Source organism: Ruegeria sp. CDSC045 (genome assembly GCF_059610725.1).
This window is the reverse complement of sequence record NZ_JBXWOE010000015.1, coordinates 1-53,249: the sequence shown is the minus strand read 5'-3', so window position 1 is coordinate 53,249 and position 53,249 is coordinate 1. Positions and strand designations below refer to the sequence as shown.

Genomic DNA, 53,249 nt, shown 5'->3' with positions numbered 1-53,249 from the left:
TGTGCCAACAGTTCAAAGGCCGCGTTAACATAGCCAAGCGCGCCGGTCGGGTTCGATCCGCCGCCAGGAATGACATAGACATTGTGCCCTTCAGCGCGCTTCTTTTCGGCTGCTTTTTCCATCTCACCCGGCATATCATGGCCGCCGGGAAACTTCTCGGTGGTTGCGCCATGCAAATGGTCTAGCAGGACGTTACCGTTCGTATTGTAGTTTCCATTTTGGTAACCGGTGCGATCCTCCAAAAGGATGTGACAGGCAAGCCCCAGCTTGGCGGCAAATGCAGCCGTCTGCCGACCGTGGTTGGTTTGCGTGGCCCCTTGGGTCATCACCATGTCGGCACCCTGCGCCTCGGCCTCAGCCATTAGGAATTCAAGCTTGCGGGTCTTGTTGCCACCGGTCGACATACCAGTGCAATCATCGCGTTTGATCCATATTTCGACCCCCAGCTCTTTTGACAATCGAGTCATGTGTTCAAGCGGTGTTGGAAGATGGGCAAGATGCAGGCGGGGAAAACGGGCAAGGTGCATGTCATGGTTCCTAATATTTGCTTTTGTCAAGTTACTACGCGCTGAGGCACATTCCTAATTCGAACTTCGGTACATAAATTGCAGGAATTGCATGTTGTCACGAACTGCACTATCGATCCGCCATGCGTCTTGAGTGGATCGATGATATATTGGCCGTGCTTGATAGCGGCTCTCTCGCCCGCGCCGCTGAAAAGCGATTGCTGACGCAATCTGCGTTTACTCGGCGGGTGCGGCTTATCGAAGACAACATCGGCGCAACGCTGTTTGATCGCCGCCGCAAGCCAGTCTCTTTGATGCCAGGCGTGCGGGAACTGGAATTTGAGTTACGTGAACTCAGCACCCGGCTGCAGAGGCTTCGACACACCTTAAAGACAGCGAGTGATCAGACAGGCAAATCGCTGTCTTTTGTTTGCCAACACGCGCTCACCACGACAATTTCACCCGAAATTGTTCGCGTTTTAACTGAAGCTGGCGAAATCTCGGTTCGTGTTCGTTCAGGAAATCAAGACGAGTGCCTGATGCATCTGATTTCAAAAGAAGTTGATTTTGCCATCATGTACGCGGTGCCTGATGACAGTATTCAAGAACCCGTTAACGCGTTTGAAACCAAAACACTCGGGATGGATACTTTGATTCCAGTCTGTGCGCCTACTGTGCGCACGCAAGTGACGGAAGACGTAATTCCTACAATCAGCTACCCGCCCGAAGTCTTTCTCGGGCAGGTCTATTCCAGGATGATTGCGCCGCGATTACCTGAAGGTAAAACCGCAGTACCCAGGGCTGAAACCGCACTTACGTTGGCCATACTACAATACGCCTTGAATGAAATCGGCATCGCGTGGTTGCCCCACTCTCTAGTGGCGACCCACCTTTCTGAGGGCGCGCTTGTGTGCATTGACGATGTGCTGCCCACACAGCTTCTGGCAATCAGGGTAGTCCGCTTGGCAGAATCTCAGCCAGATCATGCAGAGCAAATATGGAAACAACTTGAAGACATTTTCAGTTTCTAGTTTTCCCGCAGTACCCTCTATCCCAAATGGCAAGCCGCCCCTAATCAGAAGGGCTTGATTTTCCCTTACACACCCTTCGCCAGACCGAAAAAAACAAAGCCCACACGCAAAACGCTTCGTTATCGCAAAAAACTGCTACATCCTAAGCACCTGATCCTGGCAGCAGTCGTCTCTCGAACGTGCCCAGCTGCCAAAGAAGCGATACAAGCGAGTGGCCACTTTGACTGTTGTGGTTTTTGAAATTCGAATACGCGGCGAACGTCTGCTTCCCGCCCATTTTTTAGAAAAACAACGTGTTCTGGCGCAAAGAGTTACGGCGCAGCCCACACCGTCGCACTTGTCTTGGGGCCAGCGGGATTTGGACTAGCCAAACGCCCCTGGCCATCAGGGGAAAGACGCTGCCTTCCCCCTCGGGCAACCCTATTAGACAGAACCGTGTCCTCGGCTGTGCCTGCGGGCCGCGCCACCCCCGTCGAATAGCATTGCCTCGCACCTTCCCGCGTTCGCCACGTGGCAGATTAGCAGGAACAGGCAGCTTCGCTGTCAGACCTACAAATCAGCTCTGATTTTCCAAGAGGGGGGATCAGATCAAACCAAACTGTCTGCGGGAGTATGAAATGGGGGCGGCGTGCTAGTTGATGACGCAAAGGTCAAATTCAACTGATGTCCAACGTTGGGAGCGCCTTCTGATGTCGAACATTCACTGCTTTTCTGGTCCAACTATGACAGTTGGGTCAGGTTCGTGTGACGTTCAACAGGAAACCAGTGGCGGACCGAGGAGGATTCGAACCCCCGACCCCTTGATTCGTAGTCAAGTACTCTATCCAGCTGAGCTATCGGTCCGCGTTGGTGAGGCGCTATGTAGACCCGGTATTCGGGACGTGCAAGTTGATTCTGTAAAAATAATTCAAAAAGCCCCATCGCCCCGCGGGAGGCGAATTTCAAAGGTGGTACCTGTTGACCCTGTCTCGGTCAGAACAAGGTCACCCCCATGGCCCCGCAACAGTTCCTGTGAGATCGCCAAGCCCAGACCCGACCCGCCTTTGCGGACACCACCCTGAAAGGGTGTGAACAGATTTTCACGCGCTTTGGCCGGCAGGCCTGGCCCTGTGTCGCTGATCTGAATACACCAGTTGGCGTCCTGCTCTTGCCCGGACAGGGTGATCCGACCGGGCTTTCCTGATGCAACCAGCGCCTGACGGGCATTTCGAACGAGGTTCATCATTACACGGAAAATCTGTTCAGGATCAGCTCGTACGACCAACTCTTCCGGCACATCATTGATGATCTCGACACAGGCATCGGCAACGGCAAGTTTCTCGCTAGCAACCACATCCTCGGCCACAATGCGGAGCGGAATCAAAGTAAGCGACGGTGCAGGTTCTTCAGCGCGGCCAAATGCCAATGTGCTTTCGCACAGGGTTACCGCTCGGGTGATCGAGTTCACCAGCTTAGGGGCCATGCGACGCACCAACGGGTCTTCGCTGGATTCGATCCGGTCGGTAAACAGCTGGGCCGAGGTCAGAATGTTGCGCAGATCGTGGCTTACCTTGGCCACAGCCCCGCCCAGCTGCGCCAGACGCTCGCGCTGTTTCAGGGCCTGGGTCAGTTCGGTTTGCAACTGTTTCAGCGCCTCTTCGGCCTCGCGCAGCTCGGTCACTTTAGAATCCGGTGAGATGATTCCACGGGCATCTTCGGGGGCGCTGGCATAGCGCTGCATATATCCGACAACGCTTTTGATGGGCTTTACCAGAACCACCCGAACCGCAAGAAACAGGAAAAAAGCCGTGATGATCGAAATCACAAATGACAGGCCCAGAATGCGTAACCCATAATCCGTCATCGCCATACGCAAAGGCATGCTGTCAGTCGTCACCTCAATCAGCAGACCTGCGCCTTTCACAGGCTCGCCAATAACACGGATGACTTCATTTTCCGGCGTGAACAACCGCACGACAGCATCCCGGATCAAAATCCATGGTCGCGCGTCACGCAGGTCATAGGTCTTGCTGATCTGCCCTGGAATAGGAGAGGACAGCATCAACTGGCGCATCTCGTCTCGCCGCAGAACCACGTTATAGACGCCCGCATTGGCCAGCAGTTCAGCCTCAAGGTCCTCGGCCAGCATATCATCGGCCAACAAAGCGAGCGAGGCGATCTGAGCGCGCTCCAGCCGGTTCAGCAGGAAATCTTCGCGGAATCGCGCAATCGAAGGGACAAAAATCAGAACCTCGGCCAACATCACGAAGACCGTCGTCAGGATCAGAAATCGGCCTGACAGCGAGTTCACATTGCTCTCCCTTCCAGGTCAGGGCATCCAGCGCTGGACGAACCTGACCACACGTTTAACCGTTTGATTCTCAAACAGCCTTGGTGAGAAATAGGCGCCCGCCACCCGTTTGTTAAGCTCTCCAATCGTCGGATAGGGCGAAACCATGGCGGCAACCTGCCCCATCTTCAGATTATTGGCCAGCGCCAGCGACCACAAGCTGATCAGCTCACCCGCCTGATGGCCAACAATTGTGGCACCTACAGGTCGGCCTTTGACGACCATGACCTTGATGAAACCATTCGTTTTACGCTCGGAAATGGCGCGGTCGTTGTGGTGATAGTCAAACCGCGCAATTTCCATCTTATCGCCATGCTCGGCGCGCGCCTGCACCTCGGTCAGGCCAACCTGCGCCAGCTCGGGGTCGGTGTAGGTCGCCCAGGGGATATGTGCGGTTTTCGCCTTGGAAGGCAGCCCAAACAGCGCCGAACGAATGATAATCCCCGCGTGATAGCCCGCCACATGAGTGAATTGCAGCCCACCCGCGACATCTCCGATCGCATAGACCCTGCGGTTCGTGGTGCGCAGGGTGTCGTCGACCTTGATGCCGGTTCGGATGGGCTCGATCCCGGCAGCGGCAAGGTTGAGGCGGTCGGTATTGGCCTTTCGCCCCGCAGCCAACAGCAGATGCGTGCCCGAGAAGATCTCGCCGTTCTCGGTCACCACTTCAACCGCGCCATCGGAGCCGCGAATCTGTGCCACCATCGCCTGTTCATGGATCGCAACGCCCTCGGCGCGCAAACTGTCCAGCACGACCTCTGCCGCCTCGGGGTCATCCTTGCCCAGCGCCTTTTGCCCTTCGATGACTGTGACCTTGCAACCGAGCCGAATATGCGCCTGCGCCATCTCCATACCGATGGGGCCGCCGCCGATGATCAGCAGATGATCGGGCTTGTCGCGCAAGTCGAAGACGGTCTCGTTGGTATAATACGGCACCTTGTCCAAACCGGGTATCGGCGGGACCAAGGGGGATGAACCTGTTGCAATCACAACCCGCCGCGCGGTGATCAGGTGATCCCCCGCCTGAACCTGTGTCGGAGAGACAAAGCTGCCATATTCCCGGATCACCTTGACACCAAAGCTTTCGAACCGCTCTTGGCTGTCCATCGGCTCGATCTGCGCAATCACATCATGCACGTGATCTTTGGCGGCGGCGTAATCCACCTGTGGCACCACATCCGCCACACCCAGCGCCGAGGCATGCGCCTGCCAATAGGCGGCCTTGCCGCTGGCAATCAGTGCCTTGGACGGGACGCAGCCGAAATTCAGACAATCCCCGCCCATCTTGTGACCTTCCAGCAGGATCACATCCGCACCCATCTGGCTCGCCCCCGCGGCGACCGACAGCCCACCTGACCCGGCCCCGATCACCAGGATATCGGATTTCAGTTCTTGCATGATCAGCTGTCCTTTTGGCCGCGCAGCGTTTTGATCAGAATGGGCAGAGCCGCCAGCACACACAAGCCGATGATCGGGCCGATGACAAACGGCTCCCACAGCAGTGAGACATCTGGCGTTTCACCTCGGTCGAATACACCGCCCAGTCCGACGCCGATCCAAGTATAAACGATACCGCCGGGAATGATGCCCAGCGCCGTGGTGAACAGAAAGTTGCGGAACTTCACCCCCACCAGCGCCGGCACCAGATTGGCCACAAAGAACGGAACCACCGGGACAAGGCGCAGCAGGAACAGGACCGAGATCTCATTCTCGCGCAGGCCGTCCTTCAGCTTTTTGATGGTGCCTTCCGAGGCTTCAAGCCGTGCTGTCAACGACGCACCTAAGCCCCAGCGCGCCGCCAGAAAAATCGCCGAGGCGCCGATGGTTGCTGCAAAAATGTTGAAGACCGTGCCTGCGAAAAGGCCAAACAGGAACCCTCCGGTCATCGAGGCCACCGCAGCGCCGGGCAGCGAGAACGCAACGATGGCAATGTAAATCGCTATGAACGCACCTGCCATTGCCCAGTAATTGGCATCACGCCAACCCAAAAGGGCCTCTCGGTTGTCGCGCAGGGTTTCAAAAGTCAGGTATTCACCCAGTGTAAAGTAACCCAAAGCGGCTACGGCAAGAATCACCAGCAAAGGAATATGTCGCGCAAGCCCGCTGCGCGGGGCCTGAGTTGTATCGCTCATAATGGTGTCCGGTTTTGTGCGTCTCATTCTGGCCTCAACATGCGACGTCACGCGCCCGGGCAACAGGGGCCTCACGCTGCCTTGATCTTTTCGACAGTGAATGTGAGGGTTTTGTGCCTAAAATCCGTATTTTTGAAATCTTTTACCGCGCAGGATTATAGAATTGTTGCAAAAGGCTGCAAAACCCCCACCAAGGGGTTTGACTTACCCCCCGCTTGGCAGTAGAGGACGGGCTTCGAACACCACGGGCAGGCGAATCCGCGCTGCACCCGACCGAATAGATTGGAGACGGAGCGATGAAACGCACCTATCAGCCTTCGAACCTGGTTCGCAAACGCCGCCACGGTTTCCGCGCGCGCATGGCCACCAAGGCCGGCCGCAAGATCCTGAACTCGCGCCGCGCACGTGGCCGCAAGTCGCTGAGCGCATAAACAGCTCACCGATCAGGTTATGAACATGACGCCGCCGGAGGCCCCTGAGGATGGTAAGAACCAACCTGGGGATACGCCCCCGGCGGCGTCCGTTTGCGCATCCAAAACATTGATCATCCTCAGGAAACGATCCGATTTCCTGAACGCCGCGCGTGCGCGTCGGCAGGGCACATCATCAATGATGGTGCAGGCGCGCAAACGCGCCAAGGGCGAGGCGGACGGGATTCGCGTCGGTTTCACCTGTTCCAAAAAGGTCGGCAATGCCGTGGCTCGCAACCGGGCCAAGAGACGCCTGCGCGAAGCTGCGCGCGCGGTACTGCCTGAGAAGGGGCAGGACGGCTGGGATTACGTGCTGATCGGTCGCGCCGATGTCACAGACGGACGCCCCTATGCGGCGCTGCTGGATGATTTGCGCTATGCTCTGCGTAAAGTGCATGCTGCGCGAAAATGACATTGCTCTCGCATATCCTTGCCTTACCCATTCGGGCGTACCGGTTGCTGTTCAGCCCTTGGGTCGGGTTCAACTGCCGCTATCAGCCTACATGCTCGGCCTATGCGTTGGAGGCACTGGAAAAACACGGTGCCATCAAAGGCACATGGCTGGCCGCGCGACGGATCGGACGCTGCCACCCTTTGGGTGGTGACGGGTATGATCCGGTTCCGGACCGTGAAGATCACTCCTGACCCGTCGTCGGACTTGACCGGAGCGCACCTTCGCTGAACAGTTGTGCTGTTCAATTCGAGGGCCAGATGACATCTGACGCGCGCCATTCCCTATCCACGCATGACGTTCTGAACCAGCCGCTTGTGCGAGCAGATTTAGACCTTTGGGCCTCTGACCCAGTACTGCAAAATGTGACAGGCGCGCGAAGCTCTATTCTTCGCAACTATGGTGCAGACCTTGGGCGTGCTGCAGTGAGAGACATGGCGCGCGAGGCCAATTTCCACTCCCCAGAACTTGTTCTGTTTGACCAAGGTGGACGCCGCCTGGATGAAGTGCGTTTCACTCATTCATACCATCACCTGATGCAACTCAGTCAATCATCCGGATACGCAGCCGTTGCCTGGTCTGACCTACCGAATGGTCACGCAACCCACGCCGCCATGGTCTACCTTGCCAGTCAGGTCGAACCCGGACATTGCTGCCCGCTGACCATGACTTACGCCGCCATTCCAGCACTTGCGGCGAATGAAGAGATTGCCTCGATCTGGGTTCCCAGATTGACAGAATGGAACCACGATTCCTCTATCGCTCCTATCGCCTCCAAAAAAAGCGCCACGCTGGGTATGGCGATGACTGAGAAACAGGGCGGCTCGGACATTCGCGCCAATACCACGACGGCCACACGCGACGGAGATCACTGGCGGTTGCGCGGGCATAAATGGTTCTGCTCAGCCCCGATGTCCGACGGTTTCCTGACACTTGCCCAGACCCCCGGCGGTCTGACCTGTTTCCTTGTGCCCCGCTGGCTGGACGGCGAACGCAACGCAATCCACCTGATGCGGCTGAAGAACAAGCTGGGCAATCGGTCCAACGCCTCGGCCGAGATTGAATACCATGATGCGCTGGCCTATCAGCTTGGCGATGAGGGCGCGGGTGTGCGCACAATCTTGGAGATGGTGCATCACACACGGCTCGACACTGCGATGGCCCCGGCAGGTCTGATGCGGGCGGCCCTCAGCGAAGCGCATCACTGGGTCAGCCATCGCAGCGCCTTTCAGCGCCGGTTGATTGACCAACCCCTGATGCGCATCGTTCTGGCCGATCTCGTGCTGGACTGGGAGGGGGCGCTGACACTGGGAATGCGTGTGGCGCAGGCTTTTGACGGTCATACACCCGAGGATAAAGCCTTTTCCCGCATCGCTGTTGCACTCGCCAAATTCCTCAACAACAAACGCTGTCCAGCCGTCGTGGTCGAAGCCATGGAGGTGTTGGGCGGCATGGGCTATGTCGAGGACACCCCCCTGCCCCTGCTCTACCGTGAAGCCCCTTTGAACGGCATCTGGGAAGGTTCGGGCAATGTGATCTGTCTGGATATCCTGCGCACCCTGGCGCGCGACCCATTGGCCGCCCAGGTCCTGCAGGCCGAGCTTGAGGCGGCAACCGGAGTGAACCGCCACTATGATGCGGCGCTGAGGGACCACCGCGCCCGCTGGACCAATATCCCACCCGAAGCCGAGGCGCGCTGGTTTGCGGAGCGCACTGCCTTGCTGCTGACGGCCTCTCAACTGATACGCCAAGCGCCCGAGCCGGTCGCTGATGGATTTGTGGCGTCTCGGCTGACAGGTAACAATGGCCGCATCCCCGGTTCGGTGTCCGGGCTGGACACTGGTGCCCTGCTTGCGCGGTTGGGTTGACCCGCACACTTGCCCGGATACGCCATCTGCTGTAGGGGCAGCGCATGTTTGACGAAGCTGACGATATCCATCCGCTGTTTGCCGGCGCGCCTTCGACCACCGAGTTCAAGAAGCTGCGCAAACGCATCGTGCGCCACACCCGCGAAGCCATCGAACACTATGGCATGGTGGACCCGTCAGCGCATGAGAAAGACGGCAAACCACCCCGTTGGTTGGTCTGCCTGTCAGGCGGTAAGGACAGCTATACCTTGCTAGCGGTTCTGTACGAGTTGAAATGGCGCGGCCTACTACCGGTCGATCTGCTGGCTTGCAATCTGGATCAGGGCCAACCGGGTTTTCCCGCTACCGTCCTACCCGAGTTTCTGGAACGCATGGGTGTACCGCACCGCATCGAATATCAGGACACTTACTCGGTCGTCATGGACAAGGTTCCCCAAGGCCGCACCTTTTGCGCGCTATGTTCGCGCCTACGCCGGGGCAACCTGTACCGCATCGCGCGGGAAGAGGGCTGCTCGGCCGTGGTGCTGGGTCATCACCGTGACGACATCCTTGAGACGTTTTTCATGAACCTGTTCCACGGCGGCCGTCTAGCAACGATGCCGCCAAAGCTGGTGAACGAAGAAGGCGACCTGTTCGTCTTTCGCCCCCTTGCCCATGTCGCCGAGGCGGATTGCGAGAAATTTGCCAATGCGATGAACTACCCGATCATTCCTTGTGACCTGTGCGGCAGCCAGGACGGGTTACAACGCCAACAGGTCAAACAGATTCTCGATCAGTGGGAAAAAAACAGCCCCGGACGGCGGCAAGTGATGTTCCGCGCCTTAACCAATGCGCGCCCTTCGCACCTTTTGGACCCGAAATTGTTTGATTTTGTTAATCTTTCCATCAATTCGAGCGAAAAAACTGAAAAAACGGATGATATTCCACAGCTGCGTTAACGAGTGACTCAGACTGATTTTCTACGGTTTGACCTGAGCGCAAGATGCTCAGGGTAAAGGCGAAGACGAACCGATGAGGAAATCTGTTTCCGTTGATCAATTTCTCGATACTCTCACCACGTATCTGAGTGGCCCGCCGGTGCTGGCCTTTGCTCCCGCCATTTCGCTTGCGGCTTTCTGGATCGGTGGAGAACGTGCGCTTGTCGTTGTGGCACTAAGCCTTCCGTTGCTGATCGTCGCCTTCGCCTCAGTCAGACGCACGCAAACTGCACGCATCTCTCCACTGCACCATCACGGAAGACTCGCGCCAACGGATAAGTTTGCCGCCGAACTTGAAAATTTCTTTGACCGTACCGATCACAATAACATGGGATCGGCTTGTATGATCATAGCCTTAGACGGGTTCACAGAATTTGTTGACCTGCACGGAAATGCGGCCGCGACTCATCTGTCCAACCAATTTTGTGACCGCATCTTCTCGGTCATTCGAACCGGCGATATTGCGACACGATTAGACGAGTGCAGAATAGCCATCGGCCTGCGCCCGTCACAGCATCTCGATCTCGAAGCCTGCATTCAGATGTCGGGCCGCATCCAATCCGCCGTTGAAGAGCCGATCACCCTAAACGGCACCACTGCCTATGTCTCGTGTTCAATCGGTTTTTGCCTGCAATCCGCAGTTCGCGGATCCGGGTTTGAAAATTGGATTGATGCCGCATCTGCTGCGCTATGCGAAGCTCAGCGTAATGGGCCCTCAACGATCCGCGCCTTTTCAAACGAAACCCGCCGTCGATCCAATATCAGGGCCAACCTTCGCAAAGAGTTCGAGGCTGCGCTGGACAACGGACAAATCCGCCCCTGGTTTCAGCCTCAGGTTTCCACAGACACAGGGCGGGTTACGGGGTTTGAAGCCCTGGCCCGCTGGGAGCACCCGCAAAAAGGCATCTTGAACCCACAGATATTTCTGCCTTTTGCCGAACAGGCCGAGCTGATGGAGAGGCTTGGCCAGACGATGCGGCATCATGCATTTTCCGCGATGTGCTGCTGGGACCGGAACGGGATTCACGTCCCACGAATCGGAATCAACTTTTCTTCGGACGAGCTACGAGACCCCGCTCTGCTGGACCGATTGAAATGGGAACTGGACCAAAACGACCTGACGCCCGACCGACTGGCTGTCGAAATTCTGGAAACCGTGTTTTCGCGACGTCCGGACGATGTGATTACCCGCAACGTGACCAGCCTTGCAGCACTTGGCTGTTGTATTGATCTGGATGATTTCGGCACTGGACATGCCTCGATCGCCTCGATCAAACGGTTTGATGTGACGCGGATCAAGATAGACCGAACTTTTGTGGCCAAGGCGGACAGTGATGCATCGCAACAACAATTGGTCAGTGCAATTCTGACTATGGCCGAAAGGTTGAATGTCGAAACACTCGCCGAGGGTGTTGAAACCACCGGTGAGCACGCGTTGATGGCACAGCTTGGTTGTGACCACGTTCAAGGCTTTGGCATTGGCAAGCCCATGCCGTTCGAAAAGACCATGGATTGGATCTCGGCCCACCAGAACAAAGTCAAAGGCATTCCCAAGATTGGAAGGCAAGCGGGTTCCTGATCGCAGGTTTTCACCACAAAAGCCCAATCTGGAACCATAAGGCGGGCGAATCCGCTTGACCTTTGGGGCTGCACTCTGTTGAACCCACCGGGTGTGTTTCACTGCTTAAGGTGGCTGTCCCAGATGGACGATCAGAACAAGAATCTCATCCTCGCAACCGCGCTCAGCTTTGTCGTGATCCTGGTTTGGTTCGTGCTGTTTCCACCGCCCGAGCAAACCACCATTACTGATCAGGCTGAAATCAGCGCCATCGAAAGCGATGAGGTTCAGACCCCCAGCGCCTCGAGCGCGGGTACCGTAGGCGAAGCCACGGCGAGCGCAGAAGAAACGCTGCCCGGGTCCGAGGCCGTGCGGATCAAGATCGACACGCCCCGCCTCGAGGGCAGCCTGTCGATGTCCGGTGGCCGCATCGATGAATTGTACCTGAAGGATTATAAAGTCTCGATCCAGGACGACGCACCGATTGTCGAACTGTTCTCTCCGGTTGGATCTGAGTCTGCATATTATGCGCTCTACGGATGGGCGCCTGGTGCAGGTGTCACCGTCACGGATGTACCCGGCCCGAACACAGTCTGGACGATTGAAAGTGGTGAAACGCTGGGCGTGGACGCGCCGGTCACGTTGAAATGGCAGAATGACAACGGCCTGACCTTCCGCCGCACAATCTCGGTCGACGAGAACTATATGTTCGAAGTCACTCAAGCCGTCGAAAACAACACACAGACCGAGGTCGGCATGGCGCCCTATGGCATCCTTGCCCGCCATGGCATCGGCGAAGATGGCGACCTGCCCGGACTGAAGAATTTCTTCATCCTGCATGAAGGCGTGATGGTCATGGCCGACGGTGTTCTGGATGAAATCGACTACGGCGATGTGCGCGACTTTGACATTGATCCGAACGAACGGGCGCAAGCCGAGGTCTTTCAGGTCAAAGACGGTGGCTGGGTCGGCTTTACTGATCACTATTGGATGACCACCCTGATCCCGGCTGAGGGCACGACCTTCAAGGCAGCAGCCAAATACGATGCCCGTCGCAAGATCTATCAGACGGAAACTGTACTGCCGACATTGCTTGTCGCACCAGGGGCTACTGAAGAGGTAACAACCCAGCTGTTTGCCGGTGCCAAGGAATGGGAAACCATTCGTGAATATCAGGCCGAAGGCGTTCAAAAGTTCATCGACAGCATCGACTGGGGCTGGTTCTATTTCCTGACCAAGCCGATCTTCTGGCTGCTGCACAATATTAACGCCCAGATCGGCAACATGGGCTGGTCGATCATCGGCCTGACCCTGATCATCAAGGCGATCTTGTTCCCGCTCGCGTTCAAGTCCTATGTCTCGATGGCGAAGATGAAGGAACTGCAGCCGCAGATGGAGGCGCTGAAAGAGGCCGCTGGTGACGATCGTCAGAAAATGCAGCAAGGTATGATGGAACTGTACAAGAAGGAAAAGGTTAACCCCGCCGCGGGCTGTTTGCCGATCCTGATGCAGATCCCGATCTTCTTCTCGCTGTATAAGGTGATCTTTGTCACCATCGAACTGCGTCAAGCACCGTGGTTTGGCCCGTTTCAGGACCTCAGCGCACCGGATCCCACGTCAATCATGAACTTCTTCGGCTGGCTGCCTTGGGCCGGGCCGCAACCTGACACCCTTATGGCGCTGATCTTCATCGGCATCCTGCCACTGTTGCTGGGGATTTCGATGTGGCTGCAGCAAAAGCTGAACCCGGCACCAACAGACGCGACACAGGCAATGATCTTTGCCTGGATGCCCTGGGTCTTCATGTTCATGCTCGGTGGGTTTGCCAGCGGCCTTGTGGTGTACTGGATCGCGAACAACACGATCACCTTTACCCAACAGTATCTGATCATGCGCAGCCAAGGTTATAAACCGGATGTATTTGGCAACATCAAATCCGGTTTCAAGCGCGCCGCTAAGACGGATGACAAATGACGGCTGAAGTCACCCATATTTGGCGGCATCCTATGAAAAGCCACGGCCACGAAGCCGTGAAGACCGTGACAGTGACCCCCGGGCAGACAATGCCCGGGGATCGCGTTTGGGCAGTTGCGCACGAAGCGTCAAAGGCCGATGGCACGAAATGGGTACCTTGCGTCAATTTCAGCCGAGGGTCAAAAGCCCCAGTTCTGATGGCCATTTCCGCCAAGCTGGATGCGGATCTGCTGACCCTGACCCACCCCGATCGCCCCGATCTAACCTTTGACCCGGATCGGGAACAGGACGTTTTTCTGGATTGGGTGCGCCCGCTGATGCCCGCGGACAGGGCGGCATCTGCCCGGATCGTTCGGATACCAGGGCGTGGGATGACAGACAGCGATTTCCCGTCAATCAGCCTGTGCAACATGGCCTCTCACCGGGCGGTTGAACAAAAACTGGGGCAAGACCTGTCAATCAAACGCTGGCGCGGTAACATCTGGTTCGATGGCCTGCCCCTATGGGAAGAATTCGACTGGCTCGACCGCGAGTTGCAAATCGGTGAGGCCGTGTTCCGCGTCCGCGAGCGGATTGTGCGCTGTTTGGCGACCACTGCGAACCCGGATACCGGCGACCGCGATGCCGACACTTTAGGCGCGCTGAACAGCTGGGGCCATCAGGATTTCGGCATCTATACCGAAGTGGTCCGCGGCGGGCTAATCTCGGTCGGTGACAAGGTGATACCGTTATGAGCACCCTACCCTTCCCTCTGGCCCAAGATCCCGATGAATTCTCGTTGGAGCGCGGGCGCAAGCTGTTTGCAGGCCCGTCCGAGTTCGTCAAAGGCGTTGTCGCCATGAGCGGGCTGCCCGACCCCGACCGGCTTGAGGTCTGTTTCGCAGGCCGTTCAAATGTTGGCAAGTCCAGTTTGATCAATGCGCTGACCGGAACCAAGGGGTTGGCGCGCGCGTCGAACACGCCGGGTCGGACGCAGGAAATCAACTTTTTCACCCAGGGCCCAGAGCTATATCTGGTCGACCTTCCCGGCTATGGCTATGCCAATGCGCCGGTTAAGGTGGTGGAAAAGTGGCAGCGGTTGCTGAAACAATATCTCAGTGGCCGACAGACCCTGCGCCGGGCCTTTGTCCTGGTTGACGCGCGCCATGGGGTAAAGCCTGTTGATGCCGAGATCATGAAGCTGCTGGACACCAGTGCCGTAACCTTTCAATGCGTGCTGACCAAGGCAGACAAGGTCAAGGCCAATGAACGCGAAAAGGTTCTGAACCAGGTCCGCTCGGCCCTGTCAAAACACCCCGCCGCTTTCCCCGAAATCGTGCTGACGTCGTCCGAAAAAGGGGATGGTATCCCAACGTTGCGCTCGATCATCACGCATCTGGAATAGCTTGGCCCTTGGCAGCACCTTTCAAAGGCCCTAACACGGTGGGCCAGAGGGACCTTAGCCATGAAGACAAGAGATATGAACCGGGATTGGATCGCCACCGCCGCCACATTGAACAGCGCACTGCCCTATCTGCAGCGCTATGACGGGGCCATTGTCGTCATCAAGCTGGGCGGACACGCCATGGGCAGCGATGAAGCGATGGAAAGCTTTGCCCGTGACGTGGTTCTGATGCGCCAAGTGGGCATCAACCCGGTTGTGGTACATGGCGGCGGTCCCATGATCAACGCGATGCTGGACAAGCTCGATATCCAATCCGATTTCGTGAACGGTAAGCGTGTGACGGACAAGGCAACTGTCGAAGTGGTCGAGATGGTGCTCTCGGGCCTCGTGAACAAACGCATTGTTCAGGCCATCAACGGACAGGGAGGGACTGCGGTTGGCCTGTCGGGCAAGGACGCCAGCCTGATGATCTGTGATCAAACCGATGCCTCGCTGGGGTTTGTTGGCTCTCCTTCCGAGATGAAACCCGAAATCCTGCACGATCTGTTTACGCATGACGTGATCCCGGTAATTGCGCCTCTGGGCGCCGGGCGCGAAGGTGAGACGTTCAACGTCAACGGTGACACCGCCGCCGGTGCCATCGCCTCGGCCTTGAAGGCAGACCGTCTGCTGTTGCTGACCGACGTATCAGGCGTCAAGAACGCTGCCGGAGAGGTCGTGACCGAGCTAAAAGCCGGTCAGATCCGCGAGATGACCCTGGACGGGACCATCGCAGGCGGAATGATCCCCAAGACCGAAACGGCGCTGGACGCACTACATAGTGGGGTGCGGGCCGTAGTCATTCTGGATGGGCGCGCGCCCAATGCGGTGCTACTGGAACTGTTCACCGAACACGGGGCTGGGTCGCTGATCCGACCCGATTGATCGACTGCGACGGAGGTGACATGACAGAACAAACCGCACCTTCTCCGAACATTTATCAACGTGTCGACAGCGCGGCAGCTGAGGTTGGGCTTATCGTGATGGGTGCGTTGCATCCTGGGCGCGCTAATGCCAAGCAATTGGACAGCGGCACCCTGATCCTGCTAGGTGCAGGGCCCACGTTCTGGCCTGTTTTGAAATCAGCCCCCGAATGGCAAGGTCCCGACCCTGTTGACCGGTGGTCGTACCGCGTCGTCAATCAGATGGCGCAGGATTTGGGGGTGCAAGCCTATTTCCCATTCGGTGGCCCACCCTATGTGCCGTTTATCGACTGGGCGCTGAAATCGGGGCGTACATTCAGCAGCCCTGTTGGCGCCTTGGTGCATGACACGGTCGGTATGATGATCTCGTATCGCGGCGCGCTGCATTTTGATGAGGAATTCGAGATTCCCGGTGCCCATAACTCATCGCCCTGTGTTACATGCGATTCCCCTTGCGCTCAGACCTGCCCAGTCGGAGCCCTGAACACCCACAGCTTCTATGACGTTGAGGCCTGCCACGGGCATCTGAACACAGAGCAGGGCCAAACCTGCATGACCGGTGGCTGCCTTGCGCGCCTCGCCTGCCCTCTCAGCGCCGGGGCCGGACGCGATCCGGAACAATCCGCCCACCACATGAGGTCTTTTCACCCGTCATGACCCGCACTCTGATCCTGATCCGCCATGCGAAATCCAGTTGGGATGAGCCGACGCTCAGCGATCATGATCGGCCATTGAACAAGCGTGGGCGCAAATCAGCACCCGCCGTGGCCGACTGGCTGCGCAGCAACGGCTGGCTGCCGGATGAGGTTCTCAGCTCTACCGCTGTCAGAACCCGCGAGACATGGGACAGGATGGGGTTGCACGCCGATCCGATCCGGTTCGAGCGCGCGCTGTATCTGGCCGGTCCCGATCTCATGATGCGGGCCCTATCACAGGCTTCTGGCCAAACCGTGCTGATGCTGGGCCACAACCCCGGGATCGCTGAATTCACCAGACAGCTTGTGCGGCAGGCGCCAGATCACGGCCGTTTCGATGACTACCCGACCTGCGCAACAACAGTCATACAGTTCGAGATCAACTCCTGGGCCGCGCTTCGGTGGCACAGTGGGGACGTCTTGGGGTTTGTCATTCCACGCGAGTTGCCGGAATAAAAAAGGCGGGGCAAAAACCCCGCCTTTCAAGGTTCTTCCGATCGGGATCAATGGCCCAGAATCTGGCTCAGGAACAGCTTGGTCCGCTCGCTTTGCGGATTGTTGAAAAACTCTTCTGGTTCGTTCTGTTCCACAATCTGACCGGCATCCATAAAGATCACGCGGTTGGCGACCTGACGGGCAAAACCCATCTCGTGGGTCACACAAAGCATGGTCATGCCTTCTTCGGCCAGCTCGATCATAGTGTCGAGCACCTCTTTGATCATCTCAGGGTCCAGCGCCGATGTAGGTTCATCGAACAACATGATCCGCGGCATCATGCAGAGCGAACGGGCAATCGCAACACGCTGCTGCTGACCACCCGAAAGCTGGCCAGGATACTTGTCGGCCTGTTCTGGGATTTTCACCTTCTCTAGGAAGTGCATCGCACGCTCTTCAGCCTCTTTCCTGGGCGTCTTGCGCACCCAGATCGGGGCCAGCGTACAGTTTTCCAGAATGGTTAGATGCGGGAAGAGGTTGAAGTGCTGGAACACCATCCCGACCTCGGACCGGATCTTGTCGATGTTTTTCAGGTCATTCGACAGTTCCGTCCCATCCACCATGATCGTGCCTTGCTGGTGTTCCTCCAGCGCGTTCAGACAGCGGATCAGGGTGGACTTACCCGACCCTGACGGCCCCGCGATAACAATCCTCTCGCCCTGATTGACGGTCAAATTGATGTCGCGCAGCACATGGAAAGACCCATACCACTTGTTCATGTTGTTGATTTCGATGGCGACCTCGTCGCTCACCTGCATCTTGGATCGGTCGATTTCGCGGTCTATTGCAAGTTCAGACATGTGTTGAACTCCTTAACGATGGCCAGTCTGAAGCTTGCGCTCCAGATACATGGAATAACGGGACATGGAGAAGCAGACGACGAAGAACAGCGCGCCGATAAAAGCGAACAGTTCCCAGTAGATGCCGTTCCAAGCGGTATCAGCGCGGATCGCGTTGGCAAGGCCAAGCACGTCGAACAGTCCGATGATCGACACCAGAACCGTATCCTTGAAGATCCCGATGAATGTGCTCACGATGCCCGGAATTGAGATTTTCAGGGCTTGCGGCATGATGATCAAACGCTGTGCCTGCCAGTAGTTCAGGCCCAAACTGTCGGCGCCCTCGTACTGACCGCGTGGCAATGCAGCCAGGCCACCCCGGATCACTTCGGCCATATAGGCGGCTGAGAACAGGGTCATCATGATCATCACCCGCAGGATGATGTCAAAATTGGTGCCTGGTGGCAGGAACAGGTTCAACAGCAGCGAGGCCACGAACAGTAGCGTGATCAGCGGTACGCCGCGAATGAACTCGATAAAGCCCACACACATGTATTTGACGATAAGAAGGTCCGACTGACGGCCCAGCGCCAACACGATACCAATCGGCAGCGAGACACCGATGGCCACAACACCCAGCAGGATCGCCAGCATGAAACCACCGAACTGACGACTTTGCACGGCTTCGATACCGATCGGCAGGATCGAATCCATGGCACCAACGAAGTAGCTCGATAGAAACAGCCACCAGATCAACGCAGCCACTGCACCACCGATCATCCCGAGCAATTCGCTTTGTTGCTTGCTGACGACGGTGTAGACGGCCCAGCCGGCAACAAATCCAAGTGCCGCCGACAATGGCCCCCAGATGGTACCACCCCACATCAACCAAGGCATCAGGAAGGGGTAGATCGCGCTAAAGATCAGCAACTTGCTCGGAACACGGTCCGAATACAACACTGGTGCCAGAGCAACCAGCAACAGAACAAGCGCCAGAATCGGCCGCCAGTACAGATGGCTCGGGTAGAATCCGAACAACAGCTGCAGCCAGCGATCATTGATGACAGCCCAGCAAGCATGACCATGGGTGTCTCCCCAGGTTGCCATCATGATCTCACGGCACTCAGTCAGTGAATTGGCATTCCAGACGGATTGGAACGTCCATGGCAGAACGCCCGACAACACATAGTAGATCGCATAGAGCGAAACCAAAGTCAGGATCGAATTGAACCAACCAGAAAACAGATTGTGCTTAACCCAACCTACTATTCCCACTTCGGACGCTGGTGGCGCTTTCTCCGGCAACATTTCCGCGCGGACAAATGAAACATCACTCATATTACCGCTCCACCAATTTGACACTATTGTTGTACCAGTTCATCACTGCCGAGATGCTCAGCGAGATGCACAGATAGACCAGCATCAGCAGTAGAACGCATTCCAGCTCGCGGCCGGTTTGGTTCATGGTGATGCCACCCAAGGTACCTGTGATATCCATATATCCCACCGCAATCGCCAGAGACGAGTTCTTGGTCAGGTTCAGGTAGTTCGAGATCATTGGCGGGATGATCACGCGCAACGCTTGCGGCAGGATCACCAGACGCATAATCCGGCTCGGGCGTATACCCAGCGCGGCGGCGGCCTCGGTCTGCCCCTTGGAAATGGCGAGAATTCCGGCCCGCACGATCTCAGCGATGAAAGCTGCAGTGTAAAGGGACAGGGCCAACCACAATGCGATAAGCGAGTTCCGCAAATGAGTGCCGCCTTTAAAGTTGAACCCTTTCAGTTCCGGGTATCCCAAATGGAATCCCAACGCAGTCAGCAGGATCAACATCGGCACAAACAGTATGCCCAACTGAATATGCCAGATGGTTGGGCGATCACCAGTTGCTTCCTGTTTTGCAGCGGCATTAGCGGATACTTTGCGCATTACAAAAATGCTGCCCGCCAAAACGACCAGAAAGGCAACCAGATCCAATGAAATGTCGAAGCGTAAGCTGGACGCACCAAACAAGTGGATATCGCCAAGACTGCGTGAAAACAGGAGCTCTGGGATATAGACACCGCGATTGGTGACGGCGACAGAGTTGAAAAAATCCATCGTGGCCGTCGGGGTTTCGCCTCGGAATGCATTGGGTGCCGGTAAACCTTCGATCAGAATGGCCATAGCCAGAACGATCCAAAGCAGCACAGGCACGTTACGGAACATCTCGACATAAACAGTCATGATCCGCGCTATCAACCAGTTGTTTGAAAGCCGTAATACACCAACGAAAACACCGATAATCGTCGCCGTGATACAGCCGAGAACTGCAACAACAAGTGTGTTTAGCAATCCGATAAGCCCAGCACGCAAGTGGCTGTCTCGAGAATCGTATTCCAGCAGGCGTTGGTTGATATCGTAACTTGCAGGTTCGCCGAAGAACCCGAATTCTACAGGTTTACCAAGTGCTTCGAGGTTCTGAATGGTGTTGGAAATGATCCAGGCTGCCAAAAGCATGAAACCGATCATTGCAATGACCTGGATGGTCGCAGATCGGTACCGCGTATCGTAAAGGAGCATGGACAGCCGGAACTGCTCCTTTGGCGGGTCAGTGAGAGTCGACATGACCTATGTATATCCCCGTGTCATCCCGTTATTCGCAGACAGAGTTGATCTCTGTTCAATCTAACCGGGACTGTTTCTTATGGATTGAAAAAGGGCGCAGGATGAACTGCGCCCTCTTCAATGGATATTAGCGGAACGGCGGCGAGTACAGCAGGCCGCCATCGGTCCACTGACCGTTCAGGCCGCGTGCCAGACCGATTGGGGTTTCTTCACCGATGTTCTTGGCAAAGACCTCACCATAGTTACCACCCGCCTTGATAGCGCGCATTGCCCACTGTGCGTCCAGACCCAGCATCTCACCCAGAGTGCCTTCGCTGCCCAGCAGACGGTTCACTTCGGGGTTGTCGGTGCCAGCAGACATCTCGTCGATGTTCGCCGAGGTCACACCCAGCTCTTCAGCCGAAACCAGTGCGTTCAGTGTCCAGCGAACAACGTCGCCCCACTCGTGGTCGCCATGACGGACCAGAGGGCCCAGCGGCTCTTTCGAGATGATTTCGGGCAGCAGGATGTGATCACCGGGGTTTTCGAACGTGGCGCGTGTTGCGGCCAGGCCCGATGCGTCGGTGGTGTAGACGTCACATGCGCCAGCCAGATACTGCTGCTGCGCTTCTGCGTTGGTTTCGATCGGAACCGGCTCGTAGCTGATGTTGTTCGAGCGGAAGAAATCCGCCAGGTTCAGCTCGGTGGTGGTGCCGGTCTGGATGCAGACAGTCGCGCCGTCCAGTTCCTTGGCCGAGCTTACGCCCAGCGCTTTGGGAACCATAAAGCCCTGACCGTCGTAATAGTTTACACCGACGAATTCGAACTTCAGGTCTACGTCGCGGCTGAAGGTCCATGTGGTGTTCCGGGCCAGCATGTCGATTTCGCCCGAAGCCAGCGCGGTAAAGCGTGTCTTACCTGTGGTCGGAACGAATTCAACGGCGCTTGCGTCACCCAGAACCGCAGCGGCAACGGCGCGGCACAACGAAACGTCAAAGCCCTGCCATTCACCATTTGCGTCGGGCGCGGCAAAGCCGACCAGACCGGTGGTCACACCGCAGTTCAGCTTACCGCGCGCCTTGACGTCGTCCACGGTTCCCGCCATGGCTGCGCCTGCGGCCAGACCGGCAACTGTGGCCGCGCCCAAGATTACGGATTTTTTCATTTTTACCTCTTCCTGATTGTCCATCCCGTTCAGGGACGGTTCTATCCGGCACCTCAGGTACCAGAAAGGTTTCCCCAAAGGTGTCTCCCCTTTAGTGCGCACGAGTTTGGTCGCATTCATAAACAAACGTCAAGGGTCGGATCAGGGAAAACGATGGATCAACTCACAGATGTCCATCAGAGCGGTAAAAATTCAGAAATCTAAGATCAATCAGAGACGTCGTAGAAGCGTTTAGCGTGTAAAAAGGCAGAACGTTTGACTTCGGCTGCTTCATGCGCCTCGTCGTCATGGCCCCATTGTTCGATTTGCCACAGCTCGTCCAACCGCGAAATCCGCCAGATCTCTTGCGCATCACACCAATCGGAAGTGGCCGCAAACCCAAGGATCAACGAGCCCGAAAGGCTGACCAGGTCGTGGAAGGCAGCCAGTTGGAAGTTGTTGAAATCATGCACTCGCCGGCGCAACTGATCCAGCGCCGCCACGTCTTGCGGCTGATGCAGGATACCTGTGACGGGCCGCAGGCGAACCGACATGGCTTCCGCGGCCCAGTCCAACACCGGGTCCCACTGTTCAGCTTGCCGCTGCTGCAACTCTTGCGGGTGAGCGGCGCGATAGCACAGCAAATCCGAATCGCCATAATCGGCAAGCATGTCTGCAACTTCGGCGTGCTGAATCTGTACCTTGTCGATGGCTGCATTGGCCGAACGCGTGTAGGGCATCGTCCCTGGGTCGACCTGTTCTTCCTGCGCGTCCCATTCGGCCGCAACGGCCTGAGCCATCGGCAAGGTCGGCAGGATCAGTCCGGCCCGCGCAGGTGTTTTGACCCGACGACCGTCCAATTCGACCGTAAATCCGCCACCGGCCTCTACCACCTGACATGCAGTCCAAAATCGTTTCGGTTTCCAGTCACTCATGTCTTCAGGTCCAGATATCGTCCAGTGCGCCCGGCAACTGGTCAAACGTTTCGATAATACGAGAGGCAGCGGCCAGGGCAGGCCGTTCGTGATACCCCCAGGTGACGCCAATTCCCGTGACACCGGCGGCGGCGGCCATATCCATGTCGAATCGGGTATCCCCGATCATGACAGTATCAACCGCATCGACGCAGGTTTCGGCCCTAGCCGTGTCGATCATCGAAGGATGCGGTTTTGACGGGTGGTGATCTGCGACCTGCCGGGTCACGAAATAGCCTTGCAGACCGTGACCTTCGATCAAAGCATCCAGACCACGTTGCGATTTGCCTGTCGCCACGCCCAGCAACATCTCGGGGATTGCATGCAGTGCCTCGATAACCTCACGGGCTCCGGGGTAGAGCGGCGAACTGGCCATTCCCTGTTCCAGCCGATGTGCGTGATAGGCCTGTTTATAGCCCTCTACCAACCGCTCCTGATCCACAGCAGAACACTCGGGCACCAACTGTGCCATGGCTTGTGGCAGAGATAATCCGACTATGGACAAGATCCCCGCCCTATCCGGAACAGGCAGAGACAAGGCATCAAAGCTGGCGGTCATGGCCGCAACAATGCTGCTTTGGCTATCGACCAAGGTACCGTCCACATCAAATAGTACCAGACGCAAGGGTCTGCTCATTGCAGAGACTCGAACGGATCATCCGCAGCCAAGTCTTCGGCCCATCCGAATGTGTCCCAGCTGTGTTTCATGTGATCAGGCAAGGGTGCGGTGACCGTGATCTTCTTACGCGTCACCGGGTGCTGAAACGAAGCCTGCCGCGCATGCAGGTGCAGCTTTTTGCTGATCACACCGCCCAACTGCGCACCCCAGCCATCGCCAAGGTTCTCTTGACCCGAACCGCCGTATTTTCCATCCCCGATGATTGGATGCCCAATCGCTGCCATATGCGCACGCAACTGATGAGTGCGGCCGGTGATCGGCTCCATCGCGACCCAGGCGGCGCGTCCGGCCACGCGGTATAGCGTAGCGTAAAGTGTATGGGCCCGCTTCGCGCCTGGCGTATCGTTGATTTCGTTAAGATGAACGGGGATCATCTTTTCGCCCTCGCCCTGGCTGCCATGGCCCGGGGCCTTGACCAAACCGGTCTTGATCTCGCCCAGATAAGGGGTCGGCACCCCAGCGACCAGAGCCCAATATATCTTGCGCGTGTCCCGGTGACGGAAAGCGGCGGTCAGTGCTTTGGCGGCCTCGCGTGTGCGGGCCAGCAACAGCACGCCCGAGGTATCCTTGTCCAGTCGGTGCACCAATCGGGGGTTTTCGTCATATCCAAAGCGCAGCGCCTCGGACAGCCCGTCCACATGCCGGGTCTGGCCGCTGCCGCCTTGCACCGGCAAGCCTTGCGGTTTGTTCAGCGCGATCACGTGATCATCGCGATAAATCACGCAAGCCTGCATCATCTTGGCATCCGCATCTGTGATCCGCGGTTTCACCTCGACCGGTTTGTGGTCCGCATCCGGCAGAGGTGGCACGCGTACGACCTGGCCGACCTCAAGCCGGGTCGAGGCCTTGGCCCGTCCGCCATCCACACGCAGTTCGCCCTTGCGGCACATTTTCTCGATGCGCCCCTGGCTGACATGCGGAAACAGACGCCGCAGCCAGCGGTCCACCCGCTGATCGCCATCCCCATCCGCAACCGTTATCATCTGCACGCCACTCATGCCATTGCCCCTTGCGCCGCGCGGCAGACCCGCCCGGACCACGCTGTAAACATTGTCCCAGAAAACATGCGCGTCTGTCGCGCGCATCGGCCAAAGAGTCAAGCCGGTGCTAGTCTGGTTTCCGTTGCGAACGCAGCTTGGCAAAGTAGTCCAACCGTTTCTTCAGCTCACGTTCAAACCCACGCTCAACAGGTTGATACAGAACCGGGCGCGGTATGGTTTCGGGAAAGTAGTTCTGGCCGGAAAACCCATCCTCGGCATCGTGATCATAGGCATAGCCCGCGCCATAGCCCTGATCTTTCATCAAAGAGGTCGGTGCATTCAGAATATGTTTGGGCGGCGGCTCACTTCCTGATTGCTTGGCCAGACGCATCGCTGCCTTGTAGCCCACATAGGCCCCGTTCGATTTCGGAGCCAGAGCCAGATAGACCAGCGCCTGCGCCAAAGCCAACTCGCCTTCGGGACTGCCCAGCCGCTCATAGGTCTCCCATGACTGCAGACAGATCGCCTGAGCCTGCGGATCCGCCAGACCAATGTCCTCGACCGCCATTCGCGTGATCCGGCGCGCCAGATATCTTGGGTCCTCGCCTCCCGTCAGCATTCGCGCGAACCAGTACAGGGCGGCATCGGGGTCGGATCCTCGCACCGATTTGTGCAAGGCCGAGATCAGGTTGTAATGCTCATCTCCAGATTTGTCGTATTTCGCGGCACGGCGCATGAGCCGGGTCGACAGGGCTTCAAGGTCTAGCGAGCCCTCAACTTTCCACGCGGCAACCTGCTCGATCAGGTTCAGCAGGGCACGTCCGTCACCATCGGCCATTTCCTGCAGCGCATCACGGGCCGCAGGGTCCAACCGCAACCCGCGGTCCAATTCCTGTTCAGCGCGCTGCGTCAGACGCTCAAGATCAGCCAGGCTGAGCCGTTCCAGCACCAGCACTTGTGCCCGACTGAGCACAGCGGCGTTCAACTCGAACGATGGATTTTCCGTGGTCGCACCGACCAGGAGGATCGTACCATCCTCCATATGCGGCAGAAACCCGTCCTGCTGCGCCTTGTTGAAGCGATGAATTTCGTCAACGAACAGCAACGTCCCCTGCCCGTTCTGACGCCGGATCTTCGCAGCTTCGAACACTTTCTTCAGGTCGGGAACACCAGTAAAGATGGCACTGATCTGCACAAAATGCAGGTCCGTCTCTTGCGCTAGAAGCCGCGCGATCGTGGTCTTGCCGACACCGGGCGGCCCCCAGAATATCAGGCTCGACAGACTGCCCGAGGCCAGCATCACGCCCAAAGGCGCATCCGGACCCAACACCTGTTCCTGTCCGATCACCTCGGCCAGCGTTTGCGGGCGCAATCTGTCGGCCAGCGGGCGATGTACAGGCGGCGCAGGATCAGGTGACCCAGTATCGAAAAGGTCACTCATCCGGTCACAGCCTGAACCGCAGGGAAACCGGCCGGCCGCCCCTGAGGATATCCAGATTGATCCGACGCCCCGGATCGGTCAGCGCCTTCACGACATCAGCAGGTCGCTCGACCCGCGCGCCGTTTATTCCATCGACCACATCGCCCGGACGCAGCCCGGACCGACCGCCATAGCGGCCCGCGTCGACCACAACCACCCCCGTCTGCGACAGCAAAAGCCCCAGCCGCGCGATAACAGCAGGGTTGATCCGCGACACGGTCAGGCCTGGCATCACGGTTTCATCGTTCAGCGTCGTCACTTCCGCTGCCGGAACCTCGGGCGCTTTGACCAAAGCGACCTCAAGTTCAGCTCGGTCCTCGCCGCGCAGTCGCGTCACCACCGACGTGCCGCCCACACCGGCCACTGACATGCGGAATTTCATCTCTGCCGGCGAGTTGACCTCATCCCCGTCGACATGGGTCACGACGTCCCCAACCTGCAACCCTGCCTCGGCCAACGGGCTGAGCGCATGGAGATCCGAAATCACCACACCCTGCGGGATGACCAAGCCCAGAGACTCAGCGATATCCGCACTCATGTGCTGCCCTGCCATTCCGGCCCAGGGGCTGACAAAACTGTCATTGCCGGCCTGCGCTTGCCGCAGGAATTCGGCAACCAGATTGGCAGGGATGGCAAAACCGATCCCGTTCGATCCGCCAGAACGTGTCAGGATCGAGGTGTTGATGCCAATCAGATCACCGTTTACATCGATCAGCGCCCCGCCCGAATTGCCGGGATTGATCGCCGCGTCCGTCTGAATGAAATAGCCCCGCGCATTGCCCGTCGCCGTCCCGGTCCGCGCCAGCCCCGAGATAATGCCCGATGATACCGTCTGCCCGACGCCGAACGGGTTGCCGATGGCCAGAGCCAATTCACCCACCTCAACCAAATCGGAATCCCGCATGTCGATCGAAGGCAACGCCTCGGCATCTTTCAGACGTAGAATGGCGATGTCGCTTTCCTGATCGCCCAGAACCACCTCGGCCGAAAACTCGCGCCGGTCCGTCGTGACGACCCGTATTTCTGTCGCTGAACCAACAACATGATAGTTAGAGACCACATAACCGTCATCCGTCAGGATCACACCCGACCCCAGCGAATTCTGAACGCGCGGTCGCGGTTCGCCAAAGCCGCCGCCAAAGAAATCCTGAAAGAACGGATCAGAGAACAATGAGTTCGAGCGCCCTTCGCGCACAATCTTGGCGTATATATTCACCACCGCCGGCGCGGCCTGTTTCACGACGGGCGCAAAACCAAGGCTGATTTCGGCCTGCGTTTGAGGTGCTTTTGTTTCGGCCTGGGCTGACACCGCAGCAGCGGCCAGCAAGAGTGAACACAAGACTTTCCGCATGATCCATCCGTCTATTGGGCGCCCTTCGGATATGCGAGGCCCGCGCAGGGATTGCAAGCGTGTTAAGGCACAGGGCGCGTTGACTTGGGGCGGAAGGGCTGGGAATGTCCGCCAAACACAAAGTGCATTTGAAGGAAATATTGTTTTGAGGTCATTCACTCTGAAATGTCTGTCGCGCGGGCGGCTTTCATCGCTCGCACTGATCGCAACCCTTGGGATAATCGCCCCGGCGGTACAGGCGGATACCAAACTGACCATGGGGACCGGAGGGAAAACCGGGTACTATTTCAACGTCGGCAATCTTCTGTGCAAGTCATTTGTCAAAGCGACGAGCGGTAATAAATGCCGCGCACGGCCAACAGGTGGCCCGAAGGAAAACCTTCCAAAGCTGCGCAGTGGCAAGTTCGACATCGTCGTGGCGCGGTCCGACTGGGTCAATGACGCGCTGTTGGGGGCAGCCTATTTCGAAGGCAAAGGGCCGGACACAACTCTGCGCTCATTATTTTCGATCCACAGTGCACCCCTGACAGTTGTTGTACGCAAAGGGTCCGGAATCAGTTCCATTGATAAACTGGATGGAAAGCGTGTCCGATTGGGAGGATCGGCATCCAGCTTGGTCAGAAAGCTTCCCTATGCCGGAAGCTGGGACATCTCGGGATTTAGCACGATCAAACTCGGAGAGATGGGCCTCCAGCGAAAGGCTTTGTGCGCGGGCGAGATTGACGTCGTCGCCAGTGTCGTCGGCTATCCGTCAAGCCTGATTCAAAAAACAGCCCTGACATGCGCGATTCAACTGGTCGAACTTTCCGGGCGCGATATCGACCGTCTGGTTTCCGGCTCCGAGGCGCTCAGCAAAGTGACCATCCCTGCAAATACCTATACAGGGGTGACGTCACCATCCAGAACATTCGGCTATAAGGCTAGTCTTCTAAGCCGTGCCAACGTACCCGATGACGATATCTATGCCTTTGTGAAATCGACCTTTGAAAACCTGCCGCAACTGGCGGTCGGACACCCGGCGCTGAAAGGTTTGCAACCAACTGACATGATCGGCGATGGCATGCCAGCACCTCTCCATCCAGGGGCGGCCCGATATTATCGAGAGCGCGGCTGGATCAACTAGGCCAGAGATAGAGTTGTGAAAAAGAAAAACCCCCGCGTCCGAGACACGGGGGTTTTCACATGAAAGCCAAGCTTTCTTATTCTTCGTCTGCGGCCTCTTCGGCGGCGGTACGCGCTTTGTCTGCAGCGCCTTTGGCGTCCAGATCGCGGTCAACGAATTCGATGATCGCCATCGGGGCCATGTCGCCATAGCGGAAGCCTGCTTTCAGGATCCGGACATAACCGCCCTGACGCTCGGCGTAACGGGGGCCCAGGATTTCAAACAGCTTTGCGACGTCTTTGTCTTCTTTCAGCTGCGATGCGGCCTGACGACGGGCGTGCAGGTCGCCGCGCTTGCCCAGAGTGATCAGTTTTTCAACGATCGGGCGCAGTTCTTTTGCCTTGGGCAGAGTTGTTTTGATCTGCTCATGTTCGATGAGCGAGCCAGCCATGTTCGCAAACAGAGCCTTGCGGTGCTCATGAGTACGGTTCAGGCGGCGGTAACCACGTGCGTGACGCATTTTCTAGTTCCTTCTTTAGCGTTTTGCTTTGTCTGGCCGGCGATGCGTGTCACCGACTCTCCTTGGGGCAAGATCGCCCTTGATTCCCCGGCAGCCCGGGCATTGGGGAAGACGCGCTTAAAACGCGTCTTCGAATTTCTTCGCCAGATCTTCGATGTTATCGGGCGGCCAATCCTCGACATCCATGCCAAGGTGCAGACCCATGCCGGACAGCACTTCTTTGATCTCGTTCAGCGACTTGCGGCCAAAGTTCGGGGTGCGCAGCATCTCGGCTTCGGTCTTCTGGATCAGGTCGCCAATGTAGACGATGTTGTCGTTCTTCAGACAGTTTGCCGAACGGACCGACAGTTCCAACTCATCTACTTTCTTCAGCAGCAGCGGGTTGAACTCCAGACCATCATCCTCGTCCTGACGACCAGCCGCTTCCGGCTCATCGAAGTTGACGAAGATCGACAGCTGATCCTGCAGGATGCGCGCAGCATAGGCCAACGCGTCCTCGGGGGTGATCGAACCGTCAGTCTCAATCTTCAGGGTCAACTTGTCATAGTCTAGAACCTGACCTTCACGCGTCGGCTGAACATCATAGGCGACCTTTTTAACCGGCGAATAGATCGCGTCGATCGGGATCAGGCCGATAGGTGCATCTTCTGGCTTGTTCTTTTCAGCCGAGACATAGCCCTTACCGGTGTTGACGGTCAGTTCCATGAACAGGTCGGCACCATCATCCAAGTGACAGATGACGTGATCGCGGTTCAGAACCTCGATGCCAGCGCTTTCGCTGATGTCGCCTGCGGTGACGATTGCCGGTCCTTTTGCATTGATCGACAGACGCTTGGGGCCTTCGACCTCCATGCGCAGGGCGACCTGCTTTAGGTTCAAAATGATGTCGGTGACGTCTTCACGCACGCCTGCAACCGAACTGAATTCGTGCAGGACGTTGTCGATCTGAACGCTGGTGATGGCCGCACCTTGCAGCGAGCTCATCAGAACGCGGCGCAGGGCGTTGCCCAGTGTCAGACCAAAGCCACGTTCCAGCGGTTCTGCAACCAGCGTTGCCTGGCGCGCAGGGTCGTTGCCCGGCTTGCTTTCCAGCTGGGTTGGCTTGATCAATTCTGCCCAATTCTTGTGGATCATGTAATCCCTCCATTCCTGTCCGCGCCCCATGACCAACAAGGTGCAGACGCCCGAGGTTCAAAATGACGTGCTGGGGCCGTGCGAAAATGCGGGCCCCAGCTCAATTCTAATTCGCTTAGACGCGGCGGCGTTTCGGCGGGCGACAGCCATTGTGAGCGATCGGCGTCACGTCGCGGATCGACGTGATGTTGAAGCCCACTGCAGCCAGTGCGCGCAGAGCCGATTCACGACCCGAACCGGGGCCCTGAACTTCGACTTCCAGCGTCTTGACGCCGTGATCCTGCGCCTTTTTACCTGCGTCTTCCGCAGCCATCTGAGCAGCATACGGTGTAGATTTACGCGACCCTTTGAACCCCATGGTCCCGGCCGACGACCATGCAATGGCGTTGCCTTGCACGTCTGAGATCAGGATCTTGGTATTGTTGAAGGTCGAATTCACATGGGCCACGCCCGATGCGATATTCTTGCGCTCTTTTTTCTTGGTACGAGTCTTTTCGCGTGCCATCGGTCAGACCCTCCTTATTTCTTCTTGCCAGCAATGGCCTTTGCGGGGCCTTTGCGGGTACGAGCGTTGGTATGGGTACGCTGACCGCGAACGGGCAGGTTACGACGATGACGCAGACCGCGGTAGCAACCCAAATCCATCAGGCGCTTGACGTTCATCTGAACTTCGCGACGCAGGTCACCTTCGACGGTGAAGTTTGCGTCGATATGTTCGCGGATGGCCAGAACTTCGGAATCCGACAGCTCATTGACGCGACGGTGCGCTTCAATGCCTACGGCTTCGCAGATGGCCTGCGCCGAGGTGTTGCCGATACCGGTGATATATGTGAGGGCGATAGGTACCCGCTTTGCAGTCGGGATGTTTACGCCGGCAATACGTGCCACGTGTCACTTTCCTTTTTGTTGCGGTTCCGTAGCTCCGGAACCTTTTTTCACAACACTTGACCGTGGCAGTGACGCCAGAGGGCCCAGTATTATTCGAGGTGGTTGGGGCAGTTAGGACGAATCCCGCCTGCGATCTTGATTCCCTTTAGGGATGGGGGTCGATATGGGCTTTTGCGCTTGGCGTCAAGGCCATATTGGAGCTAGCCGAGTACGGCCTCGATCGACGCAGTCACTTCCTTGATATCGGCCAACCCATTGACCGGGCGAAGATCACCTTTGGCGTAGTAATAACCAATCAGCGGCGACGTCTTTTTGTAGTACTCCATCAACCGCGTGCGCAGGCTGTCTTCGTTGTCGTCGGCGCGACGCGTGAACTCTTTTTGCTCACCACAGTTGGTGCAGCGACCATCTGCCGGGATCGGCTTGGTCTTGTCATTATAAACTTCGCCACAGCCCGAACAGGTCGAACGTGCGGTGATCCGATCCACCAGGGCATCGTCATCCACCCGCATCTCGATCACAGTGTGCAGTGACTGGCCCAACTTGGTCAGCAAAGCCGCCAATGCGTCGGCTTGTGCCAATGTGCGCGGAAAACCGTCAAAGATGAAACCGGCACCGGTTTCGGTGGTCAGCTTCTCTTCGATCAGGCCGATCACGATCTCATCGGTGACCAGCTTGCCGGCATCCATGATGGCTGCGACCTTCAGGCCCATCTCGGTGCCCGAGGTTTTGGCTTCGCGCAGCATGTCTCCGGTGCTCAGCTGCACCATGCCGCGTGTTTCAACAAGATGACGCGCTTGCGTTCCTTTACCCGCCCCCGGGGGGCCCAGAAGAATGATGTTCATCGACGAGCGGGTCCCTTCCTGCCGCGTTTCTTACCCTTCCCGCGCAGTTGGGACTTTTCGATAAGCCCTTCGTATTGATGCGCCAGCAGGTGGCTCTGAACCTGTTGGATCGTATCCATGGTCACAGAGACGATAATCAGAACCGAAGTACCACCGAAATAGAACGGAATGGCAAACTGGCCCCGCAGGATTTCAGGCAGCAGACAAACCGCCGCCAGATAAGCCGAACCCAGAACCAGCACGCGGTTGACCACGTATTCCAGATACTCGGCGGTTTTCTTACCCGGACGGATACCCGGCACAAAACCGTTCTGCTTTTTCAGGTTATCCGCCACGTCATCCGGTTTGAACGACACGTTGAACGTGTAGAAATAGGCAAAGAATACGATCATCGACGCAAAGAACAGCAGGTACAGAGGCTGACCGGGTCCAAAATTGGCCAGCAGCCAGGACATGATCGGCCCGTTGGTCGCACCCGATGAGAAGGTTGAGATCGTCACCGGCAGCAGCAGCAGCGAGCTGGCGAAGATCGCCGGGATAACGCCGGCCGGGTTCACTTTGACCGGCAGGTGGCTCGAGCCGCCCTCATAGATCTTCATACCGGCCTGACGGCGCGGGTATTGAATATGGATCTTGCGCAAAGCGCGCTCCATGAACACCACAAAGGTGATCACGGCGATGACCATGACAATCACTCCGATGATCACTGCGGGGCTGATTGCGCCGCTGCGGCCACTTGCGAAGAACTGAGCCAACGCTGCCGGAACCTCGGCGATGATGCCAACGAAAATAATCAGAGAGATACCGTTGCCGATGCCGCGCGCGGTGATCTGCTCACCCAGCCACATCAGGAACATGGTGCCGCCAACCAGTGTAATCATAGTCGACAGACGGAAATAGAGGCCCGGATCGGTCGCCAGATCGCCCGACTCCAGCGAAACGGCCAAGCCATAGGCCTGAACGGTGGCCAGCGCCACGGTGCCGAAACGGGTATATTGGTTGATCTTCTTACGACCCTGCTCGCCCTCTTTCTTGAGCTGTTCGAGCGCGGGAACCATCGAGGTCAGCAGCTGAATGATGATCGAGGCCGAGATGTAAGGCATGATGCCGAGGGCAAAGATACCCATCCGCCCAAGCGCCCCGCCGGTGAACATCGAAACCATACCGCCGATGCCCTGCCCCGCTTGCTCCATGAACTCACGCAGGGCCTGTCCGTCGATCCCCGGCACCGGTATAAAAGTGCCCAGGCGATAGACGATCAACAAACCCAGTGTGAACAGGATGCGGTTGCGCAGATCGGTGGCTTTGCCCAAAGCAGCCCAGCTAGTGTTGGCTGCCATTTGTTCTGCTGCTGATACCATAAATCGGTCTCTCTTATGAAAACACCGCCCGGAACCGTTTTCCGGCTCGGGCGGCGTCTTGGAAAACTCTGAGGTCTATGTAAGCGGGTCTTGGCCCGCTCACAAGCGCTTACTCTGCCGCAGCGGCTTTTGTGACCGTCAGTGAACCGCCCGCTTTTTCGACTGCCTCAACGGCAGCTTTCGAAGCACCAGTTACTTCCAGGGTCACCTTGGCGCTGATTTCGCCTTTGGCCAGAACGCGGATACCGTCCAGTTTACGGCGAACCAGACCGGATGCAACCAGTGCGTCCTCGGTGATCGCGGCTTTGGCGTCCAGCTTACCGGCGTCGACGAATTTCTGGATCAGGCCCAAGTTGATAACGGCAAATGCCTTGCGGTTCGGCTTGTTAAAGCCACGCTTGGGCAGGCGTTGGTACAGCGGCATCTGGCCACCTTCGTAGCCATTGATGGCCACACCCGAACGGGATTTCTGACCTTTGATACCACGGCCACCCATTTTACCTTTACCGGAACCGGGACCACGGCCGACGCGGGTCCGTTTCGGTGTGGCGCCTGGGTTGTCGCGCAATTCATTCAGTTTCATTTCGCTTCTCCTTCGCCGGAAATGACCCCGAAGCGTGATGGGTCAAACACGGCATTTCTTGGTTTTGATTCTTGCGGCGCAGTACGCCACCGGAGCCCGATACAGCTTTGTGGCTGAGGATGCAAGTTTTGAAGTGAACAACACCCAAACTGTCTAGCCTTCAGCATTTTGGATTGGCGCGTCCAGTGGATTAATCCGGTGTTTGGCCAGAAGCTTACCCACCAGGCTATCTGGATCTGGCAGGCCATTATACCTGTTCCTAAGGATCGAACGCATCCGGCGACCATAAAAGTGAATGGAAACTGTGTCCTCGTGGAAGAACCAGGATAAATCGGCGTTTGGGCGTGCCAAAGCGCGCCGTCTGGTAAAGTTCACCGGATAGAACACATGCTCAGGCAGAACAAATTGGTGTTCGCCGGTTTGCCGTAAAGCCCAGGCAAAGGCTGACGGACCCCATGCGCCCCAATATTGCGCGGGCACATTGATCGGATCACCTGCATCCTGTGCCGCACGAAGGGGTTCCTGATATCGTTTGGGCAGCCATGGCGGAATCCGATACGGGTCCGTTGTATATTCGATGAGCAGATCCAGCGCCGGGCTGTCTGACGGAATGCCCAATACGCCGATCGCAATCTCTCCTTCGAGCATTCCGTAAAAATGCCCGGTCTCCGTTGTGAAAGGACGCATGCAATAGGCGTCCGTATCCGCCCATATCAAATCGGGCTCCTGCGCCAACATGCGGTATCGGAACTTGTCCGAATGCGGCGCCGGGCTACCAGTACGGCTATGCGCAATGAATTCTGTGCCAGGCATCACATCGCGCGCATCGCGGGTATCCACACCTTCAGGTATCCCGGAGACATTCCCATAGGTGTAGAGGCGAACGGATTGACCGGTATCCAGATAGGATTTGATGCAGAGCTGCTCGAGAAAGCTCAGCGGGCCATCCACCCACAACATGCCGATCTGGTAGTCTCGCACTGTGTCAGCCTCGTCATCGCGTTATTGGGACATAGCCCCCTCTAAAAATTCTCATGGAAAATTTCCAAACGATCCACAATGCAGAGCGACCAATTTCACCGTGCCTGTGCCTTTCAAGCACGCAGAATCAAAAGAGGCGCCAAATGGCGCCTCGGTGTTGTTCATCCTGCCAGGTTTTCAGCAGTAGACGTGCTTATGCGCAATATCACTTATATCGCACCGGCGGATACCAATGTCGTTCAGTTCACGATCAGTCAGGTTCTGAAGCTCTGAATAGGTGCGGCCGAATTCGGCGCGCAGGGCATAGGCCTCTTTCACGCGTGCGATCAGAGTTGTGATGCGGGCGGTCAGACCAAAGCCTTCGCGGGAAAAAGTTGCTGTGTTTGCCATTTCTATATTCCTTTCTAAACCGGAGCGTATTCTCCAGATTTCGTTTGCGTTCCTATTTGGGACAAAGCTCAAATAAGAACGCCAGATAACGCTAACAACAGAAGATTCGGTCTGGCCGGTATGCATTGGGGGAATGGCAGTAAAAACACTGTTTAGACATCCCACTACAGGCTTTCGTTGAAATACACCTGTGGATTTCTCGGCTAAAGATAAGATCTATCAAATTTATATATTTTAATATCTTTTTTCTTTTACGGACCCATATTTTCACTATTCTATCACATATCCGTGAACTATCGGGCTATTTCGGCCTGTTTTACCATTTTCGCCTCGCACGTTTAGGGCGTCCTCGACTTCATGAATGAGGATACTCCATGCCTTTGGTTTCAAGCGTTATTAGAAGGTTGCGCTGGATTCAGCGCCGTCCTTCCTTGAAGCAATCGGCAAACCTGTTGCGCAACGTTCGGGGCTATCTTCTTCACTCTCAACAAGCCGCCCCGCTGCCGTCTCTGGTGAAAATTGATATTTCGCCGCTGTGCTCACTAGCCTGTCCACATTGCGTCCATGCGAACCCGTCCCGACGCAACCGGCCATTACTCAGCGATCAGAATTTCGGAAAGCAGGACAAACTCAGCCTTCAGCAGTACCGGCATATCATTGACCAGATCAAAGATCGCGCGCTTGGTGTAAGCCTGTTCTACTATGGCGATCCTCTGGCACACCCGGACCTCAACGACATGATCCGGGCCACGACCGCAGCCGGTTTGGAAAGCCATATCACCACCCATTTCAGCTATCGGCTAAAAGCCGAGAGGATTCATGACCTGGTCGATGCCGGGCTTAGCCATATCACAATCTCGGTTGATGGCGCGACGCAGGAAAGCTTTCAGGTTACCCGTGTTCGCGGACGCCTGGATTTCGTTCTGAACAACCTGCGACTACTGGCTGGCTATAAAAAGAGGAAGGGTCTGAAATCTCCGTTCATAGAAATACAGCATATCTCTTTCCCCCATCACGCCGAGGATGAATTGGATCAGGTGAAGGCCATCGTAGACGAGATTGGTATCGACGCCTTTACCACGTTTGAAGGGCTACGGTTCGATGCAAATGGAGATCTGTACAACGTCGTAGACGACGATTCCGATCGGATTGAAAATGGCCCGCCCCTGTCATCATCCCTCACCCCAAGATGCCATTGGCCCCACAGCAGCACGGTCATTCGCTTTGATGGCGATGTGATTCCCTGCTGTCTCTGGCGATCCGGCCGCCAATATGTTTCCGACAAGAACCGTGATCCGCATGTGTTGGGAAATGTTTTCGACGAACCACTTGAAACCATCTGGAACAACGAAAAATACAAAGCTCTGCGCCGGCAGGTCTGGAACCCGCGTGCTCATTCCAAACGCGAAGCAGCAGCCAGTTTTTGCGATGGATGCCCCAGGCTGTACGAAAAACCAGGCAGAGAACCCCCGTTGCGCCATGAAGTCGACATTGAGTTTGCAGAAAAAAAGGCGCTCGGGTCATAGCCGAGTTTGCGCCGAGGCACTGAACAGCACCATAAGACGAGCCGGAAAAAAACGACCGGCCAAACAAGAAAACGCCCCCGATCAGATCGGAGGCGTTTTTAAGTCTTCAAAGAACTCGCGATTAGCCGCGTTCTTCGATGATCTCTACCAGATGCGGGATCTTGTTGACCATGCCGCGGACCGAAGGAGTATCCTCCAGCTCACGGGTTTTGTGCATCTTGTTCAAGCCCAGACCGATCAGGGTCGCGCGCTGTTCGGCGGGGCGGCGGATCGGGGAACCGATCTGCTTGACGACGATGGTTTTTGCCATGGGTCGCTCTCCTTATGCTTCTGCTTCAGCAGCAACAGGCGCTTCGTCCCGCTTGGGCAGGATGTCAGCAACTTTCTTGCCGCGACGCTGTGCAACCGAACGCGGGCTCTGTTCTTTTTGCAGGCCGTTGATGGTGGCGCGGATCATGTTGTACGGGTTCTGCGAGCCCAACGACTTGGACACAACGTCCTTGACGCCCAGCATTTCGAACACAGCACGCATCGGACCACCGGCGATGATACCAGTACCTTCAGGTGCCGAGCGCATAACCACTTTACCGGCGCCGTGACGGCCTTCGATATCGTGGTGCAGGGTCCGACCTTCGCGCAGCTGCACGCGGATCATCTGACGCTTGGCTTGCTCCGTCGCCTTACGGATGGCCTCGGGTACTTCTTTTGCTTTACCCTTGCCAAAGCCGACGCGGCCCTTCTGATCGCCGACAACCACCAGAGCGGCGAAGCCAAAGCGCTTACCACCTTTTACGGTTTTCGACACGCGGTTGATCGCGACCAGACGGTCTGCGAATTCCGGAGTTTCGTCGCGGTCGCGGCCACGGCCCCGACGGTTTTCACGTTCTGCCATTTGGCATCCCTTTTCTCATGTGGCGCATTGCGGCGCCGTTGTTTCAATCCAAGTGAGCCTCGACTATTGCCGAGGCCCCCGGATCATCGGGGCAGCTGAGGCGCTGCCCGCAAGTCTTAGATCTTCAGACCACCTTCACGCGCAGCGTCGGCGACAGCCTTCACTTTGCCGTGGAACAGGAAGCCGCCACGATCGAAATAAGCCTCTTCGACGCCTGCCTTCTTGGCACGCTCGGCGATGGCTGCGCCCACTTTCGTAGCCGCTTCGACGTTGTTTGTGCCAACTACACCCAGATCTTTTTCCAGGGTCGAGGCCGAGGCCAGGGTCACGCCACGAACGTCGTCGATCAGCTGAGCGCTGATGTTCTTGTTCGAACGGTGAACCGACAGGCGTACACGACCTGCATTGACCTTGCGAAGTTTGTTCCGAACGCGCAGGCGGCGCTTCAGAAACAGGGTTCTTTTGCTGTTTGCCATTGTTTGCGTCCTTACTTCTTCTTGCCTTCTTTGCGGAAGATGAATTCGCCCTTATAGCGGATACCCTTGCCCTTATACGGCTCGGGACGGCGCCATTCGCGGATTTTCGCCGCGACTTCGCCCACCTGCTGCTGGTCGTTACCTTCCACAATGATCACGGTCTGCTTCGGTGCGGTGATGGTGACACCTTCCGGAGCAACGAAATCAACGTCGTGGCTGTAGCCCAGGTTCAGCTTCAGGGTGTTCCCCTGCATCTGAGCCCGGTAACCAACACCCTGGATCTCCAGCTCTTTTTTGAAGCCTTCGGTCACACCTGTTACCAGATTGGCAACCATGGTGCGGCTCATGCCCCATTGCTGGCGGGCACGTTTGGACATGCCACGCGGGTTGATTTGAACCACATTGTCTTCGACCGACAGCGTAACGTCATCAGTCGCAGTGAAGCTACGGGCACCTTTCGGGCCTTTGACTTCGATGGTCTGGCCGGAAACCGAGGCGGTTACACCGCTGGGCAGTTCGACCGGACGTTTACCAATACGAGACATTGACAGACCTCCTTAGAAGACGGTGCAGAGCACTTCGCCGCCAACATTGTTGGAGCGTGCATTCTGGTCCGACATCACACCTTTCGGAGTGCTGACAATCGACACACCCAGACCCTGACGGACCTGCGGGATGTCATTGACGCCCATGTATACGCGACGACCGGGCTTGGAGACCCGCTTCAACTCGCGAATGACAGGGGTGCCTTCGTAGTATTTCAGGCTGATTTCGATGGCCGGATGACCGTTTTCACCAGTCATCTTTTCGTAGCCACGGATGTAACCTTCGTCCGCCAGCACGTCCAGAACCCAGGCGCGCAGTTTCGACGCCGGAGTGTTTACAGTGGACTTGCCGCGCATTTGCGCGTTGCGGATACGGGTGAGCATATCGCCGATAGGATCGTTCATATCTATGTCTCCCTTACCAGCTCGATTTCACCATGCCGGGGATCTGACCTGCAGAACCCAGCTCGCGCAGCATGATACGGCTGACCTTCAGCTTACGATAGTAAGCATGAGGACGACCTGTCAGCTGACAGCGGTTGTGAAGACGAGTTGCCGAGCTGTTGCGCGGCAGTTTCGCCAGTTTCAGACGCGCTTTGAAACGCTCTTCCATCGGCTTGCTCTCGTCATTCGCGATTTCTTTCAGCTCGGCACGCTTTGCGGCATATTTGGCCACCAGGCGTTCGCGCTTCTTCTCGCGTTCGATCATTGCTTTTTTAGCCATGTCTCAATCCTCCCGGCGCTTAAGCGTTGAACGGCATGTTGAACGCTTTCAACAGGCTTTTCGCTTCAGCGTCGGTTTTCGCTGTGGTGGCAATTACGATATCCAGGCCCCAGACCTCGTCGACCTTGTCGAAGTCGATTTCCGGGAACACGATGTGCTCTTTCATGCCCATGGCAAAGTTGCCACGACCATCGAAAGAAGGCTTAACACCGCGGAAGTCACGAACGCGCGGCAGCGCGATGGTGATCAGGCGATCCAGGAATTCATACATCCGGTCACCGCGCAGGGTAACTTTCGCACCCAGCGGCATGTCTTCACGGACGCGGAAACCCGCGATCGACTTCTTCGCCAGTGTTGCAACAGCCTTTTGGCCTGCAATCGCGGTCAGATCTTCAACAGCGGCTTTCGCCTTCTTCGAGTCTCTGACGGCCTCTGCACCACAACCGATGTTCAGAACGATCTTTTCCAGCTTGGGCAGCTGCATATCGCTCTTGTAACCGAACTCTTCTTTCAGAGCGGCACGGATGGTTTCAGCGTACTGAGCTTTCAGACGCGGGGTGTAGGTTGCGGTATCAAGCATCGATCACGTCCCCCGTGGTCTTGGCAAAACGAACCTTCTTGTCACCTTCCATGCGGAAGCCAACGCGGGTTGCTTTACCGTTTTTGTCCAGCAGAGCCAGGTTCGACAGCTCAATCGGGTTTGCCTGAGGCAGGCGACCACCTTGCGAGGTCTGCGACTGGCGGGTGTGGCGAATGGCGATGTTCACGCCATCAACAACGGCTTTACCGGCTTTCGGGTCGACCGAGGTGATAGTTCCCTCTTTGCCCTTGTCCTTGCCAGCCAGCACGACGACCTTGTCGCCTTTGCGGAGTTTAGCAGCCATGATTACAGCACCTCCGGAGCAAGCGAGATGATTTTCATGAAGTTCTTCGCGCGCAGTTCACGAACAACAGGGCCAAAGATACGGGTACCTACGGGCTCGTTGTTGTTGTTCAGAATGACGGCGGCGTTGCGATCGAAACGGATCGCGGTGCCGTCTTCGCGACGGACTTCTTTGGCGGTGCGTACGACGACGGCCTTACGGACGTCACCTTTCTTTACGCGGCCGCGTGGGATGGCTTCCTTCACCGAGACGACAATGATGTCGCCTACAGAGGCGTATTTACGCTTGGAACCACCCAGGACCTTGATGCACTGAACTCGGCGTGCGCCGGAGTTGTCAGCGACATCCAGATTGGTCTGCATCTGGATCATGTGGTTTCTCCCGACCTGTGGGGGCTGGTCTTGTTAGATCCCCCAGGGTTTCGACAAATGGGAAAATCCCGGAGGCTTACGCTTCCAGAACTTCCCAACGTTTCGTCTTCGATTTCGGCGCGCATTCGATGATGCGAACTGTATCGCCGACCTTGAAGGCGTTCTTTTCATCGTGAGCCCGGTATTTCTTGGACTTACGGATGGTTTTCTTCAGAACCGGATGCGTAAAGCGGCGCTCGACGGATACGGTTACAGTCTGTGCGTTGGCATCGCTCGTTACGGTGCCGGAAAGGATACGCTTAGGCATAGGATTACTCCTCCGATGCCGCAGCAGCGGCCTTTTCGTTCAGGATGGTTTTAACGCGGGCGGCGTTGCGGCGGGCCGCTTTGATGCCAGCGGTGCTTTCCATCTGACCGGTTGCCTGTTGAAAGCGCAGGTTAAAGCTTTCTTTCTTCAGGTTGGCCAGTTCCTCGCGGAGCTGGTCAGGGGTCTTGTCACGCAGTTCTTGGGCGTTCATCGCCTTTTCCTTTGCTCAAAACACCAGAAGGCCCCTATGCAGGGTCACCTTTGACCTGGTGGATGAATGATAGACATACGAATCCCCCGACTCGGCCGGGGGAACGCAAGATGCCGCTCTATAGGGGGTTCTGGGGTGGGTGGCAAGGGAAAGTATGGAGGATTGATCGAGAGGCCGTTTTTAGCGCTCTGCTCACTTGAGCAACCAGCGACGGGCACGAGATGTTTGAACCGAATTTGGAAGCCTATTCGCTCTTGGAGCGAATTCCATCGAAACCTCTTCCCCAAACCAATCCAGAGTTCGGCAGCATATGCGCCTGCTTCAAAACTATCTTTAGCTCTGGAGAATACAGCACCTTTACCGTTCGTTCGTCATCCCCTGATACATGCTCACGCACCAGAACTTCCCAAACTTTGTATTTACACGTTCCAACCCGTTCAATTCGATTTTTCTGGAACTCAACCGTTACAGTGCCGAGTAAGGCTTCTTTATCGCCATCTTGTATCGTGAAGCCTGACTGCCACTCTTTTTGCTGCTCTAGGTCATCTAAGGAACTAACTGATTGCTCGTATGAACGCTTTGAGGCGGTGAACTTCATAAAGGTCTCGCCGAACAGCAAAGGATGCGCGTAGTGGCTAGCGAAACCTATGCGCCTAGAGTCTTCGGTTCTCAACTCAACGACAAACCCCGTCTCAACAACGGTTTGAACTCGTAAAAGCCATGTTCCGCCATAGTCCAACCAGACGCCTTTACCGACATCTACACGGGTTGGGCACGTCGCAAGTGCAGGTGCGACAGCCAACGCCAAAAAAAGTGAAACCGCTAGTACAACCTTTGCTGGTTTTGGCGCGCCCATGGTTTACTCCCACAAAATAGAAAAGCTGGCATTAATCCCGCCACCCTAGGCCTCGTTGACAGGTGCGTTGAATGCACCAGCCCTTACAGCATGTAGACATCCCACTCACAAACGCAAAACGCGGCCTCGTTTGCACGAGACCGCGTCTTCAACTGTCTAAGTCTAAGTGACTTACGCCAGAGCGATGTTCACAGCCGACTCACGACCGTCACGGCCGGGTTCGATGTCGAACGTTACTTTCTGGTCGTCGGCCAGGCCGGTCAGACCCGAGCGCTCGACAGCAGAGATGTGTACAAACACGTCTTTGCCACCGGTCTCCGGTGCGATGAAGCCAAAACCTTTAGTTGTGTTGAACCATTTTACGGTGCCGTTGGCCATATCCGTAGTCTCCTAGTAAATTGCTGTCCGCGGAATTGCGACAGCGCGGCGTTGTCGGTCTGGATCGAAAGACTGAACGCCGATATTCGGGAGACAGTGGTCGAAAAAGAAAAACGTAAGCGCCCCCCACATCGTTTATCTGACGACACAATGCAAGAACTTTTCACACATTCCTTTGAATCAGAGTCCCTTAAACGACCGTGCTAGTCCCATTTATAGTTAAAGCTGACGGAAATCCGCTCATCCTCGGCCATGTTCATCGGCACCTCGTGGCGCAACCAGCTCTCCCATAGCAAGACATCGCCAACCTGAGGCTTCACATAGATGAATGGCTGCAGGTCCCGACGCCCCCCTTTCATACGCGTGGGCGCTGCCATCATGCGGCCCGAGCGCGGGTCTTCAAGCTTCAGCGCGCTAGCGCCTTCGGGCATCGAAACATAAGTCGTGCCCGAGATCACGCTGTGTGGGTGCAGGTGGCTGGAGTGCATTCCGCCCTCGGGCAAAATGTTGATCCAAAGGTCTTCAAGCTTTAGTTCACCCTCACCCAGATCAAACTCCAGATCCTTAGCAAAAGCTGCAACGTGCTGGTCCAGCACCTTAACCAGATCGGCAAAGATCGGAAACCGCCAAGGCAGATCCGTCAGCGAGGCATAGCTGGTATAACCGGGATAGCCGTTTTCTTCGCACCATTCCTGCCCGGCCTCATCATCCTCGGCGATGACAAGACAGGAGCTTTCCAGCTCCTCCGGGTCGATCTTGGGATCAAACTCGGACAAAGCTGCGCGATAGAGACGGGTGACAAAAAGTGATTCAATCTGTGCCATGGGCCTGTCTTAAACCAGCCTCTCGATGAAGGCGATGGGTGTTTTGCGAGGCTGTCGCGGGGGCAGCGCCATCAAACCAAAAACCCCCGCCGGATTCCCGACGGGGGTCAATCTTGTCGCGAGCGGGGTCGCCCCCGGGTCGCTTACCAGTCTTCGCGAACCACGACGCGAGTCTTGATCGGCAGCTTCATCGCAGCCAGGCGCAGGGCCTCGCGGGCGATGTCGTCATTGACGCCGTCGATTTCGAACATCACGCGGCCAGGCTTGACTTTGCATGCCCAGCGGTCGACCGAACCTTTACCTTTACCCATACGAACTTCGATCGGCTTAGCCGTAACCGGAGTGTCGGGGAAGATGCGGATCCAGACGCGACCCTGACGCTTCATGTGACGCGTCATGGCACGACGTGCAGCTTCGATCTGGCGTGCAGTTACACGCTCAGGCTCAAGAGCTTTCAGTCCATAGGTGCCAAAGTTCAGATCAGAGCCGCCCTTGGCTTCACCCTTGATCCGGCCTTTGTGCATCTTGCGGAATTTAGTACGCTTTGGTTGAAGCATATCTTTCCCTCCTTAGCGACGACCGCCACCAGCACCACGAGGTGCAGGGCCGTCCTGGAGTTCCTGTGCTTTACGGTCACGTGCCTGCGGATCGTGCTCCATGATCTCACCTTTGAAGATCCAGACCTTGATCCCGATGATTCCGTAAGGAGTCATCGCTTCGGCTTGTGCGTAATCGATGTCGGCGCGCAGAGTGTGCAGAGGCACACGACCTTCGCGGTACCACTCGGTCCGTGCGATTTCGGCGCCACCCAGACGGCCAGCGACGTTCACCCGGATACCGAGCGAGCCCATACGCATGGCGTTCTGAACAGACCGCTTCATCGCGCGACGGAACGAAACCCGGCGCTCCAGCTGCTGAGCGATGGACTCGGCAACCAGCTGTGCGTCAAGCTCGGGCTTGCGCACTTCGACGATGTTCAGGTGCAGTTCGCTGTCTGTCATCAGGGCGATTTTCTTGCGCAGAACTTCAATATCCGCGCCTTTCTTGCCGATGATGACACCCGGACGTGCAGTGTGGATCGTAACGCGGCACTTCTTGTGCGGACGTTCGATGATCACACGGGCGATGCCGGCTTGCTTGCACTCTTTGTTGATGAACTCACGAATCTTCAGATCTTCCAGCAGAAGATCACCGTAGTCCTTGGTGTCGGCGTACCAGCGGCTGTCCCAGGTGCGGTTCACCTGCAGGCGCATGCCGATCGGATTTACTTTATGACCCATTAGGCTTGCTCCTCAACTTGACGCACCTTGATGGTGATCTCCGAGAACGGCTTCATGATCTTGCCGAAACGGCCACGGGCCCGAGGGCGACCGCGTTTCATGACCAAGTTCTTACCAACCCATGCTTCGGCAACGATCAGCTCGTCGACGTCCAGGTTGTGGTTGTTCTCGGCGTTGGCGATTGCGGACTGCAGGCACTTTTTCACGTCCTGCGCGACACGCTTGTTCGAGAAAGTCAGGTCGGTCAGAGCCTTCTCAACTTTCTTGCCGCGGATCATCTGCGCAACCAGGTTCAGTTTCTGCGGGCTGGTACGGAGCATGCGCGTTTTCGCCATTGCTTCGTTTTCAGCCACGCGGCGGGGGTTCTTTTCCTTGCCCATGACTTACTTCCGCTTCGCTTTTTTGTCAGCGGCGTGACCGTAATAGGTACGAGTCGGCGAATACTCACCAAACTTCTGACCGATCATGTCTTCCGAGACGTTGACGGGGATATGCTTCTGGCCGTTGTACACACCAAAGGTCAGACCCACGAACTGGGGCAGAATGGTGGAACGACGCGACCAGATTTTGATAACTTCGTTGCGGCCCGACTCGCGCGCTGCTTCGGCTTTTTTCAGCACGTAAGCATCGACGAAAGGACCCTTCCAAACAGAGCGAGACATGGATTAACGTCCCTTCTTCTTGGCGTGCCGCGAGCGGATGATCAGCTTCTGGGACGCTTTGTTTTTGTTGCGAGTACGCTTACCCTTGGTGTCCTTACCCCAAGGCGTAACTGGTGTACGGCCACCCGAGGTACGACCTTCACCACCACCGTGCGGGTGATCGATCGGGTTCATAGCAACACCACGAACCGACGGACGCACGCCTTTGTGGCGCATACGACCGGCTTTACCGAGGTTCTGGTTGCTGTTGTCGGGGTTGGACACGGCACCAACGGTGGCCATGCATTCCTGACGAACCATGCGCAGCTCGCCCGAGCTCAGACGGATCTGAGCATAACCGCCATCGCGGCCTACGAATTGCGCGTAAGTACCGGCCGCACGTGCGATCTGACCGCCTTTACCAGGCTTCATCTCGATGTTGTGGACAATGGTACCAATAGGCATACCCGAGAACGGCATTGCGTTGCCCGGCTTGATGTCGGCCTTGGCCGAAGCCACAACCTTGTCACCAATAGCCAGACGCTGCGGAGCCAGGATATATGCCTGCTCGCCGTCTTCGTATTTTACCAGTGCGATGAACGCGGTCCGGTTCGGGTCATATTCGATCCGCTCGACGGTTGCCGCGACATCAAATTTATTCCGTTTGAAGTCAACGATCCGGTAGAGACGCTTTGCGCCACCGCCGCGGCGGCGTGAAGTGATCCGTCCGGTGTTGTTCCGGCCGCCCGATTTGGTCAAACCCTCAGTGAGAGACTTGACCGGACGTCCTTTCCAAAGCTCCGAACGGTCGATCAGCACCAGCCCGCGCTGGCCCGGCGTCGTCGGCTTGTACGACTTGAGTGCCATGCTTTCTGTCTTCCGTTTAGCAAGTGCGGGGATTTCCCCGCTATGTGATAGGCCCCCGTAGGTGCCAAGGGTATAGGGCCCCGAAGGTCCCCGGTTTCAAATATCAGAGGCCCCGGAACGAATCCGAGGCCGTAAGATTGGGTGCATATAGCCGTGTTGGGGGTGGGTGTCTATAGGTGAATTTAGAGCGTCCAACCACCGTTAGGTGGATCAGTGTCGCACCCACTAACCTCGGGGTTGTGAATTAAGCACAAGTATCAGTAAATGAGATAGATTCACGACAAATGAGATTAGTTCATGGCAATTTCAAACAAACAGCGCTGGATTTACGTAGCAGAAATGGCTCTGCGCTGTGAGAAACGAAGAAAAGACGCGCCAGCAACGTTCGCACTAGACCACCTTTTCTCGTTGCTCGAACAACGCGAGCAAGACGCTACGCAAAAAAAATACGTTGGTTCGAACGAAGAGAAGATGCTCTGGTGCACCGATGTTACTAGAACAAACTCCACAATTCGCTTTCTGCTGCACTTCGGCGACAAGGAAGTGAGCGACCCTGCATTTGTCGATTTCGAAACGACCGACACTCGGGAAGTACCAAAAGGTGAAAACGAAGGTGTGCCATTCTCTAGCCACATCGCTATCAGAGCGACACCAGAAGCTAACGGCAACTATATGGTTTTGGTTGAACGCACTTCTGGTATCCACATCAAGTCAGTTGAAAACTACCTCCGCTGGCTGCTAAAGGATGAGAATTTCAAAATTCAATACGTCAATGAACATAACCAGCCCATGTCTGTATTCGGCATTGTTGAACTCCTAGGTTATAAATCAAAGCTTCTTAAGGACGTACTGAGAACTGGCACCATTCAGGACGTAGAATTTGTGAAAGAAGAAGAATACTTCATAAATGGCGTTGATGAAGAACCTGCCCGCTCTGAAAAACTTATGAGTGCAAAGTTTAGACTTCAAAAACAAGTTACCGAGGACCAAGGGCGAAACCTATTTGAGCGGCTCACCGGATGGTCCCGTGATCATGGATACGATGACGACGCGAAAATGCTGATCAGGATCAAAACAGCATTCGGGCAAGTCAAACAAACTGAAGTTGACCCAAATGGCGATATACTAGAATCTTTCTTCGTGGCGAATGAACAAGTTAGCGGTTTTGAAGAACCTTTGCCTCAATACTATCATACGCCAAGGGACGACATGTTTCAAAAAATAGAAAACATCTTTGGCCAATATCAACTCCACCAAGGCGAATGATGCTAGGACATCAAAAACTCTTCACGGCATTTCGCTTCCTGATTCTTAAGGAAGAGGGAAGCGGTAGATCCAAAACCATGAAGGAAAGAGTCAGCAGCTCTCTCTCTTGGTTCCAGTGGTACTATCCCACTCTAGCGGCCGGGCTATCACTTTATTTTCTAAGGGAATTCGACCTTTTCTCAATTTTTGAAGGGTCAGACAACCTGATATCAAGAGTCAATTCTTTGCTTGCGATGCTAATTGGCTTTTACATCGCGGCGTTAGCTGCTGTGGCTACATTTCAAAGCGCGCGCCTCGAAGAGGAAATTTCCGGCAGAAAAATCTTTGCAGGCGATCAAAGTTTGAAGCGACGCCAGTTTCTTTGCTCAGTGTTTGGTTATTGCACCGGTATGGCGATTATAATTTTTCTCACCTCGTCTGTCTTCGAGCTTTTAAGTTCGGAGCTTGCGCAAATCCAATTCGTCTGCCGCTACATGGCGTTCTTCCAGTATTCAAGCGCATTTGGGTATCTTTGGTGCTGCTTCAGCCTCATGTTTGTCACACTTCTTGGGATGAACTACTTGGTAGACCGAATGCACCGGTAAAATTTATGGCGTTGATGCACCAAACTGGGCATACGCACGATATCTGTGATGAACAAAAAACCGCTTTCGCGGGGGCCTTTATCTCTCTCCAAAGACGAGACCGGTCAGAGACCGGTGGACAGGTCGATGTGCTCCCCCTTCCAGAGACACATTTACTTTCTTAACGTCTTTCCGCCTGACTAACTGGCCTCGCACGATCACTTCTTGTCGCGCGCGGCCTTCTCTTCCTTGGTCAGCTTGGCGTTCCAAACATTCTTGCTCAAACCCAGCTCTGCCGGCGCAGGTTTGGTTTTGCCGATGCTGACTTTGCCTCCTTTATCCAGGAACTCCTGAATAAGGGCCTCATCTGTTGTTTCTTTGGGGACATGTTTCATAAGAGCGACCGTATCCGCATCACACGCCGGGGGCAACGACCGGATTTCCGGCTATTGTTCACACCCTCTGACCGATCCCGTCACCCATACAGCGCGCGCGCTTCGGCAAAGGACAGCAGGCGGCGGTTTTTCTCATCCCACAGGTGTAGCCGTGCGTTGGCGAGGCTTTCGCGGATGGTCATCCTGTTGCTGTTGGCCAACTCGTCATGATCCCGCAGCACCTCGGTCAGGCGATAGAACGGGATGCGGCTGTACAGATGGTGTACGTGGTGGATGCCGATATTGGCCGTGAACCACTGCAATACGGATGGCAGGATGTAATGCGAGCTGCCGTGCAGGGCGGCCTCGTGCAGTTGCCAGTCCTGATCAGGGTCCCATTGCGTCTCTTCGAATTGGTGTTGGACATAGAACAACCAAACGCCAGCGGTCGCGGCGATAAGGGTCGAGGGCAGGAAAATCAGCAGAACCGGCATCAGGCCACCAAAATAGTAGATGGCCCCCAGTGCGGCCAGAATGGCCAGATTCGTCGCCATCGCGCTGACCCAGAATTTCGGAATACCGGTCAAGCCAAGCGGGAGGCGGTTTTGAAACAGGAACAGATAGCCGGGCCCAAAGCCAAACAGGGTGATCGGGTGGCGATAGAGCCGGTAAAACAACCGGTTCAAGGGCGTCAGCGCCCGGTATTCGGCCACAGTCAGCGTATGGATGTCTCCCATCCCGCGCTTATCCAGATTGCCAGATGAGTTGTGATGCGAGGAATGTGTGCGCCGCCAAACATCGTAAGGCGTCAGCGTCAGCACCCCGAGCCCCCGACCGACCCAGTCACTGACCGTCCGGTTCGTAAAAAATGCCCCGTGACCGCAATCATGCTGAATGGCAAACAGGCGCAGCAGAAAGGCCGCGTTCAGAACCGAGATCGCAAGCGCTAGCCAATAGCTCACCGACAAAGACATCCAAGCCAAGGCCCAAAGCGCTATGAAGGGAACACAGGTAACCCCCAGCTCGAACCAGCTACGCGGTTGGCTTGGCTCCCGATATTTGGCCAGCGTCGACACCCAGTCCCGCGCGACAGTCACATCCGGGTTGTCCCGGGTCGAGAGAGTGGATTGGGTCATGCGCCTGCCATATCGTTTGTTTGTTCCATACCGGATAGACGACCCCACCGGCATAGCAATCATTTTCTGTTCGAGACGCTGGGAATGGCGCTCAACTTTTGGTGTCACTACCTAAAGAAAAACCCCCGCTTTCGCGGGGGTCTTAATGGTTTGTCCAAAGACAGGCCCGATCAAAGACCGGTGGAAATGTCGATGGTGTTACCCTCTTCAAGGGTCACATATGCTTTTTTGACGTCTTTCCGCTTGCCCAACTGGCCGCGGAACCGCTTGACCTTACCTTTGGTCACAGAGGTGTTCACCGCTTTGACCTTCACACCAAACAGTGCCTCAACGGCCTCTTTGATCTGTGGCTTGTTGCTGTCAATCGCAACCTCAAAGACAACCGCGCCGTTTTCGGACGCCATGGTCGACTTTTCGGTGATGATCGGCTTGCGGATCACGTCGTAGTGTTCTGCCTTCGCGCTCATTTCAGTCGAGCCTCCAGTGCTTCGACAGCCGCTTTGGTGAGCACCAGAGTGTCACGCTTGAGGATGTCATAAACGTTTGCACCCATCGACGGCAGGATATCCAGACCTTCGATGTTGCGCGACGCCTTCAGGAACCCTTCGTTCACGGTCGCCCCGTCGATGACCAGAGCGCGTTTCCAACCCAGGTTTGCAACCTGCTTGGCCAGAGCGGCGGTCTTGCCTTCGGCTTCGGCGTTCTCGATCACGACCAGTTCACCAGCTGCCATTTTGGCAGACAGCGCGTGGCGCAGACCAAGTTTACGGAACTTTTTCGGCAGGTCATGACCATGCGAACGTACGACCGGACCTTTGTAAACGCCACCACCCCGGAAGATCGGTGCCGAACGGGCGCCGTGGCGTGCGCCACCGGTGCCTTTTTGGCGATAGATCTTCTTGGTTGAGTAGGACACTTCCGAGCGGGTCTTGACCTTGTGGGTGCCAGCCTGCGCGTTGTTACGCTGCCAACGGACCACACGGTGCAGGATGTCCGCGCGCGGCTCCAGGCCGAACAGGTCCGCATCCAGCTCGATGTTGCCGGCTTTGCCGCCGTCCAGTTTGATTACATCAAGTTTCATGCTTCACCACCTTCCGCGGGAGCTTCTTCCGCAGGTGCTTCGGTTGCAGCCGATTTCACAGCAGCCGGGAAAGGCAGGCCTTCCGGTGCTTTCTTCTTGACGGCGTCCTTGACGGTAACCCAACCGGATTTCGGTCCGGGAACGGCGCCTTTGATGAAGACCAGACCACGGTCGGCGTCGGTTTTGACGACTTCCAGGTTCTGGGTGGTTACACGGGCAGCACCCATGTGACCGGCCATCTTTTTGCCTTTGAAAACTTTGCCCGGATCCTGACACTGGCCAGTTGAACCGTGCGAACGGTGGCTGATCGAAACACCGTGTGAGGCGCGAAGACCACCGAAGTTCCAGCGCTTCATTGCACCGGCAAAGCCTTTACCGATCGAAGTACCCGAAACGTCAACTTTCTGACCTTCCAGGAAATGTTCTGCCGAAATCTCGGCGCCAACTTCAATCAAGCCATCTTCAGAGACGCGGAACTCGACCAGCTTACGCTTGGGTTCAACCTTGGCAGCGGCATAGTGACCGCGCATGGCTTTCGAGGTGCGTTTTGCCTTGGCAGCACCGGCACCCAGCTGAACAGCAGTATAGCCGTCCTTCTCGTCCGTGCGCTGTGCAACAACCTGCAGGTTGTCCAGGTGAAGAACGGTCACAGGGATCTGCTTGCCGTCTTCCATGAACAGGCGGGTCATGCCGACTTTTTTTGCGATAATACCAGAGCGCATAATCTATACCCTCCGATCTTACGACTGCAGCTTGATCTCGACGTCCACACCAGCAGCGAGGTCGAGCTTCATCAGCGCGTCAACGGTCTGGGGGGTCGGATCAACGATGTCGAGCAGACGCTTGTGCGTGCGGATCTCGAACTGGTCGCGGGATTTCTTGTCAACGTGAGGGCCACGGAGAACCGTGAACTTCTCGATCTTGTTCGGCAGCGGGATCGGGCCGCGCACGTTCGCGCCGGTCCGCTTGGCAGTGTTGACGATCTCTTGCGTGCTGGCATCCAGAACGCGATAGTCAAATGCCTTCAGCCGAATACGGATATTTTGGCTTTGCATAATAACAGCCTTTTATCAGGCGTTGAGGTTGAGAGGAGGACAAGCGCGCATCGCCAACCCTCATCGAACCCAAAAGGCGGGAATCACCCCGCCTTGATGTTCTTATAGAGAACTCGCGCGATCTACAGGGGTGTGAGGGGTTTGGCAAGGGGGGAAGTTCAAACAAGTCGAATGCGCTCACCTGGCTCATACCCTATGCGTAGATTTTCTGAATTTGGGTGTCGTGACAAGATCAACTCAATCTAAAATGGTCCACCAGATTCCTGTACTGAATGCTTAGGGATTTTCTTGGACAGACACAAAAAGCCAAAGCAAGATAATTGCCCCAAACGGGTTGATAAACAGTGCTGCCACTTGCCAAAGTAATCGATTTTGTCCGCGCCGCTCTGCCATATCCCCCACTAGCGCAAACAGTTGCCAGATCGCCCAGAGCAAAAAGGCCAAAAACAAGAGGATGAATATTGCTTCCATCGTGTGTCTTCACTCTGCCCTTGTTCGTAACGTTCGATATGTCATCAGTGCAACTGAGGCGATACATGTTTCTAACTTCAAATTGTTTGAGGCTTGCACGACCTCTTTCAGATTTGTGGGCGCAGAGTAACCTCATCTCGATCCGAACCTCTGTAAAGGCCGTCCTTTGAGGAGCGGCCACTTTCACGGATAGCGAAAAGCGGGGCGTCTCCCAGCGCGATTGGCTCAACGCCTTCGCGGGCAACACAACTCGCGTTGCATGCGGAAAGATGCCCTTAGACTATGTCTTGGCTACCCGTGCCGCCATACGAGACAGTCTGGTATCCTGATAGTCGAACACTGAGCTTTCGAATGGGGCAAAAATGGCATCGCAATCGGTCGCTTCTGCAGACGGTGGCCTGACGAATTCGTGTAGCTCAAACCCGTGATCTGCCATCGCGGCGACAAAATCGCTGAACCTATAACCGCCGTGATACCGGCGCCGTACAGAGACTTCAGCCAATACAAAGGTGCATTTTTTCAGCATCTCCGATGCACCTTTAATAACCTCGATTTCAAAACCTTCCGTGTCGATTTTCAATCCGAAAGGTTCCTTGTAGGAAGACGCAATCTCATCCAGTGTTTTTACCGGGACTTGTCGCTCTTCAACTTGCGAGGTGTGCTGGATTGCCGCTTCGTCAAACTCCTGCATCGTTGCCCGTGTGCCGAGCCAACGATCGCCAACTGTTGGAATTCGAAGAGTCGTCTGTCCGCTTTCGGCACCAACTCCGCAAGCATGGAAATCAAAATCGATCTTGTCGCCCCAGTTTTTCCGTACCTTGGTTTCGTAATCCGAAATGGGCTCAACCAACACAAACTTGGCTGCAGGGAAAGCTTCGTACAAATGCTCGGTTCCCGAGGCCACCCCGACATCGAATACTGTCTCGACCTCAAAACCCAGATTACCGATATAGGCACCCGTCTCCTTCATTGGCGAAACCTGATATCCTCGCCGCTTCAGGCGTTTGGACAGTCGTTCTACGGTTTCGTCCATGTCGAAGTATCCTTCTTGCGGTTTCGCCCGATGCAATCCATTGAAACCAACTAGAGAGCACTTCAACGGCAAAAGCGCAATCTGGTATACTGTGTCGCTGGCAAGCTAGCCTAGGCGTGGCGAAATGCTATCGACCCGGGCCGTCCCCGACCAGTTCAACTTTTCTGAAAGTTACTCAAGCGGTTTCCGTTTGCCATGCGGGGCATCTTATGACCATGAACGCGTGCATCAAACAGGAAACAGCGAGATCACTCCAATGATAGAACGCATCGAAACCGGCGAGAGATCGTCCAAAATCGTTAAACATAATGGTGTGGCCTATTTGACCGGGCAAGTCGCCGAAGGTGATACCATTCAGGAACAGGTGCGTATTTGCCTTGGGAAAATTGACGACCTGCTAGAGCGCGCAGGTTCATCACGGGAAAAGATGCTGCGTGTGACCATCTGGCTGGCCGATATGAAGGACTTTGCTGGTTTGAACGAGGTCTGGAATGCTTGGGTTCCTGCAGGATACGCACCTGCGAGGGCGTGTGGCGAAGCAAAACTAGCGCGGCCCGAACTGAAGGTGGAATTCATAGTGGACGCCGCATACGACTGAAGCATGCTGCTTCTTTAGGAATTCCCCCGTCTTGAACTACCAAATTCAAACAGAAAAAGCCCGCCCCGTTTGGGGCGGGCTTTTTTTGTTTCGACGGTTAGGTCTGAGACTATTCGACGAACGATCTCATCACCGCCTCCGATCACTCAACACTCATTGGTGTACGACATGGGTGCGTCGCGGGCTTGTCGAGATCAAACGAGAAAGGGCGCCGGATGGGCGCCCTTTCCATTTGATCATTCGCTTGCGCGAATTACTCGACGATTTTCGACACAACGCC

At 56.2% G+C, this 53,249-nt stretch carries 67 protein-coding genes and 1 tRNA gene (1 of these 68 running past the window's edge); 18 read left to right on the top strand and 50 right to left on the bottom strand.

What is annotated here, in order from left to right; translation table 11 throughout:
• Positions 1-527: the 5' portion of a D-cysteate sulfo-lyase gene (gene cuyA, locus AC2FH6_RS20310; RefSeq protein WP_496704054.1), read on the bottom strand. Its footprint begins 487 nt before the window's first position; 527 of the gene's 1,014 nt are visible here — the first part of the coding sequence; its start codon is at positions 525-527; its stop codon lies off the left edge, out of view.
• 122 nt (positions 528-649) lie between these two features.
• Here cuyA and AC2FH6_RS20305 point away from each other — a divergent pair, with 122 nt between their 5' ends.
• Positions 650-1,537 carry a LysR family transcriptional regulator gene (locus AC2FH6_RS20305; protein WP_496704053.1) on the top strand — a complete coding sequence of 296 codons (888 nt, stop codon included), beginning with the start codon at positions 650-652 and terminating at the stop codon, positions 1,535-1,537.
• A 766-nt stretch (positions 1,538-2,303) separates the two neighbouring features.
• Here AC2FH6_RS20305 and AC2FH6_RS20300 read toward each other — a convergent pair.
• The 4 genes from AC2FH6_RS20300 to AC2FH6_RS20285 form a co-directional block, all read right to left on the bottom strand.
• Positions 2,304-2,380 (bottom strand) — tRNA-Arg (locus AC2FH6_RS20300).
• Between the two features lie 64 nt (positions 2,381-2,444).
• Positions 2,445-3,827, bottom strand: a complete 1,383-nt coding sequence (locus AC2FH6_RS20295; protein WP_496704052.1) for an ATP-binding protein — start codon at positions 3,825-3,827, stop codon at positions 2,445-2,447.
• A gap of 18 nt (positions 3,828-3,845) precedes the next feature.
• Positions 3,846-5,264, bottom strand: a complete 1,419-nt coding sequence (locus AC2FH6_RS20290; RefSeq protein WP_496704051.1) for a dihydrolipoyl dehydrogenase family protein — start codon at positions 5,262-5,264, stop codon at positions 3,846-3,848.
• A gap of 2 nt (positions 5,265-5,266) precedes the next feature.
• Positions 5,267-5,998: a TVP38/TMEM64 family protein gene (locus AC2FH6_RS20285; protein ID WP_496704050.1), complete on the bottom strand. Its 732-nt coding sequence runs from the start codon at positions 5,996-5,998 to the stop codon at positions 5,267-5,269.
• Positions 5,999-6,294: 296 nt separating this feature from the next.
• Between AC2FH6_RS20285 and rpmH the strand changes: the two genes are divergently transcribed.
• The 12 genes from rpmH (at position 6,295) to AC2FH6_RS20225 (ending at position 16,793) form a co-directional block, all read left to right on the top strand.
• Positions 6,295-6,429 carry a 50S ribosomal protein L34 gene (gene rpmH / locus AC2FH6_RS20280; RefSeq protein WP_005632162.1) on the top strand — a complete coding sequence of 45 codons (135 nt, stop codon included), beginning with the start codon at positions 6,295-6,297 and terminating at the stop codon, positions 6,427-6,429.
• A 25-nt stretch (positions 6,430-6,454) separates the two neighbouring features.
• Positions 6,455-6,880, top strand: a complete 426-nt coding sequence (rnpA, locus tag AC2FH6_RS20275) for a ribonuclease P protein component (RefSeq protein WP_496703460.1) — start codon at positions 6,455-6,457, stop codon at positions 6,878-6,880.
• The gene (yidD, locus tag AC2FH6_RS20270) at positions 6,877-7,113 is read left to right on the top strand and encodes a membrane protein insertion efficiency factor YidD (protein ID WP_496694398.1); all 237 of its coding nucleotides are present in this window, start codon (positions 6,877-6,879) and stop codon (positions 7,111-7,113) included. The genes rnpA and yidD overlap by 4 nt, the downstream gene beginning before the upstream one ends.
• A 66-nt stretch (positions 7,114-7,179) precedes the next feature.
• Positions 7,180-8,787 carry an acyl-CoA dehydrogenase family protein gene (locus AC2FH6_RS20265; RefSeq protein WP_496704049.1) on the top strand — a complete coding sequence of 536 codons (1,608 nt, stop codon included), beginning with the start codon at positions 7,180-7,182 and terminating at the stop codon, positions 8,785-8,787.
• 44 nt (positions 8,788-8,831) lie between these two features.
• Positions 8,832-9,725 (top strand): tRNA 2-thiocytidine(32) synthetase TtcA, encoded by an 894-nt coding sequence (gene ttcA / locus AC2FH6_RS20260; RefSeq protein ID WP_142639727.1) that lies wholly within the window; start codon positions 8,832-8,834, stop codon positions 9,723-9,725.
• A 73-nt stretch (positions 9,726-9,798) separates the two neighbouring features.
• A complete protein-coding gene (locus AC2FH6_RS20255; protein ID WP_496704048.1) occupies positions 9,799-11,343 on the top strand; it encodes a putative bifunctional diguanylate cyclase/phosphodiesterase in 1,545 nt (514 codons plus the stop codon).
• Between the two features lie 123 nt (positions 11,344-11,466).
• The gene (gene yidC, locus AC2FH6_RS20250; protein ID WP_496704047.1) at positions 11,467-13,296 is read left to right on the top strand and encodes a membrane protein insertase YidC; all 1,830 of its coding nucleotides are present in this window, start codon (positions 11,467-11,469) and stop codon (positions 13,294-13,296) included.
• Complete coding sequence (locus tag AC2FH6_RS20245) at positions 13,293-14,030, top strand: MOSC domain-containing protein (protein ID WP_496704046.1); 738 nt, start codon at positions 13,293-13,295, stop codon at positions 14,028-14,030. The genes yidC and AC2FH6_RS20245 overlap by 4 nt, the downstream gene beginning before the upstream one ends.
• The gene (gene yihA, locus AC2FH6_RS20240) at positions 14,027-14,680 is read left to right on the top strand and encodes a ribosome biogenesis GTP-binding protein YihA/YsxC (protein ID WP_142639735.1); all 654 of its coding nucleotides are present in this window, start codon (positions 14,027-14,029) and stop codon (positions 14,678-14,680) included. Before AC2FH6_RS20245 ends, yihA begins: the two co-directional genes overlap by 4 nt.
• Positions 14,681-14,740: 60 nt before the next feature.
• A complete protein-coding gene (gene argB, locus AC2FH6_RS20235) occupies positions 14,741-15,604 on the top strand; it encodes an acetylglutamate kinase (protein WP_496691913.1) in 864 nt (287 codons plus the stop codon).
• A gap of 20 nt (positions 15,605-15,624) precedes the next feature.
• Positions 15,625-16,299: a ferredoxin gene (locus tag AC2FH6_RS20230; RefSeq protein WP_496704045.1), complete on the top strand. Its 675-nt coding sequence runs from the start codon at positions 15,625-15,627 to the stop codon at positions 16,297-16,299.
• The gene (locus tag AC2FH6_RS20225; RefSeq protein WP_496704044.1) at positions 16,296-16,793 is read left to right on the top strand and encodes a SixA phosphatase family protein; all 498 of its coding nucleotides are present in this window, start codon (positions 16,296-16,298) and stop codon (positions 16,791-16,793) included. Before AC2FH6_RS20230 ends, AC2FH6_RS20225 begins: the two co-directional genes overlap by 4 nt.
• 47 nt (positions 16,794-16,840) lie before the next feature.
• On the opposite strand, the gene AC2FH6_RS20220 is transcribed toward AC2FH6_RS20225, so the two are convergent.
• The 9 genes from AC2FH6_RS20220 to AC2FH6_RS20180 form a co-directional block, all read right to left on the bottom strand.
• Complete coding sequence (locus tag AC2FH6_RS20220) at positions 16,841-17,632, bottom strand: amino acid ABC transporter ATP-binding protein (protein WP_142639743.1); 792 nt, start codon at positions 17,630-17,632, stop codon at positions 16,841-16,843.
• Positions 17,633-17,644: 12 nt separating this feature from the next.
• Entirely contained in the window at positions 17,645-18,949 is a 1,305-nt protein-coding gene (locus AC2FH6_RS20215; RefSeq protein WP_142639745.1) for an amino acid ABC transporter permease, read from the bottom strand.
• Position 18,950: 1 nt separating this feature from the next.
• Complete coding sequence (locus tag AC2FH6_RS20210; protein ID WP_496691910.1) at positions 18,951-20,219, bottom strand: amino acid ABC transporter permease; 1,269 nt, start codon at positions 20,217-20,219, stop codon at positions 18,951-18,953.
• Between the two features lie 127 nt (positions 20,220-20,346).
• A complete protein-coding gene (locus AC2FH6_RS20205) occupies positions 20,347-21,363 on the bottom strand; it encodes an amino acid ABC transporter substrate-binding protein (RefSeq protein ID WP_142639749.1) in 1,017 nt (338 codons plus the stop codon).
• A gap of 206 nt (positions 21,364-21,569) precedes the next feature.
• Entirely contained in the window at positions 21,570-22,277 is a 708-nt protein-coding gene (locus tag AC2FH6_RS20200; protein ID WP_496704043.1) for an ATP12 family chaperone protein, read from the bottom strand.
• 4 nt (positions 22,278-22,281) lie between these two features.
• A complete protein-coding gene (locus AC2FH6_RS20195) occupies positions 22,282-22,953 on the bottom strand; it encodes an HAD-IA family hydrolase (RefSeq protein WP_496704042.1) in 672 nt (223 codons plus the stop codon).
• Complete coding sequence (locus AC2FH6_RS20190; protein ID WP_142639807.1) at positions 22,950-23,993, bottom strand: RluA family pseudouridine synthase; 1,044 nt, start codon at positions 23,991-23,993, stop codon at positions 22,950-22,952. Before AC2FH6_RS20190 ends, AC2FH6_RS20195 begins: the two co-directional genes overlap by 4 nt.
• Before the next feature lie 109 nt (positions 23,994-24,102).
• Positions 24,103-25,416 (bottom strand): replication-associated recombination protein A, encoded by a 1,314-nt coding sequence (locus tag AC2FH6_RS20185; protein WP_496704041.1) that lies wholly within the window; start codon positions 25,414-25,416, stop codon positions 24,103-24,105.
• A gap of 4 nt (positions 25,417-25,420) precedes the next feature.
• Positions 25,421-26,806, bottom strand: coding sequence for a trypsin-like peptidase domain-containing protein (locus AC2FH6_RS20180; RefSeq protein ID WP_496704040.1), 1,386 nt, complete (start codon positions 26,804-26,806; stop codon positions 25,421-25,423).
• 145 nt (positions 26,807-26,951) lie between these two features.
• Here AC2FH6_RS20180 and AC2FH6_RS20175 point away from each other — a divergent pair, with 145 nt between their 5' ends.
• Entirely contained in the window at positions 26,952-27,929 is a 978-nt protein-coding gene (locus AC2FH6_RS20175) for a TAXI family TRAP transporter solute-binding subunit (protein ID WP_496704039.1), read from the top strand.
• A gap of 76 nt (positions 27,930-28,005) precedes the next feature.
• On the opposite strand, the gene rplQ is transcribed toward AC2FH6_RS20175, so the two are convergent.
• The 9 genes from rplQ to AC2FH6_RS20130 form a co-directional block, all read right to left on the bottom strand.
• Positions 28,006-28,428, bottom strand: a complete 423-nt coding sequence (rplQ, locus tag AC2FH6_RS20170) for a 50S ribosomal protein L17 (protein ID WP_142639761.1) — start codon at positions 28,426-28,428, stop codon at positions 28,006-28,008.
• A gap of 117 nt (positions 28,429-28,545) precedes the next feature.
• Entirely contained in the window at positions 28,546-29,562 is a 1,017-nt protein-coding gene (locus tag AC2FH6_RS20165) for a DNA-directed RNA polymerase subunit alpha (protein WP_281995981.1), read from the bottom strand.
• 115 nt (positions 29,563-29,677) lie between these two features.
• Positions 29,678-30,067 carry a 30S ribosomal protein S11 gene (gene rpsK, locus AC2FH6_RS20160; protein ID WP_037311698.1) on the bottom strand — a complete coding sequence of 130 codons (390 nt, stop codon included), beginning with the start codon at positions 30,065-30,067 and terminating at the stop codon, positions 29,678-29,680.
• 14 nt (positions 30,068-30,081) lie between these two features.
• Positions 30,082-30,450: a 30S ribosomal protein S13 gene (rpsM, locus tag AC2FH6_RS20155; protein WP_142639766.1), complete on the bottom strand. Its 369-nt coding sequence runs from the start codon at positions 30,448-30,450 to the stop codon at positions 30,082-30,084.
• A 200-nt stretch (positions 30,451-30,650) separates the two neighbouring features.
• Positions 30,651-31,295 carry an adenylate kinase gene (locus tag AC2FH6_RS20150; RefSeq protein ID WP_142639768.1) on the bottom strand — a complete coding sequence of 215 codons (645 nt, stop codon included), beginning with the start codon at positions 31,293-31,295 and terminating at the stop codon, positions 30,651-30,653.
• Positions 31,292-32,656, bottom strand: coding sequence for a preprotein translocase subunit SecY (gene secY / locus AC2FH6_RS20145; RefSeq protein ID WP_271951986.1), 1,365 nt, complete (start codon positions 32,654-32,656; stop codon positions 31,292-31,294). The genes AC2FH6_RS20150 and secY overlap by 4 nt, the downstream gene beginning before the upstream one ends.
• 109 nt (positions 32,657-32,765) lie before the next feature.
• Complete coding sequence (gene rplO, locus AC2FH6_RS20140; RefSeq protein WP_142639772.1) at positions 32,766-33,239, bottom strand: 50S ribosomal protein L15; 474 nt, start codon at positions 33,237-33,239, stop codon at positions 32,766-32,768.
• A 153-nt stretch (positions 33,240-33,392) separates the two neighbouring features.
• Positions 33,393-34,220, bottom strand: a complete 828-nt coding sequence (locus AC2FH6_RS20135) for a hypothetical protein (protein ID WP_496704038.1) — start codon at positions 34,218-34,220, stop codon at positions 33,393-33,395.
• Between the two features lie 177 nt (positions 34,221-34,397).
• Positions 34,398-34,610 (bottom strand): DUF1127 domain-containing protein, encoded by a 213-nt coding sequence (locus AC2FH6_RS20130; RefSeq protein ID WP_142639774.1) that lies wholly within the window; start codon positions 34,608-34,610, stop codon positions 34,398-34,400.
• Positions 34,611-34,984: 374 nt separating this feature from the next.
• On the opposite strand from AC2FH6_RS20130, the gene AC2FH6_RS20125 reads away from it, so the two are divergent.
• Positions 34,985-36,136 carry a radical SAM/SPASM domain-containing protein gene (locus AC2FH6_RS20125; RefSeq protein ID WP_496704037.1) on the top strand — a complete coding sequence of 384 codons (1,152 nt, stop codon included), beginning with the start codon at positions 34,985-34,987 and terminating at the stop codon, positions 36,134-36,136.
• Positions 36,137-36,257: 121 nt separating this feature from the next.
• Here AC2FH6_RS20125 and rpmD read toward each other — a convergent pair whose 3' ends face one another.
• The 19 genes from rpmD to rplB all read right to left on the bottom strand — a co-directional run bounded on the left by rpmD (position 36,258) and on the right by rplB (position 45,392).
• On the bottom strand, positions 36,258-36,446 hold the full coding sequence (rpmD, locus tag AC2FH6_RS20120) for a 50S ribosomal protein L30 (protein ID WP_008757946.1): 189 nt from the start codon (positions 36,444-36,446) through the stop codon (positions 36,258-36,260).
• A 12-nt stretch (positions 36,447-36,458) separates the two neighbouring features.
• A complete protein-coding gene (rpsE, locus tag AC2FH6_RS20115; protein WP_142639778.1) occupies positions 36,459-37,028 on the bottom strand; it encodes a 30S ribosomal protein S5 in 570 nt (189 codons plus the stop codon).
• 116 nt (positions 37,029-37,144) lie between these two features.
• Positions 37,145-37,504 (bottom strand): 50S ribosomal protein L18, encoded by a 360-nt coding sequence (gene rplR / locus AC2FH6_RS20110; protein ID WP_142639780.1) that lies wholly within the window; start codon positions 37,502-37,504, stop codon positions 37,145-37,147.
• Between the two features lie 11 nt (positions 37,505-37,515).
• On the bottom strand, positions 37,516-38,049 hold the full coding sequence (gene rplF / locus AC2FH6_RS20105; RefSeq protein WP_058272374.1) for a 50S ribosomal protein L6: 534 nt from the start codon (positions 38,047-38,049) through the stop codon (positions 37,516-37,518).
• A 12-nt stretch (positions 38,050-38,061) separates the two neighbouring features.
• Entirely contained in the window at positions 38,062-38,454 is a 393-nt protein-coding gene (gene rpsH / locus AC2FH6_RS20100; protein ID WP_142639782.1) for a 30S ribosomal protein S8, read from the bottom strand.
• A gap of 13 nt (positions 38,455-38,467) precedes the next feature.
• On the bottom strand, positions 38,468-38,773 hold the full coding sequence (gene rpsN / locus AC2FH6_RS20095; RefSeq protein ID WP_142639784.1) for a 30S ribosomal protein S14: 306 nt from the start codon (positions 38,771-38,773) through the stop codon (positions 38,468-38,470).
• A 19-nt stretch (positions 38,774-38,792) separates the two neighbouring features.
• A complete protein-coding gene (rplE, locus tag AC2FH6_RS20090) occupies positions 38,793-39,353 on the bottom strand; it encodes a 50S ribosomal protein L5 (protein WP_142639786.1) in 561 nt (186 codons plus the stop codon).
• Complete coding sequence (gene rplX / locus AC2FH6_RS20085; protein WP_142639787.1) at positions 39,346-39,657, bottom strand: 50S ribosomal protein L24; 312 nt, start codon at positions 39,655-39,657, stop codon at positions 39,346-39,348. Before rplX ends, rplE begins: the two co-directional genes overlap by 8 nt.
• Positions 39,658-39,659: 2 nt before the next feature.
• Positions 39,660-40,028 (bottom strand): 50S ribosomal protein L14, encoded by a 369-nt coding sequence (gene rplN / locus AC2FH6_RS20080; RefSeq protein ID WP_005621870.1) that lies wholly within the window; start codon positions 40,026-40,028, stop codon positions 39,660-39,662.
• A gap of 76 nt (positions 40,029-40,104) precedes the next feature.
• Positions 40,105-40,335 carry a 30S ribosomal protein S17 gene (gene rpsQ, locus AC2FH6_RS20075; protein WP_037311742.1) on the bottom strand — a complete coding sequence of 77 codons (231 nt, stop codon included), beginning with the start codon at positions 40,333-40,335 and terminating at the stop codon, positions 40,105-40,107.
• 4 nt (positions 40,336-40,339) lie between these two features.
• A complete protein-coding gene (gene rpmC, locus AC2FH6_RS20070) occupies positions 40,340-40,546 on the bottom strand; it encodes a 50S ribosomal protein L29 (protein ID WP_074736205.1) in 207 nt (68 codons plus the stop codon).
• Between the two features lie 244 nt (positions 40,547-40,790).
• Positions 40,791-41,402 carry a hypothetical protein gene (locus AC2FH6_RS20065; protein ID WP_142639789.1) on the bottom strand — a complete coding sequence of 204 codons (612 nt, stop codon included), beginning with the start codon at positions 41,400-41,402 and terminating at the stop codon, positions 40,791-40,793.
• A 171-nt stretch (positions 41,403-41,573) separates the two neighbouring features.
• Positions 41,574-41,780 carry a cold-shock protein gene (locus AC2FH6_RS20060; RefSeq protein WP_010437077.1) on the bottom strand — a complete coding sequence of 69 codons (207 nt, stop codon included), beginning with the start codon at positions 41,778-41,780 and terminating at the stop codon, positions 41,574-41,576.
• Positions 41,781-41,983: 203 nt separating this feature from the next.
• A complete protein-coding gene (locus tag AC2FH6_RS20055; protein WP_496691900.1) occupies positions 41,984-42,604 on the bottom strand; it encodes a 2OG-Fe(II) oxygenase family protein in 621 nt (206 codons plus the stop codon).
• Between the two features lie 143 nt (positions 42,605-42,747).
• On the bottom strand, positions 42,748-43,161 hold the full coding sequence (gene rplP / locus AC2FH6_RS20050) for a 50S ribosomal protein L16 (protein WP_085823145.1): 414 nt from the start codon (positions 43,159-43,161) through the stop codon (positions 42,748-42,750).
• Between the two features lie 12 nt (positions 43,162-43,173).
• Complete coding sequence (gene rpsC, locus AC2FH6_RS20045) at positions 43,174-43,884, bottom strand: 30S ribosomal protein S3 (RefSeq protein WP_037311761.1); 711 nt, start codon at positions 43,882-43,884, stop codon at positions 43,174-43,176.
• Positions 43,884-44,264 (bottom strand): 50S ribosomal protein L22, encoded by a 381-nt coding sequence (rplV, locus tag AC2FH6_RS20040; RefSeq protein ID WP_039538267.1) that lies wholly within the window; start codon positions 44,262-44,264, stop codon positions 43,884-43,886. The genes rpsC and rplV overlap by 1 nt, the downstream gene beginning before the upstream one ends.
• A 3-nt stretch (positions 44,265-44,267) precedes the next feature.
• Positions 44,268-44,546, bottom strand: a complete 279-nt coding sequence (rpsS, locus tag AC2FH6_RS20035; RefSeq protein ID WP_005980699.1) for a 30S ribosomal protein S19 — start codon at positions 44,544-44,546, stop codon at positions 44,268-44,270.
• A gap of 3 nt (positions 44,547-44,549) precedes the next feature.
• A complete protein-coding gene (rplB, locus tag AC2FH6_RS20030; protein WP_271951974.1) occupies positions 44,550-45,392 on the bottom strand; it encodes a 50S ribosomal protein L2 in 843 nt (280 codons plus the stop codon).
• A 297-nt stretch (positions 45,393-45,689) separates the two neighbouring features.
• Between rplB and AC2FH6_RS20025 the strand changes: the two genes are divergently transcribed.
• Together AC2FH6_RS20025 and AC2FH6_RS20020 are read left to right on the top strand one after the other, a co-directional pair.
• Complete coding sequence (locus AC2FH6_RS20025; protein WP_496704036.1) at positions 45,690-46,658, top strand: hypothetical protein; 969 nt, start codon at positions 45,690-45,692, stop codon at positions 46,656-46,658.
• Positions 46,655-47,242: a hypothetical protein gene (locus tag AC2FH6_RS20020; protein ID WP_496704035.1), complete on the top strand. Its 588-nt coding sequence runs from the start codon at positions 46,655-46,657 to the stop codon at positions 47,240-47,242. Before AC2FH6_RS20025 ends, AC2FH6_RS20020 begins: the two co-directional genes overlap by 4 nt.
• 197 nt (positions 47,243-47,439) lie before the next feature.
• On the opposite strand, the gene AC2FH6_RS20015 is transcribed toward AC2FH6_RS20020, so the two are convergent.
• From AC2FH6_RS20015 to AC2FH6_RS19980, 8 genes are all read right to left on the bottom strand, one after another.
• The gene (locus tag AC2FH6_RS20015; protein ID WP_176797675.1) at positions 47,440-47,616 is read right to left on the bottom strand and encodes a hypothetical protein; all 177 of its coding nucleotides are present in this window, start codon (positions 47,614-47,616) and stop codon (positions 47,440-47,442) included.
• 80 nt (positions 47,617-47,696) lie between these two features.
• On the bottom strand, positions 47,697-48,731 hold the full coding sequence (locus AC2FH6_RS20010) for a fatty acid desaturase (protein ID WP_496691897.1): 1,035 nt from the start codon (positions 48,729-48,731) through the stop codon (positions 47,697-47,699).
• 170 nt (positions 48,732-48,901) lie between these two features.
• Complete coding sequence (locus tag AC2FH6_RS20005; protein ID WP_142639794.1) at positions 48,902-49,198, bottom strand: 50S ribosomal protein L23; 297 nt, start codon at positions 49,196-49,198, stop codon at positions 48,902-48,904.
• The gene (rplD, locus tag AC2FH6_RS20000; protein ID WP_050605826.1) at positions 49,195-49,812 is read right to left on the bottom strand and encodes a 50S ribosomal protein L4; all 618 of its coding nucleotides are present in this window, start codon (positions 49,810-49,812) and stop codon (positions 49,195-49,197) included. The genes AC2FH6_RS20005 and rplD overlap by 4 nt, the downstream gene beginning before the upstream one ends.
• The gene (gene rplC / locus AC2FH6_RS19995) at positions 49,809-50,534 is read right to left on the bottom strand and encodes a 50S ribosomal protein L3 (protein WP_142639796.1); all 726 of its coding nucleotides are present in this window, start codon (positions 50,532-50,534) and stop codon (positions 49,809-49,811) included. Before rplC ends, rplD begins: the two co-directional genes overlap by 4 nt.
• An 18-nt stretch (positions 50,535-50,552) precedes the next feature.
• A complete protein-coding gene (gene rpsJ / locus AC2FH6_RS19990; RefSeq protein ID WP_008756422.1) occupies positions 50,553-50,867 on the bottom strand; it encodes a 30S ribosomal protein S10 in 315 nt (104 codons plus the stop codon).
• Between the two features lie 276 nt (positions 50,868-51,143).
• Positions 51,144-51,338: a hypothetical protein gene (locus AC2FH6_RS19985; RefSeq protein WP_282022291.1), complete on the bottom strand. Its 195-nt coding sequence runs from the start codon at positions 51,336-51,338 to the stop codon at positions 51,144-51,146.
• 280 nt (positions 51,339-51,618) lie between these two features.
• Positions 51,619-52,371, bottom strand: coding sequence for an FkbM family methyltransferase (locus AC2FH6_RS19980; protein WP_271951961.1), 753 nt, complete (start codon positions 52,369-52,371; stop codon positions 51,619-51,621).
• Between the two features lie 256 nt (positions 52,372-52,627).
• Between AC2FH6_RS19980 and AC2FH6_RS19975 the strand changes: the two genes are divergently transcribed.
• Positions 52,628-52,969: a RidA family protein gene (locus AC2FH6_RS19975; RefSeq protein ID WP_142639802.1), complete on the top strand. Its 342-nt coding sequence runs from the start codon at positions 52,628-52,630 to the stop codon at positions 52,967-52,969.
• Positions 52,970-53,249: the final 280 nt, after the last annotated feature.

What these genes read in the sequence shown, in the direction of transcription:
- AC2FH6_RS20305 (WP_496704053.1), top strand. Translation starts at nt 650, where the DNA reads ATGCGTCTTGAGTGGATCGATGATATATTGGCCGTGCTTGATAGCGGC.
- AC2FH6_RS20290 (WP_496704051.1), bottom strand. Translation starts at nt 5,264, where the DNA reads ATGCAAGAACTGAAATCCGATATCCTGGTGATCGGGGCCGGGTCAGGT.
- AC2FH6_RS20285 (WP_496704050.1), bottom strand. Translation starts at nt 5,998, where the DNA reads ATGAGCGATACAACTCAGGCCCCGCGCAGCGGGCTTGCGCGACATATT.
- rpmH (WP_005632162.1), top strand. Translation starts at nt 6,295, where the DNA reads ATGAAACGCACCTATCAGCCTTCGAACCTGGTTCGCAAACGCCGCCAC.
- rnpA (WP_496703460.1), top strand. Translation starts at nt 6,455, where the DNA reads ATGACGCCGCCGGAGGCCCCTGAGGATGGTAAGAACCAACCTGGGGAT.
- yidD (WP_496694398.1), top strand. Translation starts at nt 6,877, where the DNA reads ATGACATTGCTCTCGCATATCCTTGCCTTACCCATTCGGGCGTACCGG.
- AC2FH6_RS20265 (WP_496704049.1), top strand. Translation starts at nt 7,180, where the DNA reads ATGACATCTGACGCGCGCCATTCCCTATCCACGCATGACGTTCTGAAC.
- ttcA (WP_142639727.1), top strand. Translation starts at nt 8,832, where the DNA reads ATGTTTGACGAAGCTGACGATATCCATCCGCTGTTTGCCGGCGCGCCT.
- AC2FH6_RS20255 (WP_496704048.1), top strand. Translation starts at nt 9,799, where the DNA reads ATGAGGAAATCTGTTTCCGTTGATCAATTTCTCGATACTCTCACCACG.
- yidC (WP_496704047.1), top strand. Translation starts at nt 11,467, where the DNA reads ATGGACGATCAGAACAAGAATCTCATCCTCGCAACCGCGCTCAGCTTT.
- AC2FH6_RS20245 (WP_496704046.1), top strand. Translation starts at nt 13,293, where the DNA reads ATGACGGCTGAAGTCACCCATATTTGGCGGCATCCTATGAAAAGCCAC.
- yihA (WP_142639735.1), top strand. Translation starts at nt 14,027, where the DNA reads ATGAGCACCCTACCCTTCCCTCTGGCCCAAGATCCCGATGAATTCTCG.
- argB (WP_496691913.1), top strand. Translation starts at nt 14,741, where the DNA reads ATGAAGACAAGAGATATGAACCGGGATTGGATCGCCACCGCCGCCACA.
- AC2FH6_RS20230 (WP_496704045.1), top strand. Translation starts at nt 15,625, where the DNA reads ATGACAGAACAAACCGCACCTTCTCCGAACATTTATCAACGTGTCGAC.
- AC2FH6_RS20225 (WP_496704044.1), top strand. Translation starts at nt 16,296, where the DNA reads ATGACCCGCACTCTGATCCTGATCCGCCATGCGAAATCCAGTTGGGAT.
- AC2FH6_RS20220 (WP_142639743.1), bottom strand. Translation starts at nt 17,632, where the DNA reads ATGTCTGAACTTGCAATAGACCGCGAAATCGACCGATCCAAGATGCAG.
- AC2FH6_RS20215 (WP_142639745.1), bottom strand. Translation starts at nt 18,949, where the DNA reads ATGAGTGATGTTTCATTTGTCCGCGCGGAAATGTTGCCGGAGAAAGCG.
- AC2FH6_RS20210 (WP_496691910.1), bottom strand. Translation starts at nt 20,219, where the DNA reads ATGTCGACTCTCACTGACCCGCCAAAGGAGCAGTTCCGGCTGTCCATG.
- AC2FH6_RS20205 (WP_142639749.1), bottom strand. Translation starts at nt 21,363, where the DNA reads ATGAAAAAATCCGTAATCTTGGGCGCGGCCACAGTTGCCGGTCTGGCC.
- AC2FH6_RS20200 (WP_496704043.1), bottom strand. Translation starts at nt 22,277, where the DNA reads ATGAGTGACTGGAAACCGAAACGATTTTGGACTGCATGTCAGGTGGTA.
- AC2FH6_RS20195 (WP_496704042.1), bottom strand. Translation starts at nt 22,953, where the DNA reads ATGAGCAGACCCTTGCGTCTGGTACTATTTGATGTGGACGGTACCTTG.
- AC2FH6_RS20190 (WP_142639807.1), bottom strand. Translation starts at nt 23,993, where the DNA reads ATGAGTGGCGTGCAGATGATAACGGTTGCGGATGGGGATGGCGATCAG.
- AC2FH6_RS20185 (WP_496704041.1), bottom strand. Translation starts at nt 25,416, where the DNA reads ATGAGTGACCTTTTCGATACTGGGTCACCTGATCCTGCGCCGCCTGTA.
- AC2FH6_RS20180 (WP_496704040.1), bottom strand. Translation starts at nt 26,806, where the DNA reads ATGCGGAAAGTCTTGTGTTCACTCTTGCTGGCCGCTGCTGCGGTGTCA.
- rplQ (WP_142639761.1), bottom strand. Translation starts at nt 28,428, where the DNA reads ATGCGTCACGCACGTGGTTACCGCCGCCTGAACCGTACTCATGAGCAC.
- AC2FH6_RS20165 (WP_281995981.1), bottom strand. Translation starts at nt 29,562, where the DNA reads ATGATCCACAAGAATTGGGCAGAATTGATCAAGCCAACCCAGCTGGAA.
- rpsK (WP_037311698.1), bottom strand. Translation starts at nt 30,067, where the DNA reads ATGGCACGCGAAAAGACTCGTACCAAGAAAAAAGAGCGCAAGAATATC.
- AC2FH6_RS20150 (WP_142639768.1), bottom strand. Translation starts at nt 31,295, where the DNA reads ATGAACATCATTCTTCTGGGCCCCCCGGGGGCGGGTAAAGGAACGCAA.
- secY (WP_271951986.1), bottom strand. Translation starts at nt 32,656, where the DNA reads ATGGTATCAGCAGCAGAACAAATGGCAGCCAACACTAGCTGGGCTGCT.
- rplO (WP_142639772.1), bottom strand. Translation starts at nt 33,239, where the DNA reads ATGAAACTGAATGAATTGCGCGACAACCCAGGCGCCACACCGAAACGG.
- AC2FH6_RS20130 (WP_142639774.1), bottom strand. Translation starts at nt 34,610, where the DNA reads ATGGCAAACACAGCAACTTTTTCCCGCGAAGGCTTTGGTCTGACCGCC.
- AC2FH6_RS20125 (WP_496704037.1), top strand. Translation starts at nt 34,985, where the DNA reads ATGCCTTTGGTTTCAAGCGTTATTAGAAGGTTGCGCTGGATTCAGCGC.
- rpmD (WP_008757946.1), bottom strand. Translation starts at nt 36,446, where the DNA reads ATGGCAAAAACCATCGTCGTCAAGCAGATCGGTTCCCCGATCCGCCGC.
- rpsE (WP_142639778.1), bottom strand. Translation starts at nt 37,028, where the DNA reads ATGGCAGAACGTGAAAACCGTCGGGGCCGTGGCCGCGACCGCGACGAA.
- rplR (WP_142639780.1), bottom strand. Translation starts at nt 37,504, where the DNA reads ATGGCAAACAGCAAAAGAACCCTGTTTCTGAAGCGCCGCCTGCGCGTT.
- rplF (WP_058272374.1), bottom strand. Translation starts at nt 38,049, where the DNA reads ATGTCTCGTATTGGTAAACGTCCGGTCGAACTGCCCAGCGGTGTAACC.
- rpsH (WP_142639782.1), bottom strand. Translation starts at nt 38,454, where the DNA reads ATGAACGATCCTATCGGCGATATGCTCACCCGTATCCGCAACGCGCAA.
- rpsN (WP_142639784.1), bottom strand. Translation starts at nt 38,773, where the DNA reads ATGGCTAAAAAAGCAATGATCGAACGCGAGAAGAAGCGCGAACGCCTG.
- rplE (WP_142639786.1), bottom strand. Translation starts at nt 39,353, where the DNA reads ATGCTTGATACCGCAACCTACACCCCGCGTCTGAAAGCTCAGTACGCT.
- rplX (WP_142639787.1), bottom strand. Translation starts at nt 39,657, where the DNA reads ATGGCTGCTAAACTCCGCAAAGGCGACAAGGTCGTCGTGCTGGCTGGC.
- rplN (WP_005621870.1), bottom strand. Translation starts at nt 40,028, where the DNA reads ATGATCCAGATGCAGACCAATCTGGATGTCGCTGACAACTCCGGCGCA.
- rpsQ (WP_037311742.1), bottom strand. Translation starts at nt 40,335, where the DNA reads ATGCCTAAGCGTATCCTTTCCGGCACCGTAACGAGCGATGCCAACGCA.
- rpmC (WP_074736205.1), bottom strand. Translation starts at nt 40,546, where the DNA reads ATGAACGCCCAAGAACTGCGTGACAAGACCCCTGACCAGCTCCGCGAG.
- AC2FH6_RS20065 (WP_142639789.1), bottom strand. Translation starts at nt 41,402, where the DNA reads ATGGGCGCGCCAAAACCAGCAAAGGTTGTACTAGCGGTTTCACTTTTT.
- AC2FH6_RS20060 (WP_010437077.1), bottom strand. Translation starts at nt 41,780, where the DNA reads ATGGCCAACGGCACCGTAAAATGGTTCAACACAACTAAAGGTTTTGGC.
- AC2FH6_RS20055 (WP_496691900.1), bottom strand. Translation starts at nt 42,604, where the DNA reads ATGGCACAGATTGAATCACTTTTTGTCACCCGTCTCTATCGCGCAGCT.
- rplP (WP_085823145.1), bottom strand. Translation starts at nt 43,161, where the DNA reads ATGCTTCAACCAAAGCGTACTAAATTCCGCAAGATGCACAAAGGCCGG.
- rpsC (WP_037311761.1), bottom strand. Translation starts at nt 43,884, where the DNA reads ATGGGTCATAAAGTAAATCCGATCGGCATGCGCCTGCAGGTGAACCGC.
- rplV (WP_039538267.1), bottom strand. Translation starts at nt 44,264, where the DNA reads ATGGGCAAGGAAAAGAACCCCCGCCGCGTGGCTGAAAACGAAGCAATG.
- rpsS (WP_005980699.1), bottom strand. Translation starts at nt 44,546, where the DNA reads ATGTCTCGCTCTGTTTGGAAGGGTCCTTTCGTCGATGCTTACGTGCTG.
- rplB (WP_271951974.1), bottom strand. Translation starts at nt 45,392, where the DNA reads ATGGCACTCAAGTCGTACAAGCCGACGACGCCGGGCCAGCGCGGGCTG.
- AC2FH6_RS20025 (WP_496704036.1), top strand. Translation starts at nt 45,690, where the DNA reads ATGGCAATTTCAAACAAACAGCGCTGGATTTACGTAGCAGAAATGGCT.
- AC2FH6_RS20020 (WP_496704035.1), top strand. Translation starts at nt 46,655, where the DNA reads ATGATGCTAGGACATCAAAAACTCTTCACGGCATTTCGCTTCCTGATT.
- AC2FH6_RS20015 (WP_176797675.1), bottom strand. Translation starts at nt 47,616, where the DNA reads ATGAAACATGTCCCCAAAGAAACAACAGATGAGGCCCTTATTCAGGAG.
- AC2FH6_RS20010 (WP_496691897.1), bottom strand. Translation starts at nt 48,731, where the DNA reads ATGACCCAATCCACTCTCTCGACCCGGGACAACCCGGATGTGACTGTC.
- AC2FH6_RS20005 (WP_142639794.1), bottom strand. Translation starts at nt 49,198, where the DNA reads ATGAGCGCGAAGGCAGAACACTACGACGTGATCCGCAAGCCGATCATC.
- rplD (WP_050605826.1), bottom strand. Translation starts at nt 49,812, where the DNA reads ATGAAACTTGATGTAATCAAACTGGACGGCGGCAAAGCCGGCAACATC.
- rplC (WP_142639796.1), bottom strand. Translation starts at nt 50,534, where the DNA reads ATGCGCTCTGGTATTATCGCAAAAAAAGTCGGCATGACCCGCCTGTTC.
- rpsJ (WP_008756422.1), bottom strand. Translation starts at nt 50,867, where the DNA reads ATGCAAAGCCAAAATATCCGTATTCGGCTGAAGGCATTTGACTATCGC.
- AC2FH6_RS19985 (WP_282022291.1), bottom strand. Translation starts at nt 51,338, where the DNA reads ATGGAAGCAATATTCATCCTCTTGTTTTTGGCCTTTTTGCTCTGGGCG.
- AC2FH6_RS19980 (WP_271951961.1), bottom strand. Translation starts at nt 52,371, where the DNA reads ATGGACGAAACCGTAGAACGACTGTCCAAACGCCTGAAGCGGCGAGGA.
- AC2FH6_RS19975 (WP_142639802.1), top strand. Translation starts at nt 52,628, where the DNA reads ATGATAGAACGCATCGAAACCGGCGAGAGATCGTCCAAAATCGTTAAA.